We start from the raw sequence: 57,671 nt of genomic DNA, 5'->3' as shown, positions 1-57,671 counted from the left end.
AAAAATTGCTTATTTGGCGCATTGCATAATGACGCGAAGAACAGATTAACACTATTCGGCTGTGTCAGATAAACATTGTCGTAGCGATTCATCAGGGTAAACGCCAGACAAAGTTTGCTCCATAAGCTGCGCTTCGCATCTTCAATCAGATAGTAATGGGCGATGGTGTCATCATGACGTACCAAAGGCTCTACAGCACGGCTGATTAAAACGTCAGATTGGCCTAACGCACGCAACATCGGTGTTATATTAATAAAATCGCCGATCTTCGCTGTCTGGATGACTAAACTTTTTCCGGTGGGTTTTTTAAAAAGTTTCATCATGTACTGCAATGGCAGCAGCATCAGATAGATCAGAACATAATTCATTTTGCGTCTTCCGCTATTACAGTCTGAAGATGTGCCATTACTTCATCGGCTACCAAATCACCCAATGCTCTGGTTGGAGAAACAAGCGCCATCTGATTCTTCCCATATCCACCAATCAGCCCCGGATCCGTTGGGCCATACAGGGTAATGTTCGGGCGATCCAATGCTGCCGTAAGATGGCTCAACCCGGTATCAACGGAAACCACAGCGCATGCTCCTGCCAACTGGCGAGCCACCTGCTCCAGTGTCAGACGTGGCAACACCTCAACATGGTCAAAACCTTCCGCCAGACGCAACGCGCGCTGATGCTCATGTTCGGCACCCCAGGGTAATTTCACGCGCAGACCGGTTGGTTGCACCAATTTAATAAGCTCGCGCCAGTGTGCTTCCGGCCAATGTTTATTGTCGCGCGTCGTCGCGTGTAAAAACACCAGATACTGATGCGCATCTTGCGGCAGTGAACTCAGGAAATGTCCGGCGATCGCATAGTCACCCTGCGTGGTTGGTTTTTCATAACCGAGGCTTTTCGCGAACAGTTCGCGAGTACGTTCTACCGCGTGCTGCTGTTTATTGATTTCATGGCGTTTGTCATACCACCAACTGGCGAAGGGTTCGCGAGCGCTGCGGCTGTCCTGTCCGTGCTTCACGCCTTTTGCCAGGCGAGTGACTAACGCTGCGCTTTTGATCAACCCTTGCGCATCAATCACCACATCGTACTGACGTGACTGCAACTCACGTTTAAATAACACGCGTTCTTCACGTTGCTGGCTGCCAAACCAATGCTTGCGCCAGCGGCGAATGGCGACTGGCATGACTTTATCCACGGCAGGATGCCATGCTGGAATTTGGGCAAAGTTTTCTTCCACCACCCAATCAAAACGAATGCCGGGAATGGCCTGCATCGCATCGGTCAATGCAGGCAGGGTGTGCAGTACGTCGCCCATTGAGGACGTTTTCACAATCAGGACGTGCATGTTTACTCCTGCGCCGCAGTTAGCAAAGCGCTTAATTCCTGGTGCACGCGCATCGGTTGAATATCTATCAGACTCTGGTGATAACCTTCTGCGGCATCCCCTTTCCGGACTTTGTGATAGCCGGTGATCAGGCGAATGACTCGCGCCTGATGTGACAATGGCGGCGTGAAGTCAGGGCTGCTTGGCCCGTACAACGCGACCAGCGGGCGATTGAGCGCAGCGGCAATATGCATCAATCCGGAATCATTGCTCACCACCGCAGCACAGTGCGCCAGCAGAATGACCGCCTGCTCCAATTGGGTATCACCCGCAAGGTTTTTACAGTGATGGCGCGCGGCTTCCGGCAGGGTCTGCACAATGGTATCGCCGGTTTCGCGATCTTTAGCCGAACCGAACAGCACCACCTGATAGCCTTCGCTGATGAGTTGTTCCGCCAACGCAGCATAATGATAATGTGGCCAGCGTTTTGCCGGACCAAACTCAGCGCCGGGGCAAAAGCCAATGACAGGACGATCGGCAGAAAGTCCAAACTGGGCGGCCGTCATGCGTTTCTCATCGTCTTCAACTCTGAGCTGCGGCCACAACAATGGCTGCGGCAGCTGCTGCGCAGATGCCACAGGTTTGTCGTAGCCCAACGCCACATAACGCTGCACCATTAACGGAAACGCTGCTTTATCCAGCACCCGCACATCATTCAATACGCCGTAACGCAGCTCACCACGCCAGCCAGTACGACGTTTGATTCCGGCAAAAAACGGTACCAGCGCCGACTTGAAGGAGTTCGGCAGCACATAAGCGCGATCGTAGCCACTCGCCTGTAAGGTTTTGCCCAGCCGACGACGTTCGCCCAGCGCCAGGGCACCATGACCGAGTGGCATCGCCAGCGCCTGATTGACTTCCGGCATACGTGACAGCAGCGGTCGGCACCAGGCGGGTGCCATAACATCAATAACAGCCTCAGGATGCTCAGCCTTGAGCGTGCGATAGAGACTTTGCGACATCATCATATCGCCGACCCAGGAGGGGCCAATAACCAGAATTTTCATCGCTGCTGCCGGATCCCTTATGCGTTACGGTTCAGCCACACCATATATTCCGCAACCCCCTGGGCCACGGTTTTGAACGGCTTGTCATAACCTGCCGCACGGAGCCTGGTCAGATCTGCCTGGGTGTAGGCCTGATAGCGGCCTTTCAGCTTGTCCGGGAACGGGATGTATTCGATCTCGCCCTGCTGATGGAATTTCAGCACCGCGTCCGCCACTTCCTGGAAGGACTCCGCACGGCCGGTACCGCAGTTGTAAATGCCGGAGATACTATTTTCCCAGCACCACAGGTTCACCGCAGCCACGTCATCAACATGGATAAAATCGCGACGGAAAGTATCGCTGCCTTCAAACAGCTTTGGATTTTCGCCGTTGCTGATTTGCGTGTTGAGGTGGAATGCTACGCTAGCCATGCTGCCTTTATGGCCTTCACGCGGGCCGTACACATTGAAGTAACGGAAGCCGCACACCGGAGAATCCGCTTCCGGCAGAATCTGGCGCACGTAGTGGTCAAACAACATTTTCGAGTAGCCATAAACGTTGAGCGGCTGCTCGTATTGACGCTCTTCGATAAAGTTGTCGTTACGACCGCCGTATGTAGCGGCAGAAGAGGCGTACAGGAAGGGGATTTCACGTTCCAGGCAGAAGTGCAGCAGATCTTTGGAATACTGATAGTTGTTGTCCATCATGTATTTGCCGTCCCACTCGGTGGTGGCTGAGCAGGCACCTTCGTGGAACACCGCTTCAATCGGCCCCAGATCTTCACCGGACATGATGTAGGTGAGGAATTCCTCTTTATCCATGTAATCAGAGATGTCCAGATCCGCCAGGTTCACGAATTTGGTGCCATCTTTCAGATTATCCACCACCAGAATGTCAGTATGACCGCGATCGTTCAACGCCTTGACGATGTTGCTGCCAATCATGCCAGCGCCACCCGTTACGATAATCATGTGCTTTGCCTTTAAACAGTTGGGGTGAAACAGGAGGTTTCACGCACTAATACCTAACATCATAACATTTCAGCCCGCAGCAGGCAGCCAGATGACTCCGGAAGGCCGTCATATTTCACGTTCGCAGCGTGAACTATGCTGCAAAATGGAGATTTCATCGGCTGAAATGTCGTTGATACGCTTTTCTATCAGTAATATGTGCCAAAATTTTGCTACATGAGGAGCAGAATCATGTCCAGTCGATTTTATTCGCAAATCCGTCAACAACTTGAGACAACGCGTCAGGATGGATTGTTCAAACAGGAACGCACGATTACCTCGCCACAACAGGCAGAAATCAATGTTGGCAACGGTCAGCCGGTCATCAATTTTTGCGCCAATAATTATCTGGGGCTGGCGAATCATCCGGCGTTAATTCAGGCCGCCAAAGAGGGAATGGATACACACGGTTTCGGCATGGCTTCAGTGCGCTTTATCTGTGGAACTCAGGACATCCATCAGCAATTGGAACGTAAGCTGGCTGAGTTCCTCGGCATGGAAGACGCTATCCTCTTTTCCTCCTGCTTTGACGCAAATGGCGGCTTGTTTGAAACCTTGCTGGATGCGGAAGATGCCATTATTTCCGATGCGCTTAATCATGCCTCGATCATTGATGGTGTTCGCCTGTGCAAAGCGCAGCGCTACCGCTATGCCAACAACGATATGAACGAACTGCGCGCCCGGCTGGAGGATGCACGCGACAACGGTGCGCGTCATATCCTGATTGCCACCGATGGGGTGTTCTCCATGGATGGCGTGATTGCCAACTTGCAAGGCATTTGCGATCTGGCGGATGAGTTTGATGCGCTGGTAATGGTGGATGATTCACATGCGGTTGGCTTTGTCGGGGCCAGCGGTCGCGGCACTCATGAATATTGTCAGGTAATGGATCGCATCGATATTTTGACCGGGACGCTGGGTAAAGCGCTTGGTGGGGCGTCCGGGGGGTATGTTGCCGCGAAAAAAGAGGTCGTTGAATGGCTGCGTCAGCGCTCACGCCCTTATCTGTTCTCCAACTCACTAGCCCCGGCCATTGTCGCTGCGTCGTTGCGGGTTCTGGAAATCCTCAGTGAAGGTGATGGATTGCGCCAGCGTCTGTGGGAAAACGCGCGCTATTTCCGCGAGAAAATGACCGCTGCCGGGTTTACCCTGGCCGGTGCCGACCACGCCATCATTCCGGTGATGCTTGGGGAGGCAAAAGTCGCGCAGGAGTTTGCCCGTTTGCTGCAACAAGAAGGGATCTACGTGACGGGTTTCTTCTATCCGGTGGTGCCAAGAGGCCAGGCGCGTATCCGTACCCAAATTTCAGCGGGTCATACCCAGGCGCAACTGGAACATGCGGTAGCGGCCTTTACCCGTATTGGTCAGCAGTTGGGCGTTATCGTCTGAGGAGCCGGCAATGAAAGCACTCGCGAAATTAAAAGCAGAAGAAGGCATCTGGATGATCACCGATGCGCCGATCCCGGAACCCGGTCATAACGATCTGCTGATAAAAATCCGGAAAACCGCCATCTGCGGTACTGATATTCACATCTACAACTGGGACGACTGGTCGCGTAAAACCATTCCGGTACCGATGATCACCGGCCATGAATATGTCGGGGAAGTGGTGGCTATCGGCCAGGAAGTGAAAGGCTTCACGATCGGCGATCGCGTGTCGGGAGAAGGGCATATCACCTGCGGCCACTGTCGTAATTGTCGGGCCGGGCGTACCCACCTGTGCCGCAACGCCATCGGCGTTGGGGTGAATCGCCAGGGGTGCTTCGCCGAGTATCTGGTAATTCCCGCCTTTAACGCCTTCAAAATCCCCGACAATATCTCCGATGAACTGGCGGCGATTTTTGACCCATTCGGTAATGCCGTACATACCGCCTTGTCGTTTGATTTAGTGGGCGAGGATGTGTTGATTGCCGGTGCCGGGCCAATTGGCATCATGGCTGCTGCGGTGTGCAAACATGTCGGTGCACGCAATGTGGTGATCACGGACATCAACGAATATCGCCTCGATCTGGCACGCAAAATGGGTGTCACACGCGCTGTCAACGTTGCTCAGGAGAATCTGCGTGACGTGATGGCATCCCTCGGTATGACTGAAGGCTTTGATGTTGGGCTGGAGATGTCCGGCGCGCCTCCGGCGTTTCGTAGCATGCTGGAAGTGATGAATCACGGTGGACGTATTGCGCTGCTTGGCATTCCGCCGGGTGAGATGGCGATCGACTGGAACCTGGTGATCTTCAAGGGGCTGTTTATTAAAGGCATTTACGGACGAGAGATGTTCGAAACCTGGTATAAAATGGCGGCGTTGATTCAATCCGGCCTCGATCTGACGCCAGTTATCACCCACCGTTTCCCTGTTGATGACTTCCAATCAGGGTTTGACGAAATGCGTTCCGGTCACTCAGGCAAAGTGGTGCTGAGCTGGGATTAGGTGATTACCCGGCGTTCAGGCCGGGTTTTATTAAAAAAGCTGCTTAAGCGAATCGATAAGTGGGCTTTCAACAATACTTTCTTCCAATATATCAACAGCCCGACTCTGCGGCACCGGAGCCAATGGTTTGCTGACCTTACAGATGCCTGGCGCCCGGAAGTGCGGCTGTGGCTCAGATTGTGGTTTGGTCGATGGCATTGTGGTGCCCGGATGCAGTGGCTCATTCAACAACTGGCTGGGTCTTACCAGGGTGATATCGGCAGGTAAGGTTGGCAGCATTTGTTGCAGGACCCGCACCGTGTTGGGATGAGGGTGCCCGATCGCAATGGCATAGCCATCACGCTGCGCCAGTTTTACTGCGCGGGTGAATTGCTGGCGAATAGCGGCATCATTCTGGCTGTCATCAAGAAATACCCGACGTTTCAGCACCTTCACATGGGTACCCTGCGCTGCGGGAATCGACTGGCTATTGCCGATGGTCATGCTATCCAGAAAGTAAAAGTTATAGTGATTCAGTACCTGCATCACTTTCTGCATTCCCGGCAGACTTGAGGTCATCTTGCTGCCCATATGGTTGTTCAGGCCTACCGCGTAGGGCACTTTACCAACGGCATCACGAATAATGCGTTCAATTTCCGCACTGGACATCTCCGGGGTGAGCGTATCCTTCTCCAATGGCTGCTTGCTGAGAGGGGCCATTGGCAGATGGATAAGAACTTCATGCCCGCTTTGATGAGCTTTTGTCGCCATCTCGCGGGCATAGGTTGCATTGGGTAGTACGGCAACAGAAACTGCGGCAGGCATCTGCAACACTTTGTTCTCTTCGACTGGTCGATAGCCAAAGTCGTCAATGACGATGGAGAGTTTGCCTGCATGGGCGGAAAGTGACAAAAACAGGCCGCACAAGGCGGCAGAGAGTTTATGAGGTTGAAACAAAGCTTATCTTCCTAACCACGGCAGTGGGTTTACGGCCTGTCCCTGACGCCGGATTTCAAAATAGAGTGAGGGCGTACCGCGGCCGCCACTGGTACCTACCAGGGCAATAGGCTGTCCTGCCTTCACCTGGGCACCGACACTCACCAGCGCACTTTGATTGTAGCCGTAAAGGCTCATATCGCCTTTACCGTGTTCCAACACCACAACCAGACCGTAGCCTTGCAGCCAGTCGGCCATTAATACGCGCCCATCGGCGATGGCTTTCACTTCGGTTCCTTCTGGCGCATCAATCACCAGACCTTTCCAGCGTAATTCACCCTGCATGGTTTCACCGAAACGGTGCTCCACACGTCCACGCACCGGCCAGACAGCCTGGCCGCCGGGACGGCCAAGCCCACCGGTACGCGCCATCAGCTCACGCTCGCTCTGCGTAGGTTGGTAGCTGGAACCTTTGGCTTTCGCCTGTGCCTGACGCTGACGGACTTTCTCCGCCTCGCGAGCCTCACGCTCGGCGCGTTCGCGTGCTTCACGTTCCGCTTTGGCAATTTTGTCTTGCAGACGACTTTCGTTCTGGCGCATTTGCACCAGGTCAGCCTGGTCTTTTTGCAGCGAACTTTCCAGGGCCGTCAGGGTTTTTTTACGTGCCGCACTGGCGGATTCCAGTTTGCCCTGCTGCGTCTGCTGCTGTGCGAGGAGATTTTTTTGCTGCTGCTGTTTGTCCTGCAATGCCTGACGCTGTTCCGCCAACTGTTGCTGCGTCTGCTTCAGGTCATCAATATTCTTTTGGCGTGCCGCATTGAGGTAGCCGAAATACGCGAGGATACGTTCACTGCGTTGTGCTTCTTCACCGCCCAGCAATAACTGTAGGCCGTTGTGTTGTCCCTGGCGGAAGGCGGCATCAAGTTGTTGTGCCAGCAATTTTTCCTGCTGCGCTTGCTGTTTTTCCAGCCGGGCGATGGAGGTGTTGAGTTGGGTTATGTCGTTGTCGAGCGCGCTCAGGCTGTTGCGGGTTTCGCGTAACTGGCGACTGGCCTGCGCAATCACTTTTTCCTGGCTTTCCAGCTGATTCAGCAGTTTGCTGCGCTGCTGTTTTTGTGCCTGAACACTTTTCTCTTTTTCGGCGATATTCTGCTGAATGGATTTCAACTGAGATTTGCTGTCATCGTCACTGTGCGCAAGGGACGGCAATAACAGAGCGCCCGCACAGAGCAGGCTGAGGGAGAGTGCGGACCAGCGTGATGACAACGGATGCGCTGGGCCGTTGTGACAGGTCCTTGTTGGTAAAACAATCGCTTTTCCCTTCATAGTCGCTAATTATTCCACGATGAACAGCCGCTTACCAGTTTACCGGGCCGGGTTTTGCTTTTCCAAACATGTCGGCCATCAGCTTACAAGCATAAACTTTGTCTCAATTTTGCGATTAGAACACTTTTTTTGGAAAATGACGCACAAATCGTAACTCTGACCCCTTAGCGACTGTACATGCGAGGTGGCGCAGGTATACTCAGAACCCTTGTTTTAGCTTATTAGCCCGGTCTGGAGTCGTTACCCCTCATGCAAGAAATTATGCAGTTTGCAAGCAATCACCCCATCCTCAGTCTGGCATGGGTTGTGTTACTCGTTCTGGTGATTGTAACCACCGTTAAAGGTATGTTCTCTAAAGTAAAAACTATCAGCCGTGGCGAAGCGACGCGTCTGATTAACAAAGAGGACGCGGTGGTGGTAGATGTTCGTTCGCGCGACGACTACCGCAAAGGACACATTTCTGGGGCGCTGAATGTAGCGGCGGCAGACATCAAAAAAGGCAGCTTTGGCGAGCTGGAAAAGCATAAGTCTCAGCCCATAATTGTGGTATGTGCCACGGGCCAGAGCGCTGGCGAACCGGCAGCACAGCTGAGCGCAGCTGGCTTCACGCAGGTATCTGTCCTTAAAGACGGCGTGAGCGGCTGGAGCGGTGAAAACCTGCCGCTGGTACGCGGTAAATAATTCGCAGAGGTAACTGCATGGCTAATGTTGAGATTTACACCAAAGCGACCTGCCCCTATTGCCACCGGGCAAAGGCGTTGCTGAATCAGAAAGGTGTGACGTTTCAGGAGCTTCCTATCGATGGGGATGCGGTGAAACGTGAAGAGATGATTCAACGCAGCGGCAGAACGACGGTGCCACAGATCTTTATTGATGCGCAGCACATTGGTGGCTGCGATGATCTCTTTGCGCTGGATGGGCGCCAGGGACTTGATCCCTTATTACAGGCATAACTTACGGCCACACAATTCTAACTCACAGGATTTTGTAACATGTCAGAACATAGCACCAACGAAATGCAGTTCCAGATTCAACGTGTTTACACTAAAGACGTCTCTTTCGAAGCGCCAAACGCGCCTCAGGTGTTCCAGAAAGAGTGGGAACCGGAAGTGAAGCTGGATCTGGACACCGCGTCCTCTCAGCTGGCTGATGAAGTCTATGAAGTGGTGCTGCGTGTGACCGTGACCGCCAGCGTCGGCGAAGAAACTGCATTCCTGTGCGAAGTTCAGCAGGCGGGTATCTTCACCATCAGCGGTATCGAGGGCACTCAGATGGCGCATTGCCTTGGTGCATACTGCCCGAACATTCTGTTCCCGTATGCGCGTGAATGCATCACCAGCCTGGTTTCTCGCGGTACTTTCCCGCAACTCAACCTGGCGCCAGTCAACTTTGATGCGCTGTTCATGAATTATCTGCAACAGCAGCAGAGTGAAGGCGACGCACCACATCAGGATGCCTGATGACTACACGCAACGCTTCAATTAGCGTCCTCGGTGCCGGCTCGTACGGCACCGCACTCGCCATCACGCTGGCGCGCAATGGCCACCCGGTTTTGCTCTGGGGTCATAACCCTTCAAGTGTCGCGCAACTTCAGTCCGACCGTTGCAACGCCGCTTTTCTGCCCGATGTACCTTTCCCCGACAATCTCGTTCCTGAAGCGGACTTAGCCCAGGTGGTTAACGCCAGCCGCGATCTGCTGGTGGTAGTGCCGAGCCATGTCTTCGGTGACGTGCTGATGCAACTCAAGCCACATTTACACGCAGACTCACGTATTGTCTGGGCGACGAAGGGGCTGGAGAAAGAAACCGGGCGTCTGTTGCAAGATGTGGCGCGTGAAATCCTGGGGGATGATATCCCGTTGGCGGTGATCTCTGGACCGACCTTTGCCAAAGAACTGGCGGCAGGTTTACCCACAGCCATTGCACTGGCGGCGACGGATGCGCAGTTTGCTGACGATTTGCAGAAAAAGTTGCACTGCGGGAAAAGCTTCCGGGTGTACAACAACCCCGATTTTATCGGGGTGCAACTGGGCGGTGCGGTCAAAAACGTCATTGCTATCGGCGCAGGCATCTCTGATGGTATCGGCTTTGGTGCGAATGCCCGCACGGCGTTGATTACCCGTGGCCTGGCGGAAATGAGCCGACTTGGCGCTGCTCTCGGGGCCGATCCGACCACATTTATGGGAATGGCGGGGCTTGGCGACCTGGTATTGACCTGTACCGATAATCAGTCACGCAACCGTCGTTTCGGCATGATGCTGGGACAGGGCGAGAACGTGGATGAGGCGCAACGCATTATCGGACAAGTTGTAGAAGGTTACAGAAATACCAAAGAAGTCAGAGCATTAGCTGCACGCGTTGGTGTGGAGATGCCAATAACCGAGCAGATTTATCAGGTATTATATTGCGAAAAATCAGCGCGAGAGGCAGCATTGAGTTTACTTGGCCGTGCACGGAAGGACGAAAACAGCCAAAGCTGAAGCAGGATGCCCAGCCTCATCACCTGGAGCGCCCATCAGGCGCTTTTTTTATCGGGAGTACACAGCAATGTCGTCTGAAGAGTTAGAACTGGTCTGGAACAACATCAAAGCGGAAGCCAGAGCGCTGGCTGATTGTGAACCCATGCTGGCCAGTTTTTTCCATGCGACGTTGCTCAAGCACGAAAACCTCGGTAGCGCGCTCAGCTACATGCTGGCGAACAAACTGGCTAACCCGATTATGCCTGCTATCGCGATTCGCGAAGTGGTGGAGGAAGCCTATCGCGAAGACCCGTCGATGATCGTGTCGGCTGCATACGACATCCAGGCGGTGCGCCAGCGTGACCCAGCGGTCGACAAATATTCCACACCGCTGCTGTACCTGAAAGGCTTCCACGCCCTTCAGGCTTATCGCATTGGCCATTGGTTGTGGAAGGAAGGTCGACGTGCGCTGGCCGTCTATCTGCAAAATGAAATCTCGGTTTCTTTTGCTGTCGATATTCACCCGGCAGCGCGCATTGGTCATGGCATCATGCTCGACCACGCCACTGGCATCGTTATCGGTGAAACCGCAGTGGTGGAGAACGATGTCTCTATCCTGCAAAACGTCACGCTGGGTGGTACCGGCAAAACCAGCGGCGATCGCCATCCGAAGATTCGTGAAGGGGTGATGATTGGTGCGGGTTCTAAAATTCTTGGCAATATTGAAGTGGGACGCGGGGCCAAAATTGGTGCCGGTTCTGTGGTGCTCCAGTCGGTGCCGCCGCATACCACCGCAGCAGGCGTTCCGGCACGTATTGTCGGTAAGCCTGCCAGCGATAAACCTTCGATGGATATGGACCAACACTTCAATGGCTCGCCGGGTTTTGAATACGGCGACGGCATCTAGCTCTTGATCAGTGCGCCAGCATAATCCAGCTGGCGCCACGCTTCGTATACCACCACTGACACCGCGTTCGACAGATTCATGCTGCGACTTTCCGGCATCATCGGGATGCGAATCTTTTGCTCCGGTGGCAGCGCGTTAAGAATGTCGGCGGGTAAGCCACGGCTTTCCGGTCCAAACACCAGATAATCCCCCGCCTGATAGCGTACGGCGCTGTGCGCCGGGGTGCCTTTGGTCGTGAGCGCAAATAACCGCTGTGGGGCTTCAGCCGCAACGAATGCTGCGTAATCGGTATGATGTTTGATGGCGGTGAATTCGTGGTAATCCAGCCCGGCACGACGCAGACGCTTATCATCCCAGCCAAAACCCAGTGGGTGAATCAGGTGCAGCTGAAAGCCTGTATTGGCGCAGAGACGGATGATATTGCCGGTGTTAGGCGGGATTTCAGGTTCAAATAAAACGATGTTTAGCATAAGGCCCCCGGGAACGAGGGCCGAAGCATAACAAATTATTGCCGGGCGGAGTACAACGGTAACCAGAGCGTCAGACGCAGACCACCGAGTGGGCTGTCATCGGCTTTCACCCAACCACGATGTTGTTGCACCGCGGTTTCGACGATTGCCAGACCGAGGCCGGTGCCACCAGATTCACGATCGCGTGCCTCATCAGTGCGGTAGAACGGGCGGAAAATTTGCTCACGATCTTCCGGGCTGACGCCAGGGCCATCATCATCTACATGGACGGTAATGCCCTCGATATCCACCGAGAAACTGACGCTGATGTGGGTGTGCGAATAACGCAGCGCATTGCGTACAATGTTTTCCAACGCACTTTCCAGCGCATGGGGGTTGCCATACAGAGGCCAGGGTCCCGGCGGATAGGGCACATCCATACGTTTACCCATCTGCTCCGCTTCGAATTTGGCATCTTCCAGCACATCATTCCACAGCTGATTGGCTTTCATCGCTTCGCTGACTAACGCGTTTTTATGCTGGGTGCGCGACAGCACCAGCAGGTCGTTAATCATGCCATCCAGACGCTGGGCTTCGGTTTCAATACGCTCCAGTTCTTTGCCTTCTCCGTGACGTCGGCGCAGAAGCGCGGTGGCTAATTGCAAACGCGTGAGCGGCGTACGTAACTCATGGCTGATGTCCGACAGCAGGCGTTGTTGGGCCGTCATCATGCGCTCAAGTGCGCTCACCATCTGGTTGAAGCTTGAACCTGCGGCAAGAAACTCCTGTGGTCCCGATTCCAGTTCCGGGTGTTGCCGCAAGTTTCCGCTCGCCACTTCATCCGCGGCATGCTTAAGCTTGCGCGCCGGGCGCGCCAGACTCCATGCCAGCCACAACAGTAGCGGGGAGCTGATCAGCATAGTGACGATGAGCAGCAGCAACGGACGATCAAACAACAGATTGACGAAATCGAGTTGTGAACTGGTGGCGGGACGGATGAGATACAGCTGGTAGTTATCTTCGCCATCACGCACGGCAAAGGGACCGACCATCTCAACCCGTCCATACTTTTTCTTCTGCGGATGATCTGCATTGTCGGACTGACCAATAAAGTTGCGGATAACCTGCATTTCGTTGTGCTGGGCACCAATTACGCGCCCTTCACTGGTCACCAGCAGCAGCCGTTGGCCTGGCGGTGCCCATTTCTCAATTGCGCGGAATAACCGACGCCACCACATCAAATCATTCGGTGGGTCCTGCGACAGTTCTGCTTCAACATGCTGTTCAATCATGATGCCTTGCCGCTGCTCACTTTCCAGCAGCGAGGTCATCTGACGCGAGTCGAGTTTAGGTACCATTAATACCAGCATCAACACCAGCGCCAGGGTAAGCCAGAAGATGGCGAAGATGCGGGTGGTCAAACTTCCAATCATGATGCCGAAACCATCAGGTAGCCACGTCCGCGCAGGGTTTTAAACCACGGATGACCATCACGACGTTCCGGTAATTTACGACGTAGGTTAGAAATATGCATATCGATGGCACGATCAAACGGTGTCAGGCGCTTACCCAGCACTTCCTGGCTGAGATGTTCGCGTGAAACCACCTGGCCAAGATGCTGTGCCAGCAGATAAAGCAGGGTGAACTCAGTACCGGTGAGATCCAGCGTTTCATTATCGAAACTGGCCTCCTGGCGACCCGGATTCAGGCGCAAGCAATCCACTTCCAGCGTTGGCGAGCTGTTGTCATGCTGCTGTTGCTGCTCACTCCAGTTGGAACGACGCAGAATGGCACGGATACGCGCGACTAATTCACGATCGTTAAAAGGTTTTGGCAGATAGTCATCCGCGCCCAATTCAAGGCCAAGGACGCGATCCAGTTCACTCCCGCGGGCGGTCAACATAATCACCGGAGTCTGGTGTTGCTGACGTAGTTCTTTCAGCGTATCGATGCCGTTCTTTTTCGGCATCATGACATCAAGCAGCAACAGGTCTACGGTGTTATCAAGAAGGTTGAGTGCCTGCTCGCCATCGCTGGCAACCATTACCTCAAAACCTTCCATCTCAAGCAGTTCTTTAAGCAGCGAAGTCAATTCGCGGTCATCATCAACCAACAGGATCTTATTCATTTTTTATTGCCCTCCGCAGGCAAAATACCGTGTTCCTATGTCGCCAATCCAACGCTTTACGTAGTTTTACACCCCCTGACGGATGTTTGCAGCTATCGCCGTACACTAGCCCTCGTTGAATCGCAAAACGGAACGAACTGGGGGTAACGATGCGCAACTTAACCGCCGTCGTCATTGCCTCAGCGATGGTTCTCAGTTACGTCAGCGCAGGAGCTGCGGAGACGACGATTGACGAGATGCATCAAAATGGCGGATTGACGACAGGCAGTATGACGCAAAATCCGCAAAGCCACATGTTTGATGGCATTGAATTGACTGAACAGCAACGGCAACAAATGCGAGACCTGATGCAACAAGCGCGACTGGAGCGTCCCGCTGTCAGCTTTCAGGATATAGAAACCATGCATGACCTTGTCATTGCAGACAAATTTAACGAATCGGCCATCCGCTTGCAGGCAGAAAAAATTGCCCAAGCCCAGGTAGAGCAAAACATTGTGATGGCTCGGGTTCGTAACCAGATGTACCACCTGCTAACGCCTGCCCAGCAAGCGACAGTGCAGAAGAATTATGAGCGGCGTCTTAATGAAATGCGCCGGCTCTCAGAATTGCAGCCATCATCACCGCTGCAAGCAGTGAGTAGTACCAGCAGTAACCAGTAACATAGTATCCCTGTTTTCCTTGCCATAGACACCATCCCTGTCTTCCCCGCCATGATGGCGGGGTTTTTTTTATCTGCTGATGAAGCTCCCTAATAAACGGCCAATTCAGGCAGCGTTAACCCGCAAATGATAAACTTGTGCCATTCAGAGATGACGCGGGCGTCCGTGAGGCATTGGTATGGAAAACTCTTACGCAAAACTGGTGAAGCGTGCAGCACTGGCTGCCACGGTGATGGCAATATCGTTACTCGTGGTGAAAATTTTTGCCTGGTGGTACACCGGTTCGGTCAGCGTGCTGGCGGGCCTGGTCGATTCACTGGTAGATATCGCCGCGTCACTCACCAATTTGCTGGTGGTGCGTTATTCACTGCAACCTGCTGATGAGGACCACACTTTTGGTCACGGTAAAGCCGAATCACTGGCCGCGCTGGCGCAAAGCATGTTTATTTCGGGTTCGGCATTGTTCCTGTTTCTGACCGGTATCCAGCATCTGGCCTCACCAGAAACCCTGCATGCGCCGTTGGTGGGGATTGTGGTTACGTTAATTGCGCTCGGTTCTACGTTGGTGCTGGTCACTTTTCAGCGCTGGGTGGTAAGACATACCCGTAGCCAGGCAATTCGCGCAGATATGTTGCACTACCAGTCTGATGTGATTATGAACGGTGCGATTCTGATGGCTCTGGGGTTAGCCAGCTATGGTTTTGCGCGGGCTGATGCGTTGTTTGCGCTGGGGATTGGCGTATATATCCTTTATAACGCGTTGCGCATGGGCTATGAGGCGGTGCAGTCGTTACTGGATCGTGCTTTACCGGAAGAAGAACGTCAGGCGATCATCGGTGTGATTGCCAACTGGCCCGGCGTACGTGGCGCACATGATCTGCGCACCCGTCAGTCCGGTCCAACGCGCTTTATCCAGCTGCATCTGGAAATGGATGATCACCTGCCGCTGGTTCAGGCACATAAGGTCGCCGACCAGATTGAGCGGGCGATTCGCGACAAGTTTCCCGGTTCAGATGTGATTATCCATCAGGACCCTTGTTCGGTAGTGCCAGAAAATCAACAAGGCTTTTTCCAGTTTTAATACTTAACAATCATGCCGTTACGTTATAAAAATGACGTAACGCTAACAACTTTGTAAAAAAATAGCGAAAACTTGTCTGACCTGAATCAATTCAGCATTCAGCCTTTGATATACTATCTCACAACTATAAGGCCGTGCGATCGCGAGCTGGTTAGCGCAGAGGCACTGGCGAGAATAATCCCTAGCTTTGAACAATCCAGAGGTTGTCATGATCAAAAAAATCGGAGTACTGACCAGCGGCGGCGACGCCCCAGGCATGAACGCAGCCATTCGCGGAGTCGTACGTTCCGCGCTGAGTGAAGGACTTGAAGTTTTTGGTATCTACGACGGCTATCTGGGACTCTATGAAGACCGGATGATCAACCTTGATCGCTACAGCGTCTCCGACATGATCAACCGTGGTGGTACCTTCCTCGGCTCTGCGCGCTTCCCGGAATTCCGTAACGAAGAAGTCCGTCAGGTTGCCATCGAAAATATGAAAAAGCGCGGGATTGATGCGCTGGTGGTGATCGGCGGTGACGGTTCTTACATGGGTGCTAAGCGCCTGACAGAAATGGGTTTCCCGTGCATTGGCTTACCGGGCACCATTGATAACGATGTGGCCGGTACTGACTACACCATCGGTTATTTCACCGCGCTGGAAACCGTCGTTGAAGCGATTGACCGTCTGCGCGACACCTCTTCCTCACATCAACGTATTTCGATCGTTGAAGTGATGGGCCGCTACTGTGGTGACCTGACGCTGGCGGCGGCGATTGCTGGCGGTTGTGAGTTCATCGTGCTGCCAGAAATTCCGTATACCCGTGAAGAACTGGTTGCCGAAATCAAAGCCGGTATCGCCAAAGGTAAAAAACACGCCATCGTGGCGATCACTGAACATATCTGTGATATCGACGATTTGGCGCATTACATTGAAGCGGAAACCAAACGCGAAACGCGTGCGACCGTACTGGGCCACATTCAGCGTGGCGGCGCGCCTTGTGCTTATGACCGCATCCTGGCGTCGCGTATGGGTGCTTACTCTATCGAGCTGCTGTTGCAGGGCTACGGTGGCCGCTGTGTCGGCATCCAGAACGAGAAGATGGTGCATCATGACATCATTGACGCGATTGAAAACATGAAGCGTCCGTTCAAACGTGACTGGCTGGATACCGCGAAAAAACTCTACTAATCAATAAAAATCAGGCGCGTTATTTAACGCGCCTTTTTTATTCCCGCTTATATTCCCCTCGGTTATAACAGCTTATTTTTAATTCTTTAATCCGTGGATTAGTTTGTGTCAGTCTTGTTCTATAACGACTTCGGAGAGCAAGCAATGAACAAGTGGAGTATTGGTGTCACCCTGTTACTGGCTTCTACCAGTGTTCTGGCAAAGGATATTCAGCTGTTAAACGTGTCTTACGATCCGACGCGTGAACTGTATGAGCAGTACAACAAAGCGTTTAGCGCACATTACAAACAGGAAACCGGCGACAACGTGGTGATCCGCCAGTCACACGGAGGGTCTGGCAAACAAGCCACCTCGGTCATTAACGGAATCCGTGCCGACGTGGTGACGCTGGCGTTGCAGTCCGACGTTGATGCCATTGCCGAGCGAGGCCGTATTGATAAGAACTGGATCAAACGCCTGCCAGATAACTCTGCACCTTACACCTCTACCATTGTCTTCCTGGTGCGCAAAGGGAACCCGAAAGGGATCCACGACTGGGGCGATTTAATCAAACCGGGTGTCTCGGTGATTACACCAAACCCGAAAACCTCCGGCGGCGCGCGCTGGAACTATCTCGCGGCCTGGGGCTGGGCATTAGATCAGAACAACGGCGATCAGGCTAAAGCTCAGGCGTATGTCAAAGCGCTGTTCAAGAACGTTGAAGTGCAGGATTCCGGTGCGCGAGGCGCGACCAACACCTTTGTAGAACGTGGCATTGGTGATGTGCTGATCGCCTGGGAAAACGAAGCTTATCTGGCGGTTAACAAGCTGGGTAAAGATAAGTTTGAAATCATCACCCCGAGCGAATCGATCCTCGCAGAACCCACGGTTTCGGTGGTGGATAAAGTGGTAGACGAGCAGGGCACACGCAAAGTCGCGGAAGAGTACCTGAAATATCTCTACTCGCCGGAAGGACAGACCATCGCTGCGGAAAACTTCTACCGTCCACGCGATGAAGCGGTGGCGAAGAAATTTGCCAGCACCTTCGCGCCGGTAAAACTGTTTACTATCGACAGCAAATTTGGTGGCTGGGATAAAGCACAGAAAACCCACTTCTCCGATGGCGGTACTTACGATCAGATTATGAAACCGTAATCGTTTTGCCATCGTCTTATCACGGTCAGCGCAAGCTGGCCGTTTTGCTTTTCTGGCGTGGTGAAAGTCCGTGACATTCGTCACGCGACAGGCGAGGATGCAGGCAGATGATGAACAGAGGATCGAGCCATGCAGGGAAGCCGCCGTGCCCTGAGTCTGATTATCTTACTGCTTGCCGTTGTGGTTGCTGGTTTATTGCTGGCCGCCGGACACTTCCAGAAAAATTCTAATGCCTTGTGGCAAATCATCAGCGAGAAGTGCTTGCCAGGCATGACGCAAAAAGGCAACCCCGCACCCTGTCAGCGGGTGGATGTGGCAAAAGGTTACGTTACCCTGAAAGATCTCAATGGCCCTTTGCAATATCTGCTGATGCCGATCGAAAAAATCACCGGAATGGAAAGCCCACTGTTGTTGAACCCGAACACGCCAAATCTGTTTGCGGATGCCTGGCGTGAGCGGGTATTGCTGGCACAGCGCCGTGGTAAACCTATTGAGGATAGCGCGCTATCGCTGGCGATTAATTCGCAATATGGCCGCACGCAAAATCAGCTGCATATTCATATTTCTTGCTTGCGACCAGATGTGCGTCAGCGGCTGGATTTGCTGGCTCCACAGCTTAACGAGCAATGGCAAAGTGAGGTGTTGCAAAACCACCGTTATCAGATCCGTACCCTGACAGCTGCGCAACTGGCACAGCAGAGTGTTTTTATGCGTCTGGCAACGGAAATCCCTGATGCGCGTTCGGAGATGGGTAAATACGGCATGGCGCTGGCTGCGTTACCGGATGGTCGTCTGGCGTTGATGGCAATTGAACGTAACTGGACTCGATTAAATAGCGGCTCGGCAGAGGAATTGCAGGATCATCGCTGCCAGATTCTGCAATAAAAAAGGCGGCTCATCAGCCGCCTCGTCAGGTATCAGAAAACTCAGGCGTTTTTCGCTGCCGCTGCGGCTTTGACGATCACGGCAAAGGCGTCAGCTTTCAGCGATGCACCACCAACCAGCGCACCATCGATGTCCGGCTGAGTAAACAGTTCTGCGGCATTTTTATCGTTTACAGAACCGCCGTACTGAATGATAACCTGAGCAGCAACTGCGGCATCTTTCTTCGCAATATGGTCACGAATAAATTTGTGTACCGCCTGTGCCTGTGCCGGAGTGGCTGACTTGCCGGTACCAATCGCCCATACTGGTTCGTAGGCAATCACGGCACCCTGGAAGGCTTCCGCACCCTGAGTTTCCAGCACTGCATCGATCTGGCGTGCGCAGACTTCTTCAGTTTTGCCTGCTTCGTTTTCGGCGTCAGTTTCACCAATGCACAGCACCGGTACCAGACCTGCGGCTTTCAGCACAGCGAATTTCTTCGCGATAAATTCATCGCTTTCTTTGTGATAAGTACGACGCTCAGAGTGGCCGATGATGATGTATTTAGCACCGATATCCTTCAGCATGTCAGCTGAAGTTTCGCCGGTGAAAGCACCAGACAGGTTGACGTCCACGTTCTGAGCACCCAGCGCAATGTGGCTACCGGAAATGGCATGTTTCGCCTGGCCAAGGTAGAGTGCCGGTGGCGCAATTGCCACGCCGCAACCCTCGACACCTGACAGCTCTTTACGCAAACCTGCAATCAGCTCTTCCGTCATGTGCTTGCTGCCGTTCAGTTTCCAGTTACCCATAACCAGTGGATGTCGCATTCTTTCCTCCGCATAACGCGATTCATGAAATAGCGCTGCTCAGTGGCAGCGATGTCTGCCAGACAGTATAGAGATCAAATATGCTGCTGGCTTTGCTTTTCGTCATTTTTGCCGGGGTGATCAGGGGGTGGCGAGTGCCAGTTTTATCGGCTCGACGGCGAAGGTCAGACCCTTGTCGCCATTGTCGGCAACGACAAAACGCAACGCACCTTCATTACGGGCAAAATAGCGTGAACCTTTACCTGCGCTGAGCAGCGAATCGAGTTTTTTGCGTCCATCTTCCGCTGATAAGCCGGGAGAGAAAAAGCGTAGCAGGGCGGTCATGTAGGCCATCGCCTTTTCCTGGGCATTCTTCTCGTCGGGACCGGGTAGCGGGAGCCAGGTAATTTGCAGGGTTTTGATCTTTCCGGTGCCTTGCTCCAGGGCTGTGGAGGCGTACAGCGTTTCGTTGATTTTGCTGGCAGCACGCGTCAGATTGCTTTTGTCATCGCGACTGTCGATAGCGCGATACTCCAGCAACTGCAAGTCAGGATTGGCGGCATTGTACTTTTCACGAAACTGCGCAATGGTCATATCAAAGGTGGGCGCACCAGGGAGCAAATAGGGGGCAGCAGGCAGATGATCGCTGCGATCCTGTGGTGGTGCGTCTTCTGCCCAGACGGGAAATGTCAGTGCGAGGCTAAGCAGCAACGCGCCTGGCAAATTCTTCATTGCTTCGGTCCTAACCCAATAACGTAGCCCACGATTAGAACGGTTTTTACCGGCGAAAGTCAAAACCCACGCCGGTAAAAAACTGTCATTATTCGTGGCGAATCTTACCAGTAGTGTTCGCTGCTCATATGCCCGGGTTTACGTTTGAAATGTTTACGCATATCGCGGCTGTCTTTCAGCAATTGTTGGGTGTCGCGTACCATTTGCGGATTGCCGCACAACATGATGTGACTGCTCTCGGCATCCATCGATAACCCGACCGACCGCTCCAGTTCCCCACTTTCGATCAGCTGAGGGACCCGTCCGTGCAGCGAACCTGCAATCTGTTCACGGCTGACCACCGTCTCAATGCGTAATTTGCCCTGATAACGTTGCTGCAATTGCTGCATCAGGGGCAGAAAACTGAGATCGGCGGCAAAGCGAGCCGCATGCACCAGCACGATATTCTCAAAACGTTCCAGTCCGTCCCCTTGTTGCAGAATCGACAGATAGGGACCGATCGCGGTGCCGGTTGCCAGCATCCACAGCGTCTGACAATCGGGGATCTCATCCAGCACAAAAAAACCGGAGGCTTCTTTGGTCACCATCAGCTGATCACCGGGACGCAGTGCCTGGAGTCTTGGGCTGAGTTTGCCTTCTGGTACCGTCACCAGATAGAACTCCAGCAGCGGGTCCTGCGGTGCATTGACGTAAGAATAGGCGCGCTGCACGCGTTCACCGTCGATTTCCAGCGCCAGTTTGGCAAATTGCCCGGCAATAAAAGGATCGATCGGCGCCCGCACGCGCAGGCTGAACAGGGCATCGGTCCAGTTTTTCACCTCTTGTACTTCAGCATTGACCCACTCTGCCATGCTCACTCCTTATTGTTGATTTTTCAGGCATGTCACTATCTTCGTCAGCAGCCGGGAAGATTTCCAGTCTCTACAGGGGTAAATGGCTCTCAGCGACAAATGCAGCGCACTCAGCTTCAACTGTAGCGGACGCTTTACAAGCTGGTGTCTTAGCTTGACGATGATCGGGCAACTGCTTTGTACTCACCTCTCGCTTTGTCATCGAATCCTGATATTTTTGCCGCCATTCATGGCAGTCAGCCTTTTTTACTGCTGTCTTTACTTTGTTTATCAGGCAGACATTTTGTTCCATGTTGATATCTAAAACGGAAAACCGCCTGCTGCTGTTGATGCTGATTGTGCTGGTCGCTGTCGGACAGATGGCGCAAACCATCTATGTACCCGCCATGGCAATCATGGCGGATGCGCTCAGCGTGCACAGTGGCGCGATGCAGCAGGTGATGGCGGGCTACTTAATGACCTATGGTGGATCGCAACTGATCTATGGTCCGCTGTCAGATAGCATCGGGCGGCGTCCAGTGATCCTTGCCGGGATGACGATCTTTGCTGCGGGTGCGTTGATCGCATTGTTCGCTCCCTCGCTGCATATCCTGGTGCTGGGCAGCGCGATTCAGGGATTGGGTACCGGCGTGGCCGGTGTGATGGCGCGTACCATGCCGCGCGATTTGTATGCCGGTGTGGCGTTACGGCAGGCCAATAGCTTACTGAACATGGGAATTCTGGTCAGTCCGTTGCTGGCCCCGGTGATCGGGGCGCTGCTGACCAAATTATTTGGCTGGCATGCCTGTTTCGCTTTCCTGCTGTTGTTGTGCGTTGGCGTGACGCTGGCGATGGCGCGCTGGTTACCGGAAACCCGACCGACCGAAACGGCGGTGACACCTTTTATGCGGCGCTACGCCACCCTGCTCAGCGATGGTAACTTCGTCCGTTATCTGCTGCTGCTGATTGGCGCGCTGGCGGGTATCGCGGTATTTGAAGCCAGTTGTGGCGTGCTGCTGGGGGGGGTGCTCGGTCTGGATGGTTTGACGGTCAGTATCCTGTTTATTCTGCCGATCCCGGCAGCTTTCTTCGGTGCCTGGTTTGCCGGGCGCGAGCAGAAATCCTGGCACACGCTGATGTGGTATGGCGTAAACAGTTGCCTGCTGGCAGGCTTGATGATGTGGGTGCCGTCCTGGTTTGGCGTGATGAACATCTGGACGTTGCTGGTGCCTGCGGCGCTGTTTTTCTTCGGCGCAGGGATGCTGTTTCCGCTGGCAACTTCCGGCGCGATGGAGCCGTATGCCTGGCTGGCTGGCAGCGCCGGTGCGCTAATTGGCGGTTTACAGAACCTCGGTTCCGGTCTGGTGGCGTGGCTGTCAGCGTTGATGCCGCAGCGCGATCAGTTCAGCCTCGGCATGCTAATGTTCGTTACGGCGCTGGTGATGTTACTGTGCTGGTGGCCGCTCTCACGCCATCCCGAGAGCGGCAAGCAGACGGTTACAGGATAAACGGATGCAGCGCCGCGTCTTTACGGTCCAGATAATGGATCGACTGGATGCGGCGAATGGTACGGGATTTACCGCGAATCAGCAGGGTTTCGCTGGTGGCGATGTTACCTTTACGGGTAATGCCTTTAAGTAAGTCGCCGGTAGTGATGCCGGTGGCGGCAAAAATCACGTTATCGTTACGCGCCATTTGTTCCAGGGTCAGCACTTTACCCGCTTCAATGCCCATCGCGGCACAGCGTTGCAATTCCTGCTCACCAAGGCGGCGATTCTCCTCGCTGTCACCTTTGACCTGATGGCGCGGCAGCAAACGCGCCTGCATATCGCCATCCAGTGCACGGATCACCGCGGCGGATACCACACCTTCCGGCGCACCGCCAATGCCATACATGACATCGACTTCGCTGTCGGGCATACAGGTCAGAATCGATGCTGCGACATCGCCATCCGGGAAAGTAAACACACGTACACCGAGTTGCTGCAACTGCGCAATCACCGCATCGTGGCGCGGTTTCGCCAGAATCGACACCGTTAGCTGACTGAGCGCCTTGCCCAGCGCTGCGGCGATATTTTTCAGGTTAGTTTCCAGCGGTAGATTGAGATCGATAGCGCCTTGTGCGCCCGGTCCGACAATCAATTTTTCCATGTACATATCAGGTGCATGCAGGAAGCTGCCTTTATCACCCACCGCCAGCACTGCCAGCGCATTGGCCTGGCCCAGTGCGGTCATACGCGTGCCTTCAATCGGATCGACGGCGATATCGACGGCATCACCCTGGCCGGTTCCGACTTTTTCGCCGATGTACAGCATAGGCGCTTCATCGATTTCGCCTTCACCGATCACAATCTGGCCGTCGATATTGATGGTGTTCAGCATAATACGCATGGCGTTGACAGCAGCGCCGTCGGCAGCATTCTTGTCGCCGCGTCCTAACCAGTGATAGCCCGCCAGCGCGGCGGCTTCGGTAACGCGGGAAAATTCAATCGCGAGTTCTCGTTTCATGGTCTGCACCTGACAAAAAACAGGCGGGCAGTGTAGCACAGCGGGGAAAAGCGGCGGGAAAAACCCGCGGCAGGGAGCCGCGGGTCGAAGGGGCATTACTCGTCCTGTTCTTCCCAGGCCTGAGAGCGAGCCACGGCTTTCTTCCAGCCAGCGTAACGGAAATTACGCTCGGTGGTTTCAATGCTCGGACGGAATTCACGTTCAATGACGGCTTTGGAACGCACTTCTTCCAGGTCATTCCAGAAACCGACCGCCAGACCGGCCAGATACGCTGCACCCAACGCGGTGACTTCACGCACTTCCGGACGCTCCACACGGGTGCCAAGGATATCGGCCTGGAACTGCATCAGGAAGTTGTTGGCAACGGCACCACCATCCACGCGCAAAGATTGCAGGCGGGTGTTAGCGTCGTTCTGCATCGCTTCCAGCACATCACGCGTCTGGAAGGCAATCGACTCCAGGGTAGCGCGAATAATGTGGTTACCGTTAACACCACGGGTCAGACCGAAAATGGCACCGCGAGCATACGGGTCCCAATACGGAGCACCGAGGCCGGTAAAGGCGGGCACCATATATACGCCGTTGCTGTCTTTGACTTTCTGCGCGAAATATTCGGAGTCAGCGGCATCGCTGAACAGCTTCATCTCGTCACGCAGCCACTGAATCGCCGCACCACCGATAAACACCGCACCTTCCAGCGCATAGTTCACTTCACCACGCGGGCCACAGGCGATGGTAGTTAACAAACCGTGGGTCGAGGTTACCGCTTCAGTGCCGGTGTTCATCAACATAAAGCAACCGGTGCCGTAGGTGTTTTTCGCCATACCCGGTTGAACGCACAGTTGGCCGTACAACGCTGCCTGTTGGTCACCCGCAATACCTGCGATTGGAATACGCGTACCGCCTTTACCACCAATGTTGGTCTGGCCGTAGATTTCAGATGAACCTTTCACTTCTGGCAACATTTCACGCGGAATGTCGAGGATTTCGAGCATACGCTCATCCCACTCCAGCTTGTGAATGTTGTACATCATGGTACGAGAGGCGTTGGTGTGGTCGGTGATATGCACACGGCCCTGGGTCATTTTCCATACCAGCCAGGTATCCACCGTACCGAACAGCAACTCGCCACGTTTTGCACGCTCACGCGCACCTTCAACGTTATCGAGAATCCACTTCACTTTGGTGCCGGAGAAGTAGGGGTTAATCACCAGGCCGGTGGTGTGCTGGATATACTCTTCCAGACCCTCTTTCTTCAATTTATTACAGTAATCCGCAGTACGCGGATCCTGCCACACGATGGCATTGTAAACCGGGTTGCCGGTGGCTTTGTCCCAAACGATGGCGGTTTCACGTTGGTTGGTAATACCAATGGCGGCGATTTCGTCCGAACGGATGTTAGCGTGAGCCAGCACTTCAACCAGGGTTGAACTTTGTGATGCCCAAATATCCATCGGATCATGCTCAACCCAACCCGCTTTCGGGTAGATCTGAGTGAATTCGCGCTGAGAGACGGCGACGATGTTCGCGTCGTGGTCCAGTATCACGGCGCGTGAACTGGTTGTGCCCTGGTCGAGCGCGACGATGTATTTTTTATCTGTCGTAGTCATATGATTTTCCTGATGATCTAAATGTGAAACTTAGGCTTTACGCTGCTCAGCATGCGCAACCGGACTTTCTGACTTGCTGGTTGCTACGCTCGGCAGGTGTCGTGCAATCAGAGCGCGGTAACCAAAGGCACCGAGACAGGCACCGACCAGCGGGCCAAAAATCGGAACCAGGAAGTAAGGAATATCTTTGCCACCGGTGAAGGCGACGCTACCCCAGCCTGCCAGCCATGCGAAAACTTTCGGGCCGAAATCACGCGCCGGGTTAAGGGCGAAGCCAGTGAGCGGACCCATTGAACCACCAATCACAGCAACCAACAGACCAATCAGCAGCGGGGCCATGGGGCCACGCGGCACACCGTTACCGTCATCGGTCAGCGCCATGATGACCGCCATCAGCACGGCGGTAATAACCATCTCAACCAGGAATGCCTGACCTACACTGATATGAGGGTTGGGATAGGTTGAGAAGATCCCGGCCAGTTGCAGACTGTCTACGCTGCCGCGCACCATCTGATGGCTTTGCTCGAAATCGATAAACAAACTGTAGTAAAGACCGTAGACCAGCGCCGCCGCACAGAACGCACCGGCAACCTGCGCCACAATGTAAGGCAGCACTTTGCGGCCTTCAAAGTTGGCGAACAGGCAAAGCGCTACGGTCACTGCTGGATTGAGATGAGCGCCTGAAACCCCAGCACTCAGATAAACCGCCATGGAGACAGCTAAACCCCAGATAATACAAATCTCCCATTGACCGAAGCTGGCTCCGGCAAGTTTCAGAGCAGCGACACAGCCCGCGCCGAAAAAGATAATCAAACCGGTACCAAGAAATTCGGCGATGCACTGACCTGTTAGTGTATTCGTTGTCTGACTCATAATGGCATTCCTGAAGCGAGGTTAAATTTTATCAGTTGTTGTTCTCAATCCGTTGAGTCACCCAGCTCTCTTGTAGGGCTGCTGTAAATTTATCGTTAACGAGCATAAACGAGAAATAGCGAAATTGAATTCTGTGTGGTCTGTCATAAAAATGCGCGTTTTCGCGTTTTTTGCGGTTTTTTAAGCACTATTTCCCCTACAACCAATAAGGAATTTCTCGGCGAGATGGAAAATATGCTCCTTGTGGCGCTTTTTTTTAGGCATTAACTGAAAAGTGTTACAGACTTCCTTCGCAAGCCTTGCGCCGCTGGACTTGCCGGGGCGCGCTACATACAATCGGGACATCGTTGCTGGCCACGTCATGGACGGGCGCGCGTTGCGTCTGGTCAGCACCATCAACGCCTTGCAAGATTTAGGAGAGGTCAGAAAGATGTCATTTGAAGTGTTCGAAAAACTGGAAGCGAAAGTACAGCAGGCGATTGATACCATCACCCTGTTGCAGATGGAAATCGAAGAGCTGAAAGAGCAGAACAATCACCTGAAGAATGAAGTACAGCAATCTTCAGGCAATCAGGATGCGCTGGTGCGTGAAAATCAGCAGCTGAAAGAAGAACAGCATGTGTGGCAGGAGCGTTTACGCGCACTGCTGGGAAAAATGGAAGAAGTCTAAGCGTACTTTGAACGGCTTATCACAACGGGTGCTGATGGCACCCGTTTTCGTTTCCGATGCTATTCGATATCGAGCGCGTCTTCAGACAGGATCATACCGGTATTGTCGGCGTAGAGATGATCGCCGGAGAAGAAAGTCACGCCACCAAAGTTGACGCGCACATCGCTCTCACCGATACCTTCACCAGCGGCACCCACCGGGATGGCTGCAATCGCCTGAATACCAAGTTCCAGCTCTTCCAGCTCGTCGACCTGACGCACCGAGCCGTACACCACAATTCCTTCCCACTCGTTTTGTACTGCCAGGCGTGCCACCTCGGCATCAACCAGCGCGCGACGCACCGAGCCGCCGCCATCGACCAGCAGGACTCGACCCCGGCCATTCTCTTCCAACAGGTCATACAACAGGCCGTTGTCTTCAAAACATTTCACTGTGGTTATCTGGCCACCGAATGAGGTGCGTCCACCAAAGTTCGAAAAAAGCGGTTCAACAACGTTCACTTCTTCATGGTAGATGTCGCAGAGTGCAGATGTATCGTATTTCATAGTGATGTCGTCTGTTTGCCACAGGAGCGGTAAGTATATCGCTATCTGGCAAGTGTTGGCAAAATCATCACCTGCTAAAAAAAGCGCTACATCAATATCCTGTGCAAAAAAAAGCCCGGCACAGTGGCCGGGCTTCGCTGAAGTGATGACTTACAGGATAAAGCGGCTAAGGTCTTCGTCAGCCACCAGTTGGTCCAGATGCTTACCAACATATTCAGCGTCGATGGTGATGGACTCACCGTTACGATCGCTGGCGTCGTAGGAGATATCTTCCATCAGACGCTCCAGCACGGTATGCAGACGGCGCGCACCGATGTTCTCGGTGGTTTCGTTGACCTGCCATGCGGCCTCGGCGATACGACGGATACCATCCTCGGTGAAATCAACGTTCACACCTTCGGTCGCCATCAGCGCTTTGTACTGCACGGTGACAGAGGCGTTCGGTTCAGTCAGGATGCGCTCGAAATCATTCACCGTCAGTGCCTGCAATTCCACACGAATTGGCAGACGCCCCTGTAATTCCGGGATCAGGTCCGACGGACTGGCCACCTGGAATGCACCGGAAGCAATAAACAGGATATGGTCAGTTTTCACCATGCCGTGTTTGGTCGAAACGGTACAGCCTTCTACCAGCGGCAGCAGGTCACGCTGAACACCTTCACGCGAGACATCCGGGCCAGACGTCTGGCCGCGTTTACAGATTTTGTCGATCTCATCGATAAACACGATGCCGTGTTGTTCAACGGCTTCAATGGCGTCCTGTTTCAGCTCTTCCGGGTTCACCAGTTTGGCGGCTTCTTCTTCAATCAGCAGCTTCAGGGCATCTTTGATTTTCAGCTTACGCGGCTTCTGCTTCTGACCACCCAGGTTCTGGAACATGGATTGCAACTGGCTGGTCATCTCTTCCATACCCGGCGGTGCCATGATCTCCACACCCATTGGTGCGGCAGCCAGATCGATCTCAATTTCTTTATCGTCCAGCTGACCTTCACGCAGTTTCTTGCGGAAAGCCTGGCGTGCGGCTGAAGGTTCCGAGGCGTGTTCTGGCTGGCCCCAGTTATTTTTGGCCGGCGGGATCAGCACGTCGAGAATGCGCTCTTCTGCCATCTCTTCGGCACGGTATTTGTTCTTCTCAATCGCCTGAATGCGCACCATTTTCACGGCAGCGTCAGTCAGATCGCGAATGATGGAGTCCACTTCTTTCCCGACGTAGCCGACTTCGGTGAATTTGGTGGCTTCCACTTTGATGAACGGCGCATGAGCCAGTTTAGCCAGGCGACGGGCAATTTCAGTTTTACCGACACCGGTCGGGCCGATCATCAGAATGTTTTTTGGGGTGACTTCATGACGCAGCTCTTCGTCGAGCTGCATACGACGCCAGCGGTTACGCAGCGCAATCGCCACAGCACGTTTTGCGCCGTCCTGGCCGATAATAAAGCGATTCAGTTCGCTGACAATCTCGCGGGGAGTCATCTCAGACATGGTTTTGATCCTTACGCCTTAGACGGTAATTCTTCGAAGTTAACGTTATGGTTGGTGTAGATGCAGATATCACCCGCGATATCGAGCGCTTTCGCCACGATATCCTTAGCACCCAACTCAGTATTTTCCAGCAGGGCGCGTGCTGCGGCCTGGGCGTAAGGTCCACCCGAACCGATGGCAATCAGATCATTTTCTGGTTGGATGACATCACCGTTGCCGCTGATGATCAGTGAAGCCGATTCGTCAGCCACTGCCAGCAGCGCTTCCAGACGACGTAGCATCCGGTCGGTACGCCAGTCTTTAGCCAGCTCAACCGCAGCCTTCACCAGATGACCCTGGTGCATTTCCAGCTTGCGTTCGAACAGTTCGAAGAGGGTGAAGGCATCTGCGGTGCCGCCAGCGAAACCGGCAATCACTTTGTCGTTGTAAAGACGACGCACTTTTTTAACGTTGCCTTTCATTACGGTATTGCCGAGAGTAGCCTGGCCATCACCGCCAATCACTACCTGGCCGTTGCGTCGCACACTTACTATTGTTGTCACGGGCAGACCCCTTGTTGCAGTAGAAAAGGACTCCGCGCACCGGGCGCGGAGTATCATGCAACCTGATATGGGGTAAATTGAGAGGGTTTCAACCCCCCAATGCGAGGGGAATACAGTTTCCGTGACCGGAACTGTGCAGGCGTTTTACGGTGCTGTCAGCACTGCTGCGATCTTTAAATGGCCCAATGACCACGCGATTCCAGCCGCCACCGGTAGTGATCCGGCTTTCAAAACCTTCGAAAGCGAGCGCGGCGCGGGCAGACTCGGCCTGCTCGGTGCCTTTGAATGAACCACACTGCACCATCCAACGTTGTGACGGCGCTTTCTCGACGGGTTTCGCCTTCACCGTTTCCTGTGGCCGGGTTTGCGGCTCTGGCTCACGGGTAATCGGAGCGGGTTGCTGGCGGGTTACCGGCTGTTGCTGTTGGGCTTGCTGCTGACGTTGCAACTGTTGTTGCTGAACCTGCTGCTGACGCTGCAATTGTTGCTGCTGCTGTTGTTGGCGCTGCAACGTTTGTTGACGCTGCGCCGGGGTTTGTTCATTCCACGGCACTTCATTCAACTGGGTTGGCTGCTGACGCATATCCGCCTGCATCTGTTCCAGTAGCTGGCGTTGTTCATCGGTCAACTGCGTTTGTGATTGTATTCCGCCACCTGCTGAAGGTTCAGTGGGCGTAGGGACCGTGAGCTGACGATTCTCCAGCTCTTTGATGTATTTCCAGCGCTCTTCCGGCTTCGGCGGTAAGCCATTACCGGCAGCTTTATGATCCGGGATAACCGGTGACTCTTCTTTCTTATGATGGGAGATGAACCATAAGCCACCGGCAAAGGTGACCAGTACAGCCGCAGCCAGTACGATCATCAGTTTGGAGGTGCCAGAACCGCCCTTACTTTTCTTGCTGCGGCCTGTGCTTTTTTTGCGACGCGTCCCTGTTGAACGCCCGCGGCCTACGTAATCTCTTTGTGCCACTCTCGTTCTGATACCCTTTAAAAAATGCGGGCCTGTAAATGTGCTGTTAATTGCCCGGCAAGGAATGCGCCATGTTACTCAAGGGCTGGAACTTTGACCAGCGAAGACTGCCTTAAGAATCCGCTGAAAATGCGCTGTAAAGGTAGTCATTTTTAACGTTTTGCGACAGGGGCGGTGCTGCCACGCACACGCAATTCCGCATCGAGCAAGCGTGAACCATTGTTGACGCGCTTGCCTTGTAACTCATCCAACAGCAACAACATCGCTTCACGGCCAATATCAAAGCGCGGCTGAGCAACGGTGGTTAACGGGGGATCGTAATATTGCGCCAGTTCTATGTCGTCGAAACCCACCACTGAGAGATCCTGAGGGATACGCATACCCAGCTTGCGAGCCTGGTTCATGGCACCCAGCGCCATCAAATCGCTATGACAAAACAGCGCTTTTGGTGGGTTAGGCAAACTCATCAGCTGCTTCAGCGCCGTGGCTCCGGCTTCAAAGGTAAAATCACCGTGCACAATCAGCGTGGGATCGACCGGGAGATTACTGCGCCGCAGCGCCTGGATGTAGCCCTGTAAACGGTACTGGCACAACGGAACATGTTCTGGACCGGTAATGCAGGCAATCTGGCGATGGCCCAGTTGCAACAGGTGATTCACCGCCTCGAAAGCGGCGGTCAGGTTATCGATATGCACCGTAGGCAGCGCCATTTCAGGTGCGAATTCGTTACCCATCACCATTGGCGGCAGGTTACGTTGATCTTCAACCCCCGCCTCAAACGGCAGTTGTGAACCGAGTAGCACCATGCCATCTATCTGACGCGTCAGCATCAGGTTGAGAAAGGTTTTTTCCTGCTGGTTCTGGTGGGCGCAATCGCCAATTAACACCAGGTAACCCTCTTGCGCCGCGGTCACTTCTACGCCACGGATAATCTCGCTGAAAAAGGGATCACAGATATCCGGCACGATGACGAGGATAGTTTGTGTTTCACCGCGTTTGGCGTTGCGCGCCAGACCGTGAGGTGCATACCCGACGGCAATCACTGCCTGTTCCACCTTCTGTCGGGTGGCTGCCGAGACTTTTTCCGGGTTCATCAACGCACGAGAAACCGTGGCGGTCGAAACGCCCGCTTTCTCAGCCACATCTTTCATGGTGGCGGTGGTTGAGGGTTGCTTCTGGTCCAACGTTTTACTCCTGACGCGGTACGGCGCGTTGAATTTCTGACGAAAGGCGGGCATCTGTCGGGTCGGCACTATTGTTAACCGAACCGCGGGCAGTGTTGTTACTTAATTTGCATAAAAATTGTGACTTGTGCGACTTTTTTCGATCCGCCTCGCAGATATGACGCGACTCAGCTCTCAGTCGGGTCAATATCCAGCGTCCATTTGACTTTGCGGGCGGCGGGTAACGTTGAGATGAGTGGCAGCGAGCTACTCAGCAGCTGTTGCAGCCGTTTGCGCGATGGGTGTTGCAGCAACAGCTGCCAACGCCAGCGTCCACTGCGCTTGGGTTGCAACGCCGGAACGGGTCCCATCAGCCACAGCGCCTGATCTTTCAACGGGCTGGCCTCGATCAGATTACGTAACTGATTGAGAAACTCGGCGGCCTGCTGGTTATCCATATCTTCGGCGCGAAATAGCGCATGGCTGGTCCACGGCGGTAGATGCACAGACTGACGCTCCAGTAGCGTCTGCTCGGCAAAGGCAAAATAACCACGATGCAACAGGGTTTGCAGCAGCGGATGTTCCGGGTGGTGCGTCTGCAACAGCACTTCTCCCTGTTTGCCTGCACGGCCCGCGCGGCCTGCAACCTGAGTATAGAGCTGTGCGAAACGTTCAGCGGCGCGGAAATCGGCGGAGAACAGCGCGCCATCAACATCCAACAACGAAACCAGCGTGACATCCGGGAAATGGTGGCCTTTTGCCAGCATCTGCGTGCCGACCAGAATGCGTGCGCCACCGCGATGCACATCCGCCAGGTGTTGCTCCAGCGCACCTTTGCGGCTGGTGGTATCACGATCGATGCGGGACACCGGCACGCCGGGAAATAGCGTACCGAGTTGTTGTTCTAACTGCTCGGTTCCGACACCCACCGGCATCAAGTGGGTTGATCCACATTGTGGGCACTGATGTGGCAACGGGCGTTGACTTTCGCAATGGTGGCAACGCAGCTGACGATGGTGCTGATGCAGCGTGTAGTAGCGATCGCAGCGTTGACATTCGGCTAGCCAACCACAGTCGTGGCACATCAGGGCCGGTGAGAAGCCGCGCCGGTTGAGGAACAACAGTACCTGGTTATTTGCCTGTAAATGCTGACGCATTTTACCCAGCAGGGCCGGGGCCAGACCGCCTTTCAGTTGTTGTCCTTTCAGATCAATCAATTGCTGCAACGCCGGTTTAGCGTTACCGGCGCGTTTGGTGAGGTTGAGCTGACGATATTTGCCGTTGCGCACGTTGTGCAGCGTTTCCAGCGCGGGCGTGGCCGATCCCATTACAATCGGGATATCTTCCTCATGGGCGCGAAACACCGCCAGGTCGCGCGCCTGATAACGCCAGCCTTCCTGTTGTTTATAGGAACTGTCGTGCTCTTCATCAATAATGATCACGCCGGGACGTGCCAGCGGCGTAAACAGCGCCGATCGGGTGCCAATCACAATCGCGGTTTCACCACTGCGCGCCCGCAGCCAAACGGCGAGGCGCTCGCTGTCATTCAGCGCCGAGTGCAGCACATCAATCGGCGCATCAAAACGTTCACGAAAGCGGGCGATGGTTTGCGGCGTCAGGCCAATTTCCGGCACCAGTACCAACGCCTGTTTACCGCGCGCCAGCACGTTTTCCAGCACGCTCAGGTAGACCTCCGTCTTCCCTGAGCCGGTGATCCCGGCCAGCAACCAGGCAGCATAGCGATCGTCTTCGCTGCGAATCGCGCCGACCGCCATGGCCTGATCGGTGTTAAGCCGCAGCCTCTCCCCTTTAACAGCAAACGTGTCCCGCCAGTCGTGTAATGGCGCAGCGTGCTCACGCAGATCACACAAGCCTTTGGCACGCAGTGCCTGCAAGGCCGCGTCGGTGAGATCGTGGTCGCCAATCTGATGACGATAGAGTGGCTGCTGGCGCAGTGCCGCCAGCGCCTGCTGCTGTTTGCGGGCGCGTTTCAGGCTATCCAGCGCCACTTCACGCCCGGCGTCATTGATTACCCATTGCCACAGCGGGGCTTCCTGCGCCGGTTTGCCCTGGCGCAACAGCACCGGCAAGGCATGATTCAACACTTCGCCCAACGGGGAGTGATAATACTGCGCTGCCCACTGCAAAATGCGCCACAGCGCGGGTGAATAGAGGCTGCTGTCATCCAGCAATTCATCAATTTGCTTTAGCTGTGTCAGGGGCAGGTCGCTGGTTTCGCGCACGCCGACCACAATGCCCACCATTTTCCGGTTGCCGAATGGCACGCTGACGCGCACGCCTGTCACCGGCAGCGGTGCATCAGCAGGCAGCAGGTAGTCAAACAGGCGAGGCAGCGGAACGGGCAGGGCAACCTGAACAACGGGCATGTCGATCTCTATCCGGTTCTGTAATAAGGAGAAGTAGTGTACACGCTGACGCGGCGAGCGGATATCCATCCGCGCCATTTGCCAAAAGCGGTCATTTTCTGTATACTGCGCCGCCTTTGATGAGAAACGCTCGTCAAAGATTACACATTAATTGTTCAACCGCGTGTGGTGCTGTGCAGGTATAGCCTGGCACGGAGAGCGACACGGCCTTTTATGAGGTTCTCCCATGAAACAAGGTATTCACCCGAAATACGAAGCAGTGACCATCACTTGCTCTTGCGGTAACGTGATCAATACTCGCTCTACTATGGCTCACAACCTGAACCTGGACGTGTGCGGCAAATGCCACCCGTTCTACACTGGTAAGCAGCGTGTTGTTGACACCGGTGGCCGTGTTGATCGCTTCAACAAGCGTTTCAGCCTGCCGACCAGCAAGAAATAAGATTTGTTTGTCGTCGACGCCTGCGGGTGTCGGCTACAAGAAAAAACCCAGCTTCGGCTGGGTTTTTTTGTTTCTGGCGTCAGTATTCCCAGGTATCGGGATTGATGCCCATCTCACGCATGATCTTCTTCGCTTCTTCCGGGATCTCATCACTACGCTCTTTACGCAGATCTACGTCGTCCGGCAGAGGCTGGCCGGTGAAGGCATGCAAAAAGGCTTCGCACAGCAGTTCACTGTTGGTGGCATGACGCAGGTTATTAACCTGACGACGGGTGCGCTCATCCGTTAGAATTTTCAGCACTTTCAGCGGGATAGATACCGTGATCTTCTTGACCTGCTCGCTCTTCTTACCGTGCTCAGCGTAAGGGCTGATATATTCGCCGTTCCATTCAGCCATGGGTTACCTTAATCAATAAAAGTGGAATGTGGGGAAATCCGTTGATTATGCCCGATTTCTTGGTGCCTGACCCCTGAAAATGCAGGTTTTATGCTTAAACATCACTTTCCCGGAGAAAGCGCGCTGAACACCAGGCGATGACGCGTAATTTTAGCGGGTATTGATGCTTTGCTCAATCTATACGCAAAGACATTTAGATGTCCAGATGTATTGACGTCTATTGTCGGAATGCTATCCTGTTGCCTCTTCTTTTTACTCTTCAGGAACAGTAAGCACCATGACGCGTAAACAGGCAACCATCGCAGTGCGCAGCGGTTTGAATGATGACGAGCAATATGGCTGCGTTGTCCCACCGATTCACCTCTCCAGCACCTATAACTTCCTTGACTTCAACCAGCCACGCGCCCATGACTACTCCCGTCGTGGTAACCCGACGCGTGACGTGGTGCAACGTGCGCTGGCAGAACTGGAAGGTGGCGCAGGTGCGGTATTAACTAATACCGGCATGTCAGCGATTCATCTGGTGACCACCGTGTTCCTGAAGCCGGGTGATTTGCTGGTGGCGCCACACGATTGCTATGGCGGCAGCTATCGTCTGTTCGACAGCCTGAGCAAGCGCGGCGCGTACCGGGTTAAGTTTGTCGATCAGGGCGATAAAGCGGCGTTACAGGCGGCTCTGGCAGAAAAACCGAAGTTGGTGCTGGTGGAAAGCCCCAGCAATCCTTTATTACGCGTGGTGGATATTGCCGCGATTTGTCAGGCCGCGCGTGAAGCGGGTGCCATCAGCGTGGTGGATAACACCTTCCTCAGCCCGGCACTGCAAAACCCGCTGGCGCTGGGTGCCGACCTGGTGATTCACTCCTGCACCAAATACCTGAATGGCCACTCCGATGTGGTGGCGGGTGCGGTGATTGCTAAAGATCCGGCATTGGCGACGGACCTTGCCTGGTGGGCCAACAACATCGGTGTAACCGGTGCGGCCTTCGACAGCTATCTGCTGCTGCGTGGCCTGCGTACTCTGGGGCCGCGTATGGCGGCCGCACAGCGCAATGCGTTGGCAATTGTTGATTACCTAAAGCAACAACCGTTGGTGAAAAAACTGTATCATCCTTCCCTGCCGGAAAATGCCGGTCACGAGTATGCGGTACGTCAACAGCGCGGCTTTGGTGCCATGTTAAGTTTCGAGCTGGACGCCGACGAAGCGCGCCTGCGCCGTTTCCTCAAAGCGTTGCAGCTGTTCACGCTGGCTGAGTCACTGGGTGGTGTTGAGAGCCTGATATCGCACACCGCCACCATGACGCATGCCGGCATGTCGGCCGAAGCGCGTGCCGCAGCGGGAATTTCCGAAACGTTGCTACGTATTTCTGTCGGAATTGAAGATCACGAAGATTTAATCGCCGATCTGGATAATGCATTCAGGATCGCAGCCGAGGGGTAACCATGACGATTTCAGCAGGCGCGGGAACGCCGACCAGTAAGCAGTTGCATAAATTTGGTGGCAGTAGCCTGGCCGATACCCGTTGCTATCAACGCGTTGCCAGCATCATGGCGGATTACAGCCAGCCGGGCGATTTGATGGTGGTTTCTGCCGCAGGCAGCACCACCAACCAGCTGATCAGTTGGCTCAAGCTGAGCCAGAGCGATCGGTTGTCAGCGCACCAGGTGCAACAGGCGTTACGGCGTTTTCACAGCGAGCTGATTGCCTCGCTGTTACCGGCTGAAATGGCAGAAACCCTCACCGCGACTTTTATTCGTGATTTGGAAAAACTGGCGGCGCTGTTGGATGGCACCATTACCGACGCGGTATACGCCGAGGTGGTAGGGCACGGTGAAATCTGGTCAGCACGGCTGATGGCGGCGGTGCTGAGTCAGCGTGATATCGAAGCCGTATGGCTGGATGCCCGCGATTTTCTGCGTGCCGAGCGTGCCGCGCAACCGCAGGTTGATGAAGGAAAATCCTGGCCGCTGTTGCAGGCGCTGCTGACACAACATCCGCATCAGCGCCTGGTAGTAACCGGTTTTATCAGCCGTAACGATGCCGGTGAAACCGTGCTGCTGGGCCGTAACGGCTCGGACTACTCCGCCACGCAGATTGGTGCGCTGGCCGGTGTCGGACGCGTAACCATCTGGAGCGACGTGGCCGGGGTGTATAGCGCTGACCCGCGCAAGGTGTCAGATGCTTGCCTGTTACCGTTGCTGCGCCTCGATGAGGCCAGTGAACTGGCACGTCTGGCTGCACCGGTGCTGCATACCCGTACCTTGCAGCCGGTGTCGAATAGCGATATCGACCTGCAACTGCGTTGTAGCTACCAGCCGGAACAGGGATCGACGCGCATTGAGCGTGTGCTGGCCTCGGGCACGGGCGCACGCATTGTCACCAGCCACGATGACGTCTGCCTGATTGAAATCCAGATCCCCAACAGCCATGATTTCGCCACCCTGAATAAAGAAATCGATCTGCTGCTGAAGCGCGCACAATTGCGTCCATTAGCGGTGGGTACCCATCCTGATCGCCAGTTGCTGCAACTGTGCTACACCTCGGAAGTGGTGAACAGCGCCTTTAACCTGTTGCAGGACGCGGCGTTGCCTGGCCATTTGCAACTGCGTGATGGTTTAGCGCTGGTAGCGTTGGTGGGAGCGGGAGTCACGCGTAACCCCCTGCACAGCCATCGTTTCTGGCAACAAATTAAAGACCAGCCGGTGGAGTTTGTCTGGCAGTCAGAAGAACATATCAGCATCGTGGCAGTGCTGCGTGTCGGCCCGACCCAGCATCTGATTCAGGGTCTACATCAGTCGCTGTTTCGCGCAGAAAAGCGTATTGGCCTGATGCTGTTTGGTAAAGGCAATATCGGCTCCCGCTGGCTGGAGTTGTTTGCGCGCGAGCAGGAGACGCTGTCGGCACGCACGGGATTCGAATTTGTGCTGGCGGGGGTGGCGGACAGTCGCCGCAGCCTGCTGAGCTACGACGGTCTTGATGCCAGCCGCGCCCTGGCTTTCTTTGATGATGAAGCCGAGGAGCGCGATGAAGAGTCGTTGTTCCTGTGGATGTGCGCGCATCCGTTTGATGATCTGGTGGTGCTGGACGTTACCGCCAGTGAGCCGCTGGCGCAGCAGTATCTCGATTTTGCCAGCCACGGCTTCCACGTTATCAGCGCCAACAAGGTGGCTGGTGCGTCGAACAGCCAGAGTTGGCGACAGATTCGTGATGCTTTCACCAAAACCGGCCGCCATTGGTTGTACAACGCCACCGTGGGTGCGGGTCTGCCGGTGAACTATACCGTGCGCGATTTGCGTGAAAGCGGTGATTCGATTCTTGCCATCAGCGGCATCTTCTCCGGGACGCTCTCCTGGTTGTTTTTGCAGTTTGACGGCACCGTGCCGTTTACCGAATTGGTGGATCAGGCGTGGCAGCAAGGGCTGACCGAGCCGGATCCACGCGTTGACCTCTCCGGTCAGGATGTGATGCGCAAGCTGGTGATTCTGGCGCGTGAAGCGGGCTATAACATCGAACCAGACCAGGTTCGCGTGGAGTCGCTGGTACCCGCCAGCTGCGAAGGCGAATCGATTGATCACTTCTTTGAGAATGCTGATGAACTGAATGATCAGATGATCCAGCGTCTGGAAGCAGCACAGGAGATGGGGCTGGTGCTGCGCTATGTCGCGCGTTTCGATGCCAATGGCAAAGCGCGTGTTGGCGTAGAAGCGGTGCGTCCGGAACATCCGCTGGCGGCGCTGCTGCCGTGCGATAACGTGTTCGCCATTGAAAGTCGTTGGTATCGTGATAACCCGCTGGTCATTCGTGGGCCAGGTGCCGGGCGTGATGTTACCGCCGGAGCCATCCAGTCGGATATTAACCGCCTCGCGCAACTGCTGTAACCCGCCTTATGATGCAGACGGTGACGGGCCGTCTGCATTTTTCATTTTTTCCCCACCATCGTGAAATTCCTTCATGTTGGTTGAATATTTGTCACGCCTGGACATTAATTTTCAGTTGACGCTAAGTCGGGAATCGTTCATTTTGTGCATCTGGACGTCTAAACGTATGGATGTTCGAAAACCATAAATAATCGATGTGTGAAGGTGAGGTAACAGGATGAGTTTCTTTCATGCCAATCAGCGCGAAGCGCTGAATCAAAGCCTGGCTGAGCTGAACGGGCAAATTAATGTCTCTTTTGAGTTTTTTCCGCCACGTACCAGCGAAATGGAAGCAACCCTGTGGAACTCTATTGACCGTCTTAGCAGCCTGAAGCCGAAATTTGTTTCGGTTACCTATGGTGCCAACTCGGGCGAACGTGACCGTACCCATAGCATCATCAAGGGCATCAAAGAGCGCACCGGTCTGGAAGCAGCACCGCATCTGACCTGCATCGATGCCACGCGTGATGAGTTACGCACCATCGCGCGCGATTACTGGAACAGCGGCATCCGCCATATCGTCGCGCTGCGCGGCGATTTACCACCGGGTAGCGGTAAACCGGATATGTACGCGTCTGATCTGGTCGAGTTGCTGAAAGATGTGGGCGATTTTGATATCTCGGTTGCCGCTTATCCTGAAGTGCATCCGGAAGCGAAAAGCGCACAGGCAGACCTGATCAACCTGAAACGCAAGATTGATGCCGGTGCTAACCGTGCCATCACGCAATTTTTCTTCGACGTCGAAAGCTACCTGCGCTTCCGCGACCGTTGTGTGGCGACCGGTATCGATGTGGAAATCGTGCCGGGCATTCTGCCGGTGTCCAACTTCAAGCAGCTGCAACGCTTCGCCACCATGACTAACGTGCGTGTGCCGGGCTGGATGAACGCGATGTTTGAAGGGCTGGATGATGACGCGGAAACGCGCAAAATGGTCGGTGCGAACATTGCGATGGATATGGTGAAGATCCTGTCGCGTGAAGGGGTGAAAGATTTTCACTTCTACACCCTGAACCGTGCGGAGATGAGCTACGCGATTTGCCACACTCTGGGTGTACGACCTCATCATAACTAGTCATACAAACTCGTAGCGGCGCGATTTATCGCGCAATCCCGTGCGCGATGCCGGGAAACCCGCGCGATAAATCGCGCCGCTACGGGCCACATCAAGAAGGGGCCGAAGCCCCTTGATATGTCTGCTTAACCGGTATTACGCATACCCGCTGCGACACCCGCAATAGTCACCATCAACGCTTGCTCAACACGCGCATCCGGCGCATCACCACGCTCTTCCTGCGCGCGCGAACGGTGCAGCAATTCAGCCTGCAACACGTTCAGCGGGTCGGTGTAGACATTACGCAGCGCGATGGATTCGGCAATCCACGGCTGATCCGCCATCAGATGCGCATCGTTGGCGATAGTCAGCACTGCTTTGATATCCGCATCCAGTTGGTCACGCAGTTGCTGGCCCAGCGGCCATAATGATTTATCCACCAGACGCTGATCATAATATTCCGCCAGCCACAGGTCGGCTTTCGAGAACACCATCTCCAGCATGCCAAGACGGGTGGAGAAGAATGGCCAGTCGCGGCACATCGCTTCCAGTTGATCCTGGTGACCTTGCTCCATCGCTTTCTGGATTGCCGCACCGGCACCCAGCCAGGCTGGCAGCATCAGACGGTTCTGCGTCCAGGCAAAAATCCACGGAATCGCGCGCAGCGACTCCACGCCACCGGTGGCGCGGCGTTTGGCCGGGCGTGAACCCAATGGCAGTTTACCCAGTTCCTGTTCCGGCGTTGCGGAGCGGAAATAGGGAACGAAATCAGGATTTTCACGTACATAGCCACGGTACATCGCACAGGAGTGAGCCGACAGACCGTCCATAATGTCGCACCATTCGCTTTTTGGCTCCGGCGGCGGCATCAGGTTGGCTTCGAGAATCGCACCGGTGTACAGCGACAGGCTGGCGATAGTCACTTCCGGCAGGCCGTATTTGAAGCGGATCATCTCACCCTGTTCGGTCACGCGCAGGCCACCTTTCAGGCTACCCGGCGGCTGCGACAGCAGCGCAGCATGCGCCGGTGCGCCACCACGACCAATGGAACCGCCGCGTCCGTGGAACAACGTCAGGGCGATACCGGCTTTTTCACAGGTCTTGATTAACGCGTCCTGGGCCTGATACTGCGCCCAGCTTGCGGCCATCACGCCAGCATCTTTCGCGGAGTCAGAATAACCAATCATCACCATCTGCTTGCCCTGAATAAAGCCGCGATACCAGTCGATGCCCAGCAGCTGGCTCATCACGTCGTTGGCGTTGTTCAGGTCGTCGAGCGTTTCAAACAGCGGTGCCACTGGCATGGCGTAGGTGATACCGGCTTCTTTCAGCAGCAGATGTACCGCCAGCACGTCGGATGGCACTTTTGCCATGGAGATGACGTAAGCGGCAATCGAGCCTTGCGGCGCTTCGGCTGCCACTTTGCAGGTATCCAGCACTTCGCGGGTATTATCGCTCGGCTCCCACTGGCGTGGCAGCAGGGGACGTTTGGAATTCAGTTCGCGGATCAGGAAAGCCTGTTTGTCGGCTTCTGACCAGCTTTCATAATCACCGAGGCCGAGATAGCGCGTCACTTCGGCAATCGCTTCGGTATGACGGGTGCTCTCCTGACGCAGATCGATACGCACCAACGGCACGCCAAAACACTTCACGCGGCGCAGCGTATCCAGCAGCTGACCATTGGCGATGATGCCCATGTCGCATTGTTGCAGTGACTGATAGATGGCAAACAGCGGTTGCCACAGCTGATCGTTGGACACCAGCAAATCAGCAGGACGTGGCACGCGCTCGCCTTTCAGACGACGCTCCAGGAAGGCCTGGGTGCTCATCAGCTGGCTACGGATGCGTTTCAGAATCACGCGGTAAGGTTCCAGCGCTTCCGGGTCGCCGCACAGTTCACGTACTTCGTCGCTGCACTCGGACATCGACAGCTCGGAAATCAACACGCCGACATCACGCAGGAACAGGTCGGCAGCTTTCCAGCGGCCGAGCTGCATAGCCTGTCGTGTGATGGTGGCGGTAACGTTCGGGTTGCCGTCGCGGTCGCCGCCCATCCAGGAGGTAAATTGTACCGGGACAAAATCCACTGGCAGCTGCATACCAAAGGTTTCTTCAACCTGCTCGTTCAGCTCGCGCAGAAACGCCGGTACACCTTCCCACAGGCTGTTTTCCACCACGGCAAAGCCCCATTTGGCTTCATCAACCGGGGTCGGGCGATATTTACGAATTTCATCGGTGTGCCAGGCCTGGGCAACCAGTTGGCGCAGACGGCGCATTACCTGGTTGTATTCATATTCGGTGATATCGCTATGGTCGAGTTGTTGCAGGCAGCTATTCACCTCAACCAGCTTATGAATCAGCGTCCGACGCGTGATCTCGGTTGGGTGCGCAGTCAGCACCAGCTCCAGCGACAGTGACTCAATCGCCGCGCGGATATCGCTCTCATTCAGGTCTTTCTGCTGCTTCAGGCGATCGAAGGTGCTTTTCAGCAGCTCCGGGTGGTTGGCACCTTCGCCACTGCGCGCAATGGTCTGATATTGTTCAGCCACGTTGGTAAGATTCAGGAACTGGCTAAATGCACGCGCCACCGGCAGCAACTCGTCATTGGACAGGTTTTGCAGCGTGGACAGCAGTTCCTTACGATGAGTGTCATTTCCGGCACGGGATGACTTAGAGAGTTTGCGGATGGTCTCCACCTTATCGAGGATGTTCTCTCCCAGTGCATCCTTTATCGTATCCCCGAGCAGTTTGCCGAGCATACTGACATTACTTCGCATTGCGGAATATTGTTCGTTCATGTGACCCTGACACCCTTATCGTCTTTTTAATTCATATACCCAACGGGCATAACTTCGTCTTTTATCTAGCCACGTATCGCTCTGTTCGTCAATTGCCTTAAACTGACGAAATTTCGCTGCTAAATGCTGGAAATTCAAAGAATTTAACCAGAGCGAAGCGAGATAAGTTATTCTTATTATCAAATCCCGAACATTGACGGGGCATTTTGCTGATTAAACAGTGAAATGCCCCATCGATTGTCCATCAGTGACAAAAATGATGGACAACCTGCGTGATGAGCGCATGGGTTGGCTTAATAAATGCGGTATCAATAAATTCATCAGGCTGATGGGCCTGATTGATAGAACCGGGGCCTAACACCAGCGTTGGGCAAAGTTGCTGAATAAACGGTGCTTCGGTGCAGTAGTTCACCACTTCGGTCGGCGTACCCAGCAGTTTTTCCACCACTTTCACCAGTTCATGGTCGACCGGGCACTCGTAACCCGGAATCGGCGGATGCAGTTCACCGACGGTCAAACGACCCGGCCAACGCTCACTCACCGGAGCCAGCGCTTCATTCAGCAGACCATCCAGATCACTCAGGGTTAACCCCGGTAACGGTCGAATATCCATATGTAGTTCACAGCAGGCGCAAATACGGTTAGCCGCGTCGCCGCCGTGAATATGACCAAAGTTCATGGTCGGGTACGGAATGGCAAAACCGTCATGGTTGTAACGGCTTTTCAGCGTATTACGCAGCTGCATCAATTGGGTGATGGATTCATGCATCAGCTCAATGGCGTTCACGCCGCGTGAGGGATCGCTGGAGTGGCCCGATTGTCCCTGAATACGAATCACATTGGAGAGATGGCCTTTGTGCGCGCGTACCGGTTTCAGCGAAGTCGGTTCGCCGATGATGGCGCAGTCCGGGCGCAGCTGGGTGGATTCAGCGAAGTACTTCGCGCCTGCCATCGTCGTCTCTTCGTCGGCGGTGGCAAGAATGTAGAGCGGTTTGCTCAGTTTGGTCACGTCAACGTCACGCAGCGCATCCAGAATAAAGGCGAAGAAGCCTTTCATATCTGCCGTGCCTAAACCGTAAAGCTTGTTGTCATGCTCAGTCAGGGTAAAGGGGTCGCGCGTCCAGCGGCCATCATCGAACGGAACCGTGTCGGTATGGCCTGCTAATAATAAGCCACCTGCGCCGGAACCCATGCGCGCCAGCAGGTTAAATTTATGCCGTGTACCCGGTACAGGTTGCACTTCAGTATCGAAGCCAAGATCGCGAAACCAGCCCGCCAGCAAATTGATTAAAGTTTCATTGCTCTGATCGAGCGCGGCGTCGGTGGCGCTGATCGATGGTGTGGCAATCAGCTGGCGGTAGAGTTCGATAAAAGGTGGTAATTTTGTCTTCACTGTTGACGGTCCTTGGGTTAGGATGTATCAATATTCATGCATTAATAGTGAATAAAAATACATTAACGTCGTCTGCATGTGAACAGTAAATCTTTGCAAACGGCATCGTGGGCAACGGGGCAAGGCCGCGACCCGGAACGTGTGACTGTAATAAGGTATACAGCCTGATGTTGAATACGCTGATCGTTGGTGCCAGTGGTTACGCTGGCGTAGAGCTTGCCACCTACCTGAATCGCCATCCGCATATGAACATAACCGCTTTAGCGGTTTCAGCGCAAAGCCCGGATGCCGGAAAGTTACTTTCAGACCTGCATCCGCAGTTGAAAGGTATTGTCGACCTGCCATTGCAGCCGCTGAGCGATGCCGCTGAGTGGGCGGATAAAGTCGATGTGGTGTTCCTCGCCACCGCACATGAAGTCAGTCACGATCTGGCGCCGGAATTCCTGAAAGCCGGTTGCGTGGTATTTGATCTCTCCGGTGCGTTCCGTGTTAACGACGGTGCTTTCTACAATCAATATTACGGTTTCACCCATCAACACGGCGACTGGCTGGACAAAGCGGTTTACGGCCTGGCGGAATGGCAGCACGAAAAAATCAAAGAAGCCCAGCTGGTGGCGGTACCGGGATGCTACCCGACCGCCTCTCAACTGGCGTTGAAACCGCTGGTGGAAGCGGGCCTGCTGAATCAAGACCAGTGGCCGGTGATTAACGCGACCAGCGGCGTCAGCGGTGCCGGGCGTAAAGCCAGCGTCACTACCAGTTTTTGTGAAGTCAGCCTGCAACCTTATGGCATCTTCAATCATCGCCACCATCCGGAAATTGTTGCCCATCTCGGTACGCCGGTGATCTTTACGCCGCATCTGGGCAACTTCCCGCGTGGCATTCTTGCTACCGTCACCTGCCGCCTGAAACCGGGCGTCAGCGAACAGGACGTGGCAGAAGCTTTCCATAACGCCTACCACGACAAACCGCTGGTGCGTCTGTATAAGAAAGGTGTGCCGGCGTTGAAAGGTGTGGTTGGCCTGCCATTCTGTGATATCGGTTTTGCCGTGCAGGGTGAGCACCTGATTGTGGTTGCCGCAGAAGATAACCTGCTGAAAGGTGCTTCTTCGCAGGCGGTGCAGTGTCTGAATATTCGTTTCGGCTTCCCCGAAACACTGTCTCTGATTTAACGGGCGAGTAAGTAAACCATGACCAATCCTCTGATTATTAAACTGGGTGGCGTCCTGCTGGATAGCGAAGAAGCGCTGGCTCGCCTGTTCGATGCGCTGTTGGCGTATCGTACCGAGTATCAACGTCCGCTGATCATTGTGCACGGTGGCGGCTGCCTGGTGGATGAGCTGATGAAGAAGCTCGCGCTGCCGGTGAAAAAGAAGAACGGTTTGCGCGTGACGCCAGCCGATCAGATTGACATTATTACCGGTGCCCTGGCGGGTACGGCGAACAAAACGTTGCTCGCCTGGGCGAAGAAGTATGGCATCAACGCGGTGGGCCTGTGCCTGGGTGATGCGGGTCTGGTAAATGTGGCGCAGTTTGATGAAGAACTGGGCCACGTCGGTAACGCCACACCGGGCAACCCGGCATTAATCAACACCTTGCTGGGCGCGGGTTATATGCCGGTGATCAGTTCCATCGGGATCACTGATGGTGGCGATCTGATGAACGTCAACGCTGACCAGGCGGCGACTGCGCTGGCGGCCACCATTGGTGCCGATCTGGTACTGTTGTCTGACGTCAGCGGCATTCTCGATGGCAAAGGTCAACGCATCGCAGAGATGACGGCCGCGAAAGCGGAACAGCTGATCGCCCAGGGCATTATTACCGATGGCATGATTGTTAAAGTTAACGCAGCGCTGGACGCGGCACGTACTCTGGGCCGCCCGGTGGATATTGCCAGCTGGCGTCATGCTGAACAGCTGCCAACTCTTTTCAACGGCGTGTCGATTGGCACCCGGATTCTCGCTTAACGATACTGATTCAAGGATTACGAAATGCAAACGCAAGGCATCAAAAAAATTGTTCTGGCTTACTCCGGTGGCCTTGATACGTCTGCCATCATTCCATGGCTGAAAGAGAACTACGGCGGCTGTGAAGTGGTCGCGTTCGTGGCGAATATCGGTCAGGACCCGGCAGATCTGGAAGGCGTTGAGAAGAAAGCGCTGCAATCCGGTGCCTCTGAATGTCATGTGGTTGACCTGCGCGAAGAGTTCATCAGCGAGTACGTTTACCCGGTGCTGCAAACCGGTGCGCTGTACGAAGGCACCTACCTGCTGGGTACCTCAATGGCGCGTCCGATTATCGCCAAAGCGCAGGTTGAGCTGGCGCTGAAAGTGGGTGCCGATGCCCTGTGCCACGGCGCCACCGGTAAAGGTAACGACCAGGTACGTTTCGAAACCACCTACACTGCACTGGCGCCACAGCTGAAAGTGGTAGCACCGTGGCGTGAATGGAACCTGCGTTCGCGTGAAGCGCTGCTCGACTACCTGAAAGAGCGCAACATCCCGACCACCGCGTCGCTGGAAAAAATCTACAGCCGTGATGAAAACGCCTGGCACATCTCCACCGAAGGTGGCGTGCTGGAAAGCCCGTGGAACGCACCGAACAAAGATTGCTGGGTGTGGACCGTTGACCCGCTGGAAGCACCGGATCAGCCGGAAAACGTCACCGTGACCGTGGAAAAAGGTCGCGTGGTTGGCGTTAACGGCGAGAAGCTGAGTCCGTTCGCCTGTCTGGAAAAACTGAACGCGCTGGGTGCGAAACACGGCGTAGGTCGTATCGATATCGTGGAAAACCGTCTGGTCGGCATCAAATCTCGTGGTTGCTATGAAACCCCGGGCGGCACCATTATGGTTAACGCGCTGCGTGCCGTTGAGCAGCTGGTGCTGGATCGCGACAGCTTCAAATGGCGTGAGCAGCTGGGCCAGGAGATGTCATACGTGGTGTACGATGGCCGTTGGTTTGCACCGCTGCGTCAGTCCATCCAGGCGGCGGCTGAGTCCCTGGCTGAACTGGTGAACGGTGAAGTGGTTCTGCAACTTTACAAAGGTCAGGCGACAGCGATTCAGAAAAAATCGATCAACAGCCTGTATTCAGAAGAGTTTGCGACCTTCGGAGAAGACGAAGTGTACGATCACCGTCACGCGGGTGGCTTTATCCGTCTGTTCTCACTGTCTGCACGCATCCGTGCACTGAACGAGCAGAAGAAGTAATTCCGCACCAACGACATAGTTTCAAGGGCGGCTACGGGCCGCCCTTTGTTTAACCGTATTCAGGAGTATTCAGATGGCACTTTGGGGTGGACGCTTTACCCAGGCAGCAGACCAACGCTTCAAACAATTCAATGATTCGCTGCGTTTTGATTATCGCCTGGCGGAGCAGGACATCATCGGTTCCGTCGCCTGGTCAAAAGCGCTGGTGACGGTTAATGTTCTGAGCAGCGACGAGCAGCAGCAGTTGGAGGCGGCGCTGAACGCGTTGCTGGCCGAAGTGCGTGCCAATCCTGAGCAGATTCTGCAAAGCGATGCCGAAGACATTCATAGCTGGGTCGAAGGCAAGCTGATCGACAAAGTCGGCGCACTGGGTAAAAAACTGCATACCGGTCGTAGCCGTAACGACCAGGTCGCCACCGATCTGAAACTGTGGTGCAAAGAGCAGGTTGCAGTGCTGTTGGATGCCACTCGCGAGCTGCAAAAAGCGCTGGTTGCCACCGCCGAAGCCAATCAGGATGCAGTGATGCCGGGTTATACCCATCTGCAACGCGCCCAGCCGGTGACTTTTGCGCACTGGTGCCTCGCCTATGTCGAAATGCTGGCGCGTGATGAAAGCCGTTTGCAGGATACGCTGAAGCGCCTTGACGTCAGCCCGCTTGGCTGCGGCGCACTGGCCGGGACTGCATACGAGATCGATCGTCAGCAACTGGCGGGCTGGTTAGGTTTCGCCTCCGCTACGCGCAACAGCCTCGACACGGTATCTGACCGTGATCATGTGCTGGAACTACTGTCTGATGCCTCTATCGGTATGGTGCATCTGTCGCGCTTTGCTGAAGACATGATCTTCTTCAACACCGGCGAAGCTGGGTTTGTCGAGTTGTCGGATAAAGTCACTTCCGGTTCTTCTCTGATGCCACAGAAGAAAAACCCCGATGCGCTGGAACTGATCCGTGGCAAATGTGGCCGCGTACAAGGCGCGCTGACCGGTATGATGATGACGCTGAAAGGCTTGCCGCTGGCGTACAACAAAGATATGCAGGAAGACAAAGAAGGGCTGTTTGACGCGCTCGACACCTGGCTGGACTGTCTGCATATGTCAGTGCTGGTGCTGGACGGTATTCAGGTGAAACGTCCACGTTGCCAGGAAGCGGCGGAGCAGGGCTATGCCAACTCTACCGAACTGGCGGATTATCTGGTCGCCAAAGGCGTACCGTTCCGCGAAGCGCACCATATTGTCGGCGAAGCGGTGGTGGAAGCGATTAAGCAGGGCGTGGCGCTGGAAGCGTTAAGCCTGGCGCAACTGAAGCAATTCAGCGCGACGATTGAAGAGGATGTCTATCCGATCCTGTCACTGCAATCCTGCCTGGATAAGCGTAACGCCCGTGGCGGCGTGGCACCGCAGCAGGTAGCTCTGGCGATTCAGGAAGCGCAGCAGCGTCTGAAGTAAGCCAATAAAAAAAGCGGGCTATGATATAGCCCGCCAACCTCTAGCTTCGGAATTTCATCTTGTTATAGGCACATCATCAAAGGGCAGGCACTCCAGCCAGCTCAGTGATTTGTCAGACTGATTGCAGGTGTTACTCCGTACTCTTTCAGCCTTTTTTCATATTGCTTCTGATGGCACTTATTATTCCTGTCAGTGGCTTGATAGGGCTAATCGTTCATTGCTATTCTATCTATCGCCACGGGCTATCGTGGTTCGGAGGATATCAATGAACATTCGTGATCTGGAGTATCTGGTTTCGCTTGCGGAGCATCGTCATTTCCGCCGTGCAGCGGATGCCTGTCATGTCAGTCAGCCAACGTTGAGCGGACAAATTCGTAAGCTGGAAGATGAATTGGGCGTTATGCTGCTGGAACGCACCAGCCGCAAGGTTTTGTTTACCCAGGCTGGGCTGCTGCTGGTAGACCAGGCTCGCACCGTACTGCGTGAAGTGAAGGTGCTGAAGGAGATGGCAAGCCAGCAGGGCGAAACTATGTCCGGGCCACTGCATATTGGCCTTATCCCCACCACTGGCCCTTATCTGCTGCCGCACATCATCCCGATGCTGCATCAGACTTTCCCCAAGCTGGAGATGTATCTGCACGAAGCTCAGACGCAGCAGTTGCTGGCGCAACTCGACAGCGGCAAGCTTGACTGTGCGATTCTGGCGTTGGTGAAGGAGAGCGAAGCCTTTATTGAGGTGCCGCTGTTTGATGAGCCGATGAAACTGGCGATCTACGAGGATCATCCGTGGCACGATCGCGACCGTGTTCCTATGTCGGATCTGGCGGGTGAAAAGCTGCTGATGCTGGAAGATGGTCACTGCCTGCGCGATCAGGCGATGGGTTTCTGCTTTGAAGCCGGTGCGGATGAAGACACCCATTTCCGTGCTACCAGCCTGGAAACGCTGCGCAATATGGTCGCCGCAGGGAGCGGAATCACCTTACTGCCGTCGCTGGCGGTGCCAAATCAGCGCGTGCGTGATGGCGTTTGCTATCTGCCTTGTTACAAGCCGGTACCACAGCGCACCATCGCGCTGGTGTATCGTCCGGGATCGCCTCTGCGCAGCCGCTATGAGCAGCTGGCAGAAGCAATTAAAACCCATATGCAGGCTTATCTCGATAACACGTTAAAACAGGCGGTTTAAACCATTTAACGCGGCTACGCGATAGGCTTCGGCCATCGTGGGGTAGTTAAAGGTGGTATTCACGAAATATTCAATCGTGTTACCGCCATTTTTCTGCTCCATGATGGCCTGGCCGATATGGATGATCTCTGCCGCACGTTCACCAAAGCAATGAATTCCCAGGATTTCTTTGGTTTCACGATGGAACAGAATCTTCAAACTTCCCACATTCATGCCGACAATCTGCGCGCGCGCCAGATGTTTAAACTGCGCACGTCCCACTTCATAAGGCACTTTCATTGCCGTCAGCTGCTGCTCAGTTTTGCCGACTGAGCTGATCTCCGGAATGGTGTAAATCCCGGTAGGAATGTCTTCAATCAGGTGCGCCGTGGCTTCACCTTTCATGATGGCCTGGGCAGCGATACGTCCCTGGTCATAGGCGGCGGAGGCAAGGCTGGGATAACCAATCACGTCGCCGACCGCATAGATATGCGGCTGCGCCGTCTGGTACATGCTGTTGACTTTCAGCAGACCGCGACCATCCGCCTCAAGACCGACATTTTCCAGCGCCAGTGAATCGGTATTACCGGTGCGGCCGTTAGCGTAAAGCAGGCAATCCGCTTTTACTTTTTTACCGGATTTGAGGTGCATGATGACGCCATCATTCACACCCTCAATCTTCTCAAACTCCTCGTTGTGACGAATCACCACGCCGCTGTTCCAGAAGTGGTAAGACAGCGAATCTGACATCTCCTGATCAAGGAACGCTAACAGACGATCACGGGTGTTGATCAGGTCAACCTTGACGTTCAGCCCACGGAAGATTGAGGCGTATTCACAGCCGATCACCCCGGCACCATAGATAATGACGTGGCCTGGTTCATGGTGCAGATTAAGAATCGAATCGGAGTCATAAATACGTGGATGGGTGAAATCGACGTCAGCCGGATGATAAGGGCGCGAACCACAGGCGATAACAAATTTCTCTGCGGTCAGGCGCTCGCGGGTGCCATCTGGCTGCTCTACTTCGATGGTGTTGGCATCAACAAAATGCGCATCGCCCTGATACAGCTCACAGCGGTTACGTTCGTAAAAGCCCTGCCGCATGGCGGTTTGTTGGCTGATGACGTTTTCCGTGTGATTGAGGATATCCGCAAAGGAGGAACGCAGAAGCCGGGTATGATCACTGTAGAGGGGATTTTGATTGAACTCGATAATACGGCTGACAGCATGACGTAACGCTTTGGAAGGGATGGTGCCCCAGTGAGTACAACCGCCGCCGATGTTATGGTAGCGTTCGATCACTGCGATGCGCGCTCCCTGCTTCACCAGCCCCATGGCCGCACCTTCACCGCCCGGACCGGAGCCAATCACAATGGCATCGTAATCGTAAGACTTTTGCATACCAGTACGTCCTATGTTTCTATACATTTTTACAACGAGATTCTAACATCTCGCCGCGCACTTCTGAATTCTATCAGTGATTTTTGCCCACTTTTGACAAAGCGTGAGGTTAACAGGCGGTCACAAACTTTGCGCCGCTGTACGCTGAAAAGTTTGTTATAGTGCCTGCCTGATTACTCACAAGGCAGAGAGAATGGGCGTCAGAGCGCAACAAAAAGAACGTACAAGACGTACACTGATTGAAGCCGCCTTCAGTCAGCTAAGTGCAGAAAGGAGTTTTGCCAGCCTGAGTTTGCGTGAAGTTGCGCGTGAAGCCGGTATTGCGCCCACCTCATTTTACCGTCATTTCCGGGATGTGGATGAACTGGGTTTGACGATGGTTGACGAAAGCGGCCTGATGCTGCGTCAACTGATGCGTCAGGCACGCCAGCGCATTGCCAAGGGCGGAAGCATTATTAAAACTTCTGTTGCAACGTTTATGGAGTTTATCGGGAACAATCCCAACGCTTTTCGTCTCTTATTACGCGAGCGCTCCGGAACGTCGGCGGCGTTTCGTGCTGCTGTAGCGCGTGAAATTCAACACTTTATTGCCGAACTGGCGGATTACCTTGAGCTGGAAAACCGCATGCCGCGTAGCTTTACCGAAGCACAGGCCGAAGCGATGGTCACCATCGTGTTCAGCGCCGGTGCGGAAGCGCTGGATGTGGATATTGAACAGCGTCGCAAGCTGGAAGACCGTCTGGTGCTACAGCTGCGAATGATCGCCAAAGGTGCTTATTACTGGTATCGCCGGGAGCAGGAACGGCTGGCGGTAACACTGGAAAAACCCGAAGAGTAATGTGATAAGGATAATGAAATGATTGAGCAAAACCCCCGCGATAAAGGAACGCTTTTACTGGCTTTTATCACCGGTTTGGCCATCAACGGCTCCTTTTCGGTGCTGTTCAGTGCATTTGTACCATTTTCAATTTTTCCGCTGATCGCCCTTGGCCTGGCGGCCTGGTGTCTGCATCAGCGTTACCTGAACCGTAATATGCCGGACGGCATGCCGTCACTGGCGGCGGCGTTTTTCCTGTTGGGGATTCTGGTCTACAGCGCGCTGGTGCGAGCGGAGTACCCGGATATTGGCTCCAACTTTATCCCGACCATCCTGATGGTCGCGCTGGTGTTCTGGATTGCGACGCGCTTTAAGCGACCGAAGAACAAGAATTAAAAAAAACGGGAACCTCAGGGTTCCCGTTTTTTATTAGGCTTTGCGCGTCAACAGTACGCCGCTTTCCATATGATGGGTATAGGGGAACTGATCAAACAACGCGAGACGTGCAACATCATGGGTTTCTGCCAGCGTGGTGAGGTTATCGCATAGCGTTTGTGGATTGCAGGATATATAGAGGATACGTGGATAAGCCTGCACCATCTTGACCGTTTCGGCATCCAGCCCGCTACGCGGAGGGTCGACGAAAATGGTTTCACATTGATAACTTTGTAGGTCAATGCCTTCCAGTCGGTTAAAGCTACGCACGCCGTTCATTGCCTGAGTAAATTCCTCGGCGGCCATACGGATGATTTGCACGTTATCAATGTGGTTAGCGGCGATGTTGAACTGCGCGGCGGCTACCGAGGGTTTGGCAATTTCGGTGGCTAATACACGACGGAAATTACGCGCCAGCGCCAGGGAGAAATTACCGTTGCCGCAATACAGCTCCAGCAGGTCGCCGCGCGCGTTTTGCGTCACGTCCAGCGCCCACTCCAGCATCTGAATGTTCATCGCGGCATTCGGCTGGGTAAAACTGTTCTCCACCTGACGATAAATCAGTTCTTTGCCCGCCACCGGCAGACGCTCATCAATGTAATCGCGATCGAGACAAATTTTGGTTTTGGTCGCGCGCCCAATCAGCTGCACATCAAAACCTTCGGCGCGCAGGGCGTCACGTAGTGCGCTGGCTGCCAGTTGCCACTCCTCTTCCAGTTTGCGGTGGTAGAGTAGGGAAATGACGATTTGATTGCTCAGGGTCGACAGGTAATCGATCTGAAACAATTTATGGCGCAATGCGCGGTTATCACGGGCAGCGTTGATCATTTTGGGCATCAGTTGGTTGATCAACTCGCTGGCGGCCGGAAATTGATCGACGCGAATACGCTGTTTGGTCTGCTGATCAAAGATGATGTGATACAGATCGTCGCCATCATGCCAGATGCGGAATTCGGCACGCATACGGTAGTGACTGACCGGTGAACGGAACACCTCCACCTCTGGCGCAGCAAACGGCGCCATCATCGCCTGTAAACGGCTGACTTTTTCTGCCAGTTGCGCGTCATATTGTTCAATCGGGAGCTGTTCGGGTGTCATCTTCAATCCTGGTAATAAGCCTGCTTGCCGGGCGATTGTAGGCATTCGATTGCTGTTGTCCAGCCTTGTGCAAAAGAAGATGGCTGGAAGTCTGGATTTCTGGCCTTCTTGTCCGTAGACTGCGACGGCCGGCCTCCTTGAGTTAAAAGGGAATCCAGTGTGAATCTGGAGCTGACGCGCAGCGGTAAAGAATGTCGTGGTGATTGCTGATGCAGACACTGTCCTGCGGGATGGGAAGTCTTCACCATTAATGATTCTCAGCCCGAAGACCTGCCGGTGTGACGTCGCAATTCGTACGGTCATCGCGTGCTATCGATCGTATGCCTGCGGCATCCTGCTTTGTCTTTTGGATGCTATAACAATGAAAAAAACACATGCTTCGCTGTTTGCCTTCAGTGCAACGGCGGTGTCCCTCTGGGCGCAATTTGGCTATGCCCAGCAGGATGATGATACGCAAATCGTTACCGCTAATCGTTTTTCACAGCCAGTTTCTTCCGTGCTGGCGCCCACGACAGTTGTTACCCGCGAAGACATTGACCGCTGGCAGGCAAAAAGCCTCACGGATGTGATGCGTCGCCTGCCTGGCGTGGATATTGCGCAAAACGGTGGCATGGGCCAAAGCAGCTCCATGTTTATTCGTGGCACCAACTCCAGCCACGTCCTGATTCTGATTGACGGTATTCGTTTGAATCAGGCAGGCATTTCCGGGTCGTCCGATCTCAGCCAGATTCCACTCTCGCTGGTACAGCGCATCGAATATATTCGTGGCGCGCGTTCGGCGGTGTATGGTTCTGACGCGATTGGTGGTGTGGTGAACATCATCACGGGTCGTGATAAAAACGGTACCACGCTGACCGCGGGCGTTGGGTCGAAAGGCTACCAGAGCTACGATGGCTCTACCCAGCAGCAACTGGGCGATGCGACTAAGCTGACGCTGGCGGGCAACTATACCTACACCAAAGGCTACGATGTGGTGGCAAATCTGCCCGACATCTATGGCGATCCGGCGCAGAAAGACCGCGACGGTTTCATGAGCAAAACGCTGTACGGTTCGCTGGAGCATCAGTTTAGCGATCAGTTCAGCGGTTTCGTACGCGGTTATGGTTTTGACAACCGCACCGCTTATGATGGCTATCCCACTTATGTGGAACCCAACACCTTTGTCGATACCCGCCAGCTCTACAGCCAGACCTGGGATACCGGACTGCGCTTCAACCAGGGTATCTATTCATCGCAGCTGATTGCCAGCTACAGCCATACTAAGGATTACAACTACAGCCCACAGCTTGGCAAATATGACGCCACGGCGTCGCTGAATGATGTCCAGCAATACAACCTGCAATGGGGCAACTCGGTACAGGTGGGGCATGGTACGGTGAGTGGCGGTGTTGACTGGCAGAAACAAACCTCAGAACCAGGCACCAATTCTACCGTTGAAGGCCAGGAACAACGTAACACCGGTATATACGCCACCGCTCAACAGCAGTTTGGTAGCGTGACGCTGGAAGGCGCCGTGCGCGGAGATGACAACAATGCCTTTGGCTGGCATAACACCTGGCAGAGCAGCGCCGCCTGGGAGTTTGTTGATGGTTATCGCGTGTTTGCCTCTTACGCGACCGCTTATAAAGCGCCGAATCTGGCCCAGCTTTATAGCCAGACTTATGGCAACCCAAATCTGAAGCCGGAAGAAAGCAAGCAGTGGGAAAGTGGTTTTGAAGGTTTAACCGGGCCGGTCAACTGGCGTGTGTCGGGCTATCGTAATGACATCGATAACCTGATTGATAGCGATCCGAACACCTATGTTTACTACAACATCGATAAAGCGCGTATTAAAGGTGTGGAAGCCACGGCGTCTTTCGATACCGGTCCACTGAGTCATACCGTCTCTTATGACTATGTTGACGCGCGTGATGCCGAGACCAATCAGCAATTGTTGCGTCGTGCTAAGCAGCAGGTGAAATACCAGCTCGACTGGACGGTCTTCAATTTCGACTGGTCCATCACTTATCACTACCTCGGTGAGCGTTACGACAACGATTACAACCACTCCTATACGGCACAGCGCATTAAATTGGGCGGCGTAAGTTTATGGGATCTGGCGGTATCGTATCCGGTCACCTCTCAGCTCACCGTTCGTGGTAGAATTGCCAACCTGTTCGATAAAGACTACGAGACAGTGTATGGCTACCAAACTCCAGGAACGGAGTACTACCTCAGCGCCAGCTACAGCTTCTGATCTGCGTCCCACCGTGCTGGTTTTTGACTCTGGCGTCGGTGGGCTCTCCGTCTATGAGGAGATTCGGCAATTGCTGCCGAATCTCCATTATCTCTACGCCTTCGACAATGAAGGTTTTCCTTACGGTGAAAAAACCGAAACCTATATTGTCGATCGCGTTGTGGCGATCGTTGAGGCGATTACGCGGCGCTTTCCACTGGCGCTGGTGGTGATTGCCTGTAACTCGGCCAGTACAGTTTCTTTGCCAGCCCTGCGTGCAAAGTTTGACTTCCCGGTGGTCGGAGTGGTGCCCGCCATTAAACCTGCCGCACGCTTAACGCGTAATGGGGTAGTGGGTTTGCTGGCGACACGCGGCACGGTAAAACGTCCTTATACACACGAACTGGTGGCGCAATTCGCTCGCGAATGCCAAATCAAGATGCTGGGCTCGGCAGAATTGGTAGAGCTGGCCGAGGCAAAGCTGCACGGTGAAGAGGTGCTGCTGGAGGATGTACGTCGTGTGGTGCAACCCTGGCTGCGGATGAAAGAGCCGCCCGATACGGTAGTGTTAGGCTGTACTCATTTTCCTCTGCTGCGTGACGAGTTGCAGTTGGTGTTGCCGGAAGGGACGCGGCTGGTGGATTCCGGCGCGGCAATTGCGCGTCGTACCGCCTGGTTGTTGGAGCATGCGGCACCTGTTGCGCTTTCTGATGCGCCTAACATGGCATTTTGTACGCAGATGAATGAAGAAGTGCTGCAATTATCACCGGTTCTGCAGCGTTATGGCTTCCCATTGATGGAAAAACTGGCGCCTTTGTGATGTTTCGTTGAAAAAAACAGCACTCAGAAATTAATTTGCATTTAGCGCTTGTCAGCCTCAAAGAACTCCCTATAATGCGCCTCCACTGACACGGAACAACGGCTTACGAAGCGATGTGTTGGTGAGGTCACCTTAAGTGGCAACCTTCAGAAAAGCAAAAATAAATGCTTGACTGAAAACGCGGAAAGCGTAATATACGCAACCCGCGCCACACGAGAAATGTGGCACTGCTCTTTAACAATTTATCAGACAATCTGTGTGGGCACTCGCAGGATTGATATCAAAAGTCTACGGACTTAAAAAATATCAAGTCTCAAGAGTGAACACGTAATTCATTACGAAGTTTAATTCTTTGAGCATCAAACTTAAATTGAAGAGTTTGATCATGGCTCAGATTGAACGCTGGCGGCAGGCCTAACACATGCAAGTCGAACGGTAGCACAGAGGAGCTTGCTCCTTGGGTGACGAGTGGCGGACGGGTGAGTAATGTCTGGGGATCTGCCCGATGGAGGGGGATAACTACTGGAAACGGTAGCTAATACCGCATAACGTCGCAAGACCAAAGTGGGGGACCTTCGGGCCTCACACCATCGGATGAACCCAGATGGGATTAGCTAGTAGGTGGGGTAATGGCTCACCTAGGCGACGATCCCTAGCTGGTCTGAGAGGATGACCAGCCACACTGGAACTGAGACACGGTCCAGACTCCTACGGGAGGCAGCAGTGGGGAATATTGCACAATGGGCGCAAGCCTGATGCAGCCATGCCGCGTGTATGAAGAAGGCCTTCGGGTTGTAAAGTACTTTCAGCGGGGAGGAAGGGATGATGTTTAATACGCATCGTCATTGACGTTACCCGCAGAAGAAGCACCGGCTAACTCCGTGCCAGCAGCCGCGGTAATACGGAGGGTGCAAGCGTTAATCGGAATTACTGGGCGTAAAGCGCACGCAGGCGGTCTGTCAAGTCGGATGTGAAATCCCCGGGCTTAACCTGGGAACTGCATTCGAAACTGGCAGGCTAGAGTCTTGTAGAGGGGGGTAGAATTCCAGG

General features: G+C 54.2%; 53 protein-coding genes, 1 rRNA gene and 1 riboswitch (2 of these 55 only partly in view). Of the genes, 28 read left to right on the top strand and 26 right to left on the bottom strand.

What is annotated here, in order from left to right:
• The 4 genes in view from AC6I8R_RS20110 to rfaD are tightly spaced (at most 17 nt apart) and all read right to left on the bottom strand, a layout consistent with a single transcriptional unit that may run on beyond the window.
• Positions 1–368: the start of a glycosyltransferase family 9 protein gene (locus AC6I8R_RS20110; RefSeq protein ID WP_021186112.1), read on the bottom strand. The gene continues 709 nt to the left of window position 1, outside the view; 368 of the gene's 1,077 nt are visible here — the first part of the coding sequence; the start codon lies at positions 366–368; its stop codon lies beyond the left edge, outside the window.
• Positions 365–1,342, bottom strand: a complete 978-nt coding sequence (gene rfaC / locus AC6I8R_RS20105; protein WP_497832721.1) for a lipopolysaccharide heptosyltransferase RfaC — start codon at positions 1,340–1,342, stop codon at positions 365–367. The genes AC6I8R_RS20110 and rfaC overlap by 4 nt, the downstream gene beginning before the upstream one ends.
• Before the next feature lie 2 nt (positions 1,343–1,344).
• Positions 1,345–2,388: an ADP-heptose--LPS heptosyltransferase RfaF gene (gene rfaF, locus AC6I8R_RS20100; RefSeq protein ID WP_497832720.1), complete on the bottom strand. Its 1,044-nt coding sequence runs from the start codon at positions 2,386–2,388 to the stop codon at positions 1,345–1,347.
• Positions 2,389–2,405: 17 nt separating this feature from the next.
• On the bottom strand, positions 2,406–3,338 hold the full coding sequence (rfaD, locus tag AC6I8R_RS20095) for an ADP-glyceromanno-heptose 6-epimerase (RefSeq protein ID WP_497832719.1): 933 nt from the start codon (positions 3,336–3,338) through the stop codon (positions 2,406–2,408).
• Between the two features lie 231 nt (positions 3,339–3,569).
• Between rfaD and AC6I8R_RS20090 the strand changes: the two genes are divergently transcribed.
• Both AC6I8R_RS20090 and tdh read left to right on the top strand, forming a co-directional pair.
• A complete protein-coding gene (locus AC6I8R_RS20090) occupies positions 3,570–4,766 on the top strand; it encodes a glycine C-acetyltransferase (protein ID WP_497832718.1) in 1,197 nt (398 codons plus the stop codon).
• Between the two features lie 10 nt (positions 4,767–4,776).
• The gene (tdh, locus tag AC6I8R_RS20085; RefSeq protein ID WP_021186117.1) at positions 4,777–5,805 is read left to right on the top strand and encodes an L-threonine 3-dehydrogenase; all 1,029 of its coding nucleotides are present in this window, start codon (positions 4,777–4,779) and stop codon (positions 5,803–5,805) included.
• Positions 5,806–5,835: 30 nt separating this feature from the next.
• Here the strand turns inward: tdh and AC6I8R_RS20080 are convergent, their stop codons facing one another.
• Together AC6I8R_RS20080 and envC are read right to left on the bottom strand one after the other, a co-directional pair.
• Positions 5,836–6,741, bottom strand: a complete 906-nt coding sequence (locus AC6I8R_RS20080; RefSeq protein WP_415174995.1) for a divergent polysaccharide deacetylase family protein — start codon at positions 6,739–6,741, stop codon at positions 5,836–5,838.
• Between the two features lie 3 nt (positions 6,742–6,744).
• Entirely contained in the window at positions 6,745–8,046 is a 1,302-nt protein-coding gene (envC, locus tag AC6I8R_RS20075; RefSeq protein WP_036627770.1) for a murein hydrolase activator EnvC, read from the bottom strand.
• 249 nt (positions 8,047–8,295) lie between these two features.
• On the opposite strand from envC, the gene AC6I8R_RS20070 reads away from it, so the two are divergent.
• The 5 genes from AC6I8R_RS20070 (at position 8,296) to cysE (ending at position 11,411) form a co-directional block, all read left to right on the top strand.
• The gene (locus AC6I8R_RS20070) at positions 8,296–8,727 is read left to right on the top strand and encodes a rhodanese-like domain-containing protein (protein WP_013511012.1); all 432 of its coding nucleotides are present in this window, start codon (positions 8,296–8,298) and stop codon (positions 8,725–8,727) included.
• Between the two features lie 17 nt (positions 8,728–8,744).
• On the top strand, positions 8,745–8,999 hold the full coding sequence (gene grxC / locus AC6I8R_RS20065) for a glutaredoxin 3 (protein ID WP_013511011.1): 255 nt from the start codon (positions 8,745–8,747) through the stop codon (positions 8,997–8,999).
• A gap of 39 nt (positions 9,000–9,038) precedes the next feature.
• Positions 9,039–9,506, top strand: coding sequence for a protein-export chaperone SecB (gene secB / locus AC6I8R_RS20060; protein WP_021186120.1), 468 nt, complete (start codon positions 9,039–9,041; stop codon positions 9,504–9,506).
• Positions 9,506–10,525 (top strand): NAD(P)H-dependent glycerol-3-phosphate dehydrogenase, encoded by a 1,020-nt coding sequence (gene gpsA, locus AC6I8R_RS20055; RefSeq protein WP_415174994.1) that lies wholly within the window; start codon positions 9,506–9,508, stop codon positions 10,523–10,525. The genes secB and gpsA overlap by 1 nt, the downstream gene beginning before the upstream one ends.
• Before the next feature lie 67 nt (positions 10,526–10,592).
• Positions 10,593–11,411 carry a serine O-acetyltransferase gene (cysE, locus tag AC6I8R_RS20050; protein ID WP_013511008.1) on the top strand — a complete coding sequence of 273 codons (819 nt, stop codon included), beginning with the start codon at positions 10,593–10,595 and terminating at the stop codon, positions 11,409–11,411.
• On the opposite strand, the gene trmL is transcribed toward cysE, so the two are convergent.
• From trmL to cpxR, 3 genes are read right to left on the bottom strand one after another with little or no spacing between them, the layout of a single operon-like run.
• Positions 11,408–11,881, bottom strand: a complete 474-nt coding sequence (trmL, locus tag AC6I8R_RS20045; RefSeq protein ID WP_021186122.1) for a tRNA (uridine(34)/cytosine(34)/5-carboxymethylaminomethyluridine(34)-2'-O)-methyltransferase TrmL — start codon at positions 11,879–11,881, stop codon at positions 11,408–11,410. The two genes, cysE and trmL, sit on opposite strands and share 4 nt — an antisense overlap.
• A gap of 35 nt (positions 11,882–11,916) precedes the next feature.
• The gene (cpxA, locus tag AC6I8R_RS20040) at positions 11,917–13,293 is read right to left on the bottom strand and encodes an envelope stress sensor histidine kinase CpxA (protein WP_021186123.1); all 1,377 of its coding nucleotides are present in this window, start codon (positions 13,291–13,293) and stop codon (positions 11,917–11,919) included.
• Positions 13,290–13,988, bottom strand: coding sequence for an envelope stress response regulator transcription factor CpxR (cpxR, locus tag AC6I8R_RS20035; RefSeq protein WP_013511005.1), 699 nt, complete (start codon positions 13,986–13,988; stop codon positions 13,290–13,292). The genes cpxA and cpxR overlap by 4 nt, the downstream gene beginning before the upstream one ends.
• 149 nt (positions 13,989–14,137) lie before the next feature.
• Between cpxR and cpxP the strand changes: the two genes are divergently transcribed.
• The 5 genes from cpxP (at position 14,138) to AC6I8R_RS20010 (ending at position 18,918) form a co-directional block, all read left to right on the top strand.
• Positions 14,138–14,647: a cell-envelope stress modulator CpxP gene (gene cpxP / locus AC6I8R_RS20030; RefSeq protein WP_497829740.1), complete on the top strand. Its 510-nt coding sequence runs from the start codon at positions 14,138–14,140 to the stop codon at positions 14,645–14,647.
• Positions 14,648–14,825: 178 nt separating this feature from the next.
• Positions 14,826–15,728 (top strand): CDF family cation-efflux transporter FieF, encoded by a 903-nt coding sequence (gene fieF / locus AC6I8R_RS20025; protein ID WP_415174993.1) that lies wholly within the window; start codon positions 14,826–14,828, stop codon positions 15,726–15,728.
• Positions 15,729–15,936: 208 nt separating this feature from the next.
• Complete coding sequence (pfkA, locus tag AC6I8R_RS20020; protein ID WP_084877898.1) at positions 15,937–16,899, top strand: 6-phosphofructokinase; 963 nt, start codon at positions 15,937–15,939, stop codon at positions 16,897–16,899.
• A gap of 144 nt (positions 16,900–17,043) precedes the next feature.
• A complete protein-coding gene (locus AC6I8R_RS20015; RefSeq protein ID WP_208724409.1) occupies positions 17,044–18,033 on the top strand; it encodes a sulfate ABC transporter substrate-binding protein in 990 nt (329 codons plus the stop codon).
• A gap of 129 nt (positions 18,034–18,162) precedes the next feature.
• The gene (locus AC6I8R_RS20010; RefSeq protein ID WP_415174992.1) at positions 18,163–18,918 is read left to right on the top strand and encodes a CDP-diacylglycerol diphosphatase; all 756 of its coding nucleotides are present in this window, start codon (positions 18,163–18,165) and stop codon (positions 18,916–18,918) included.
• A 41-nt stretch (positions 18,919–18,959) separates the two neighbouring features.
• Here the strand turns inward: AC6I8R_RS20010 and tpiA are convergent, their stop codons facing one another.
• From tpiA to fpr, 3 genes are all read right to left on the bottom strand, one after another.
• Positions 18,960–19,727, bottom strand: coding sequence for a triose-phosphate isomerase (tpiA, locus tag AC6I8R_RS20005; RefSeq protein ID WP_013510999.1), 768 nt, complete (start codon positions 19,725–19,727; stop codon positions 18,960–18,962).
• A gap of 120 nt (positions 19,728–19,847) precedes the next feature.
• Positions 19,848–20,438: a YiiQ family protein gene (locus AC6I8R_RS20000; protein WP_208724407.1), complete on the bottom strand. Its 591-nt coding sequence runs from the start codon at positions 20,436–20,438 to the stop codon at positions 19,848–19,850.
• 104 nt (positions 20,439–20,542) lie between these two features.
• A complete protein-coding gene (gene fpr / locus AC6I8R_RS19995) occupies positions 20,543–21,289 on the bottom strand; it encodes a ferredoxin--NADP(+) reductase (protein WP_208724406.1) in 747 nt (248 codons plus the stop codon).
• 290 nt (positions 21,290–21,579) lie between these two features.
• On the opposite strand from fpr, the gene emrD reads away from it, so the two are divergent.
• Positions 21,580–22,776 carry a multidrug efflux MFS transporter EmrD gene (emrD, locus tag AC6I8R_RS19990; RefSeq protein ID WP_415174991.1) on the top strand — a complete coding sequence of 399 codons (1,197 nt, stop codon included), beginning with the start codon at positions 21,580–21,582 and terminating at the stop codon, positions 22,774–22,776.
• On the opposite strand, the gene glpX is transcribed toward emrD, so the two are convergent.
• The 3 genes from glpX to AC6I8R_RS19975 form a co-directional block, all read right to left on the bottom strand.
• Entirely contained in the window at positions 22,766–23,776 is a 1,011-nt protein-coding gene (glpX, locus tag AC6I8R_RS19985; protein WP_208724404.1) for a class II fructose-bisphosphatase, read from the bottom strand. The two genes, emrD and glpX, sit on opposite strands and share 11 nt — an antisense overlap.
• A gap of 95 nt (positions 23,777–23,871) precedes the next feature.
• A complete protein-coding gene (glpK, locus tag AC6I8R_RS19980) occupies positions 23,872–25,386 on the bottom strand; it encodes a glycerol kinase GlpK (protein WP_208724403.1) in 1,515 nt (504 codons plus the stop codon).
• Between the two features lie 30 nt (positions 25,387–25,416).
• On the bottom strand, positions 25,417–26,259 hold the full coding sequence (locus tag AC6I8R_RS19975; protein ID WP_208724402.1) for an MIP/aquaporin family protein: 843 nt from the start codon (positions 26,257–26,259) through the stop codon (positions 25,417–25,419).
• Positions 26,260–26,689: 430 nt separating this feature from the next.
• On the opposite strand from AC6I8R_RS19975, the gene zapB reads away from it, so the two are divergent.
• On the top strand, positions 26,690–26,929 hold the full coding sequence (gene zapB, locus AC6I8R_RS19970) for a cell division protein ZapB (protein ID WP_208725598.1): 240 nt from the start codon (positions 26,690–26,692) through the stop codon (positions 26,927–26,929).
• A gap of 59 nt (positions 26,930–26,988) precedes the next feature.
• Here the strand turns inward: zapB and rraA are convergent, their stop codons facing one another.
• The 6 genes from rraA to priA form a co-directional block, all read right to left on the bottom strand.
• Positions 26,989–27,474, bottom strand: a complete 486-nt coding sequence (gene rraA / locus AC6I8R_RS19965; RefSeq protein WP_013510991.1) for a ribonuclease E activity regulator RraA — start codon at positions 27,472–27,474, stop codon at positions 26,989–26,991.
• 150 nt (positions 27,475–27,624) lie between these two features.
• Positions 27,625–28,956: an ATP-dependent protease ATPase subunit HslU gene (hslU, locus tag AC6I8R_RS19960; RefSeq protein ID WP_208724401.1), complete on the bottom strand. Its 1,332-nt coding sequence runs from the start codon at positions 28,954–28,956 to the stop codon at positions 27,625–27,627.
• A gap of 11 nt (positions 28,957–28,967) precedes the next feature.
• Complete coding sequence (hslV, locus tag AC6I8R_RS19955; protein ID WP_071883917.1) at positions 28,968–29,498, bottom strand: ATP-dependent protease subunit HslV; 531 nt, start codon at positions 29,496–29,498, stop codon at positions 28,968–28,970.
• 88 nt (positions 29,499–29,586) lie between these two features.
• Positions 29,587–30,468, bottom strand: a complete 882-nt coding sequence (ftsN, locus tag AC6I8R_RS19950) for a cell division protein FtsN (RefSeq protein WP_415174990.1) — start codon at positions 30,466–30,468, stop codon at positions 29,587–29,589.
• A gap of 152 nt (positions 30,469–30,620) precedes the next feature.
• The gene (gene cytR / locus AC6I8R_RS19945; RefSeq protein WP_208724399.1) at positions 30,621–31,652 is read right to left on the bottom strand and encodes a DNA-binding transcriptional regulator CytR; all 1,032 of its coding nucleotides are present in this window, start codon (positions 31,650–31,652) and stop codon (positions 30,621–30,623) included.
• A 167-nt stretch (positions 31,653–31,819) separates the two neighbouring features.
• Complete coding sequence (gene priA, locus AC6I8R_RS19940; protein ID WP_497832778.1) at positions 31,820–34,018, bottom strand: primosomal protein N'; 2,199 nt, start codon at positions 34,016–34,018, stop codon at positions 31,820–31,822.
• A 226-nt stretch (positions 34,019–34,244) separates the two neighbouring features.
• Here priA and rpmE point away from each other — a divergent pair, with 226 nt between their 5' ends.
• Positions 34,245–34,460: a 50S ribosomal protein L31 gene (gene rpmE / locus AC6I8R_RS19935; RefSeq protein ID WP_013510985.1), complete on the top strand. Its 216-nt coding sequence runs from the start codon at positions 34,245–34,247 to the stop codon at positions 34,458–34,460.
• 79 nt (positions 34,461–34,539) lie between these two features.
• On the opposite strand, the gene metJ is transcribed toward rpmE, so the two are convergent.
• Positions 34,540–34,857: a met regulon transcriptional regulator MetJ gene (gene metJ / locus AC6I8R_RS19930; RefSeq protein WP_013510984.1), complete on the bottom strand. Its 318-nt coding sequence runs from the start codon at positions 34,855–34,857 to the stop codon at positions 34,540–34,542.
• 277 nt (positions 34,858–35,134) lie between these two features.
• Here metJ and metB point away from each other — a divergent pair, with 277 nt between their 5' ends.
• The 3 genes from metB to metF all read left to right on the top strand — a co-directional run bounded on the left by metB (position 35,135) and on the right by metF (position 39,844).
• Positions 35,135–36,295 (top strand): cystathionine gamma-synthase, encoded by a 1,161-nt coding sequence (metB, locus tag AC6I8R_RS19925; RefSeq protein ID WP_013510983.1) that lies wholly within the window; start codon positions 35,135–35,137, stop codon positions 36,293–36,295.
• Positions 36,296–36,297: 2 nt separating this feature from the next.
• Positions 36,298–38,733: a bifunctional aspartate kinase/homoserine dehydrogenase II gene (locus tag AC6I8R_RS19920; RefSeq protein WP_497829730.1), complete on the top strand. Its 2,436-nt coding sequence runs from the start codon at positions 36,298–36,300 to the stop codon at positions 38,731–38,733.
• 217 nt (positions 38,734–38,950) lie between these two features.
• Positions 38,951–39,844, top strand: coding sequence for a methylenetetrahydrofolate reductase (gene metF / locus AC6I8R_RS19915; RefSeq protein ID WP_208724397.1), 894 nt, complete (start codon positions 38,951–38,953; stop codon positions 39,842–39,844).
• A gap of 125 nt (positions 39,845–39,969) precedes the next feature.
• Here the strand turns inward: metF and ppc are convergent, their stop codons facing one another.
• Together ppc and argE are read right to left on the bottom strand one after the other, a co-directional pair.
• A complete protein-coding gene (ppc, locus tag AC6I8R_RS19910) occupies positions 39,970–42,621 on the bottom strand; it encodes a phosphoenolpyruvate carboxylase (RefSeq protein ID WP_208724396.1) in 2,652 nt (883 codons plus the stop codon).
• Positions 42,622–42,865: 244 nt separating this feature from the next.
• On the bottom strand, positions 42,866–44,014 hold the full coding sequence (argE, locus tag AC6I8R_RS19905; protein ID WP_497832717.1) for an acetylornithine deacetylase: 1,149 nt from the start codon (positions 44,012–44,014) through the stop codon (positions 42,866–42,868).
• A gap of 167 nt (positions 44,015–44,181) precedes the next feature.
• On the opposite strand from argE, the gene argC reads away from it, so the two are divergent.
• The 5 genes from argC (at position 44,182) to oxyR (ending at position 49,853) form a co-directional block, all read left to right on the top strand.
• A complete protein-coding gene (argC, locus tag AC6I8R_RS19900) occupies positions 44,182–45,186 on the top strand; it encodes an N-acetyl-gamma-glutamyl-phosphate reductase (protein ID WP_208724394.1) in 1,005 nt (334 codons plus the stop codon).
• Positions 45,187–45,204: 18 nt separating this feature from the next.
• The gene (gene argB / locus AC6I8R_RS19895) at positions 45,205–45,981 is read left to right on the top strand and encodes an acetylglutamate kinase (RefSeq protein WP_415174986.1); all 777 of its coding nucleotides are present in this window, start codon (positions 45,205–45,207) and stop codon (positions 45,979–45,981) included.
• A 24-nt stretch (positions 45,982–46,005) separates the two neighbouring features.
• Positions 46,006–47,223 carry an argininosuccinate synthase gene (locus AC6I8R_RS19890; RefSeq protein ID WP_415174985.1) on the top strand — a complete coding sequence of 406 codons (1,218 nt, stop codon included), beginning with the start codon at positions 46,006–46,008 and terminating at the stop codon, positions 47,221–47,223.
• A 73-nt stretch (positions 47,224–47,296) separates the two neighbouring features.
• The gene (gene argH / locus AC6I8R_RS19885) at positions 47,297–48,670 is read left to right on the top strand and encodes an argininosuccinate lyase (RefSeq protein WP_208724391.1); all 1,374 of its coding nucleotides are present in this window, start codon (positions 47,297–47,299) and stop codon (positions 48,668–48,670) included.
• Between the two features lie 265 nt (positions 48,671–48,935).
• Positions 48,936–49,853 carry a DNA-binding transcriptional regulator OxyR gene (oxyR, locus tag AC6I8R_RS19880; protein ID WP_013510974.1) on the top strand — a complete coding sequence of 306 codons (918 nt, stop codon included), beginning with the start codon at positions 48,936–48,938 and terminating at the stop codon, positions 49,851–49,853.
• Here the strand turns inward: oxyR and sthA are convergent.
• Complete coding sequence (gene sthA, locus AC6I8R_RS19875) at positions 49,836–51,236, bottom strand: Si-specific NAD(P)(+) transhydrogenase (RefSeq protein WP_013510973.1); 1,401 nt, start codon at positions 51,234–51,236, stop codon at positions 49,836–49,838. The genes oxyR and sthA overlap by 18 nt on opposite strands.
• 193 nt (positions 51,237–51,429) lie before the next feature.
• Between sthA and fabR the strand changes: the two genes are divergently transcribed.
• Both fabR and AC6I8R_RS19865 read left to right on the top strand, forming a co-directional pair.
• Positions 51,430–52,074 carry an HTH-type transcriptional repressor FabR gene (gene fabR / locus AC6I8R_RS19870; protein WP_208724390.1) on the top strand — a complete coding sequence of 215 codons (645 nt, stop codon included), beginning with the start codon at positions 51,430–51,432 and terminating at the stop codon, positions 52,072–52,074.
• Positions 52,075–52,092: 18 nt separating this feature from the next.
• Complete coding sequence (locus AC6I8R_RS19865; protein ID WP_208716880.1) at positions 52,093–52,449, top strand: YijD family membrane protein; 357 nt, start codon at positions 52,093–52,095, stop codon at positions 52,447–52,449.
• 33 nt (positions 52,450–52,482) lie between these two features.
• On the opposite strand, the gene trmA is transcribed toward AC6I8R_RS19865, so the two are convergent.
• Complete coding sequence (gene trmA, locus AC6I8R_RS19860; protein WP_415174984.1) at positions 52,483–53,586, bottom strand: tRNA (uridine(54)-C5)-methyltransferase TrmA; 1,104 nt, start codon at positions 53,584–53,586, stop codon at positions 52,483–52,485.
• 115 nt (positions 53,587–53,701) lie between these two features.
• A riboswitch (cobalamin riboswitch) is annotated at positions 53,702–53,879 on the top strand.
• Positions 53,880–53,947: 68 nt separating this feature from the next.
• On the opposite strand from trmA, the gene btuB reads away from it, so the two are divergent.
• The 3 genes from btuB to AC6I8R_RS19845 all read left to right on the top strand — a co-directional run.
• A complete protein-coding gene (btuB, locus tag AC6I8R_RS19855) occupies positions 53,948–55,822 on the top strand; it encodes a TonB-dependent vitamin B12 receptor BtuB (RefSeq protein WP_208724388.1) in 1,875 nt (624 codons plus the stop codon).
• Positions 55,767–56,621 carry a glutamate racemase gene (gene murI / locus AC6I8R_RS19850; protein WP_497832716.1) on the top strand — a complete coding sequence of 285 codons (855 nt, stop codon included), beginning with the start codon at positions 55,767–55,769 and terminating at the stop codon, positions 56,619–56,621. Before btuB ends, murI begins: the two co-directional genes overlap by 56 nt.
• A 367-nt stretch (positions 56,622–56,988) precedes the next feature.
• Positions 56,989–57,671 (top strand): 16S ribosomal RNA (locus tag AC6I8R_RS19845) (it continues 859 nt past the right edge of the window).

This window comes from Pantoea sp. X-Soil-OKNW-713 (genome assembly GCF_059730685.1).
This window is presented reverse-complemented; position numbering and strand designations above follow the sequence as displayed.

Bases quoted from the DNA above. Each gene is read 5' to 3' on its own strand.
- rfaC (WP_497832721.1), bottom strand. From the start codon at position 1,342: ATGCACGTCCTGATTGTGAAAACGTCCTCAATGGGCGACGTACTGCAC.
- rfaF (WP_497832720.1), bottom strand. From the start codon at position 2,388: ATGAAAATTCTGGTTATTGGCCCCTCCTGGGTCGGCGATATGATGATG.
- rfaD (WP_497832719.1), bottom strand. From the start codon at position 3,338: ATGATTATCGTAACGGGTGGCGCTGGCATGATTGGCAGCAACATCGTC.
- AC6I8R_RS20090 (WP_497832718.1), top strand. From the start codon at position 3,570: ATGTCCAGTCGATTTTATTCGCAAATCCGTCAACAACTTGAGACAACG.
- tdh (WP_021186117.1), top strand. From the start codon at position 4,777: ATGAAAGCACTCGCGAAATTAAAAGCAGAAGAAGGCATCTGGATGATC.
- envC (WP_036627770.1), bottom strand. From the start codon at position 8,046: ATGAAGGGAAAAGCGATTGTTTTACCAACAAGGACCTGTCACAACGGC.
- AC6I8R_RS20070 (WP_013511012.1), top strand. From the start codon at position 8,296: ATGCAAGAAATTATGCAGTTTGCAAGCAATCACCCCATCCTCAGTCTG.
- grxC (WP_013511011.1), top strand. From the start codon at position 8,745: ATGGCTAATGTTGAGATTTACACCAAAGCGACCTGCCCCTATTGCCAC.
- secB (WP_021186120.1), top strand. From the start codon at position 9,039: ATGTCAGAACATAGCACCAACGAAATGCAGTTCCAGATTCAACGTGTT.
- gpsA (WP_415174994.1), top strand. From the start codon at position 9,506: ATGACTACACGCAACGCTTCAATTAGCGTCCTCGGTGCCGGCTCGTAC.
- cysE (WP_013511008.1), top strand. From the start codon at position 10,593: ATGTCGTCTGAAGAGTTAGAACTGGTCTGGAACAACATCAAAGCGGAA.
- trmL (WP_021186122.1), bottom strand. From the start codon at position 11,881: ATGCTAAACATCGTTTTATTTGAACCTGAAATCCCGCCTAACACCGGC.
- cpxA (WP_021186123.1), bottom strand. From the start codon at position 13,293: ATGATTGGAAGTTTGACCACCCGCATCTTCGCCATCTTCTGGCTTACC.
- cpxR (WP_013511005.1), bottom strand. From the start codon at position 13,988: ATGAATAAGATCCTGTTGGTTGATGATGACCGCGAATTGACTTCGCTG.
- cpxP (WP_497829740.1), top strand. From the start codon at position 14,138: ATGCGCAACTTAACCGCCGTCGTCATTGCCTCAGCGATGGTTCTCAGT.
- fieF (WP_415174993.1), top strand. From the start codon at position 14,826: ATGGAAAACTCTTACGCAAAACTGGTGAAGCGTGCAGCACTGGCTGCC.
- pfkA (WP_084877898.1), top strand. From the start codon at position 15,937: ATGATCAAAAAAATCGGAGTACTGACCAGCGGCGGCGACGCCCCAGGC.
- AC6I8R_RS20015 (WP_208724409.1), top strand. From the start codon at position 17,044: ATGAACAAGTGGAGTATTGGTGTCACCCTGTTACTGGCTTCTACCAGT.
- AC6I8R_RS20010 (WP_415174992.1), top strand. From the start codon at position 18,163: ATGCAGGGAAGCCGCCGTGCCCTGAGTCTGATTATCTTACTGCTTGCC.
- tpiA (WP_013510999.1), bottom strand. From the start codon at position 19,727: ATGCGACATCCACTGGTTATGGGTAACTGGAAACTGAACGGCAGCAAG.
- AC6I8R_RS20000 (WP_208724407.1), bottom strand. From the start codon at position 20,438: ATGAAGAATTTGCCAGGCGCGTTGCTGCTTAGCCTCGCACTGACATTT.
- fpr (WP_208724406.1), bottom strand. From the start codon at position 21,289: ATGGCAGAGTGGGTCAATGCTGAAGTACAAGAGGTGAAAAACTGGACC.
- emrD (WP_415174991.1), top strand. From the start codon at position 21,580: ATGTTGATATCTAAAACGGAAAACCGCCTGCTGCTGTTGATGCTGATT.
- glpX (WP_208724404.1), bottom strand. From the start codon at position 23,776: ATGAAACGAGAACTCGCGATTGAATTTTCCCGCGTTACCGAAGCCGCC.
- glpK (WP_208724403.1), bottom strand. From the start codon at position 25,386: ATGACTACGACAGATAAAAAATACATCGTCGCGCTCGACCAGGGCACA.
- AC6I8R_RS19975 (WP_208724402.1), bottom strand. From the start codon at position 26,259: ATGAGTCAGACAACGAATACACTAACAGGTCAGTGCATCGCCGAATTT.
- zapB (WP_208725598.1), top strand. From the start codon at position 26,690: ATGTCATTTGAAGTGTTCGAAAAACTGGAAGCGAAAGTACAGCAGGCG.
- rraA (WP_013510991.1), bottom strand. From the start codon at position 27,474: ATGAAATACGATACATCTGCACTCTGCGACATCTACCATGAAGAAGTG.
- hslU (WP_208724401.1), bottom strand. From the start codon at position 28,956: ATGTCTGAGATGACTCCCCGCGAGATTGTCAGCGAACTGAATCGCTTT.
- priA (WP_497832778.1), bottom strand. From the start codon at position 34,018: ATGCCCGTTGTTCAGGTTGCCCTGCCCGTTCCGCTGCCTCGCCTGTTT.
- rpmE (WP_013510985.1), top strand. From the start codon at position 34,245: ATGAAACAAGGTATTCACCCGAAATACGAAGCAGTGACCATCACTTGC.
- metJ (WP_013510984.1), bottom strand. From the start codon at position 34,857: ATGGCTGAATGGAACGGCGAATATATCAGCCCTTACGCTGAGCACGGT.
- metB (WP_013510983.1), top strand. From the start codon at position 35,135: ATGACGCGTAAACAGGCAACCATCGCAGTGCGCAGCGGTTTGAATGAT.
- AC6I8R_RS19920 (WP_497829730.1), top strand. From the start codon at position 36,298: ATGACGATTTCAGCAGGCGCGGGAACGCCGACCAGTAAGCAGTTGCAT.
- metF (WP_208724397.1), top strand. From the start codon at position 38,951: ATGAGTTTCTTTCATGCCAATCAGCGCGAAGCGCTGAATCAAAGCCTG.
- ppc (WP_208724396.1), bottom strand. From the start codon at position 42,621: ATGAACGAACAATATTCCGCAATGCGAAGTAATGTCAGTATGCTCGGC.
- argC (WP_208724394.1), top strand. From the start codon at position 44,182: ATGTTGAATACGCTGATCGTTGGTGCCAGTGGTTACGCTGGCGTAGAG.
- argB (WP_415174986.1), top strand. From the start codon at position 45,205: ATGACCAATCCTCTGATTATTAAACTGGGTGGCGTCCTGCTGGATAGC.
- AC6I8R_RS19890 (WP_415174985.1), top strand. From the start codon at position 46,006: ATGCAAACGCAAGGCATCAAAAAAATTGTTCTGGCTTACTCCGGTGGC.
- argH (WP_208724391.1), top strand. From the start codon at position 47,297: ATGGCACTTTGGGGTGGACGCTTTACCCAGGCAGCAGACCAACGCTTC.
- oxyR (WP_013510974.1), top strand. From the start codon at position 48,936: ATGAACATTCGTGATCTGGAGTATCTGGTTTCGCTTGCGGAGCATCGT.
- sthA (WP_013510973.1), bottom strand. From the start codon at position 51,236: ATGCAAAAGTCTTACGATTACGATGCCATTGTGATTGGCTCCGGTCCG.
- fabR (WP_208724390.1), top strand. From the start codon at position 51,430: ATGGGCGTCAGAGCGCAACAAAAAGAACGTACAAGACGTACACTGATT.
- AC6I8R_RS19865 (WP_208716880.1), top strand. From the start codon at position 52,093: ATGATTGAGCAAAACCCCCGCGATAAAGGAACGCTTTTACTGGCTTTT.
- trmA (WP_415174984.1), bottom strand. From the start codon at position 53,586: ATGACACCCGAACAGCTCCCGATTGAACAATATGACGCGCAACTGGCA.
- btuB (WP_208724388.1), top strand. From the start codon at position 53,948: ATGAAAAAAACACATGCTTCGCTGTTTGCCTTCAGTGCAACGGCGGTG.
- murI (WP_497832716.1), top strand. From the start codon at position 55,767: ATGGCTACCAAACTCCAGGAACGGAGTACTACCTCAGCGCCAGCTACA.